51 protein-coding genes (1 of these 51 running past the window's edge) are annotated in these 57,203 nt (G+C 69.6%); 26 read left to right on the forward strand and 25 right to left on the reverse strand.

Annotated elements, in window-relative coordinates; all coding sequences use genetic code 11:
- Together ACYVF6_RS24395 and ACYVF6_RS24400 are read left to right on the forward strand one after the other, a co-directional pair.
- A partial coding sequence (locus ACYVF6_RS24395) for an Rv3235 family protein (RefSeq protein WP_460524828.1) occupies positions 1-252 on the forward strand: 252 nt, incomplete at its 5' end.
- A 240-nt stretch (positions 253-492) separates the two neighbouring features.
- Positions 493-1,050 carry a hypothetical protein gene (locus ACYVF6_RS24400; protein ID WP_460524829.1) on the forward strand — a complete coding sequence of 186 codons (558 nt, stop codon included), beginning with the start codon at positions 493-495 and terminating at the stop codon, positions 1,048-1,050.
- A gap of 408 nt (positions 1,051-1,458) precedes the next feature.
- Here the strand turns inward: ACYVF6_RS24400 and secA are convergent, their stop codons facing one another.
- Together secA and ACYVF6_RS24410 are read right to left on the reverse strand one after the other, a co-directional pair.
- On the reverse strand, positions 1,459-4,275 hold the full coding sequence (gene secA / locus ACYVF6_RS24405; RefSeq protein WP_460525542.1) for a preprotein translocase subunit SecA: 2,817 nt from the start codon (positions 4,273-4,275) through the stop codon (positions 1,459-1,461).
- Positions 4,276-4,535: 260 nt separating this feature from the next.
- The gene (locus tag ACYVF6_RS24410) at positions 4,536-5,366 is read right to left on the reverse strand and encodes a hypothetical protein (RefSeq protein WP_460524830.1); all 831 of its coding nucleotides are present in this window, start codon (positions 5,364-5,366) and stop codon (positions 4,536-4,538) included.
- Positions 5,367-5,491: 125 nt separating this feature from the next.
- On the opposite strand from ACYVF6_RS24410, the gene ACYVF6_RS24415 reads away from it, so the two are divergent.
- Positions 5,492-6,601, forward strand: coding sequence for a GNAT family N-acetyltransferase (locus ACYVF6_RS24415; protein ID WP_460524831.1), 1,110 nt, complete (start codon positions 5,492-5,494; stop codon positions 6,599-6,601).
- Positions 6,602-7,277: 676 nt separating this feature from the next.
- Here ACYVF6_RS24415 and ACYVF6_RS24420 read toward each other — a convergent pair.
- From ACYVF6_RS24420 to ACYVF6_RS24450, 7 genes are all read right to left on the reverse strand, one after another.
- On the reverse strand, positions 7,278-8,489 hold the full coding sequence (locus ACYVF6_RS24420) for a winged helix-turn-helix domain-containing protein (protein ID WP_460524832.1): 1,212 nt from the start codon (positions 8,487-8,489) through the stop codon (positions 7,278-7,280).
- A gap of 219 nt (positions 8,490-8,708) precedes the next feature.
- Positions 8,709-9,365, reverse strand: coding sequence for a ribosome hibernation promotion factor (gene hpf, locus ACYVF6_RS24425; RefSeq protein WP_460524833.1), 657 nt, complete (start codon positions 9,363-9,365; stop codon positions 8,709-8,711).
- Between the two features lie 484 nt (positions 9,366-9,849).
- Entirely contained in the window at positions 9,850-10,752 is a 903-nt protein-coding gene (locus ACYVF6_RS24430) for a ComF family protein (protein ID WP_460524834.1), read from the reverse strand.
- 12 nt (positions 10,753-10,764) lie between these two features.
- The gene (locus ACYVF6_RS24435) at positions 10,765-12,552 is read right to left on the reverse strand and encodes an LpqB family beta-propeller domain-containing protein (RefSeq protein WP_460524835.1); all 1,788 of its coding nucleotides are present in this window, start codon (positions 12,550-12,552) and stop codon (positions 10,765-10,767) included.
- Positions 12,549-14,237: an MtrAB system histidine kinase MtrB gene (gene mtrB / locus ACYVF6_RS24440; protein ID WP_460524836.1), complete on the reverse strand. Its 1,689-nt coding sequence runs from the start codon at positions 14,235-14,237 to the stop codon at positions 12,549-12,551. Before mtrB ends, ACYVF6_RS24435 begins: the two co-directional genes overlap by 4 nt.
- A 42-nt stretch (positions 14,238-14,279) precedes the next feature.
- Complete coding sequence (mtrA, locus tag ACYVF6_RS24445; RefSeq protein ID WP_460524837.1) at positions 14,280-14,957, reverse strand: MtrAB system response regulator MtrA; 678 nt, start codon at positions 14,955-14,957, stop codon at positions 14,280-14,282.
- A 421-nt stretch (positions 14,958-15,378) separates the two neighbouring features.
- Positions 15,379-15,567: an SAV_915 family protein gene (locus tag ACYVF6_RS24450; RefSeq protein WP_460525543.1), complete on the reverse strand. Its 189-nt coding sequence runs from the start codon at positions 15,565-15,567 to the stop codon at positions 15,379-15,381.
- Between the two features lie 254 nt (positions 15,568-15,821).
- Between ACYVF6_RS24450 and ACYVF6_RS24455 the strand changes: the two genes are divergently transcribed.
- Genes ACYVF6_RS24455 through ACYVF6_RS24475 form a run of 5 tightly spaced genes read left to right on the forward strand, consistent with a single transcriptional unit; the run spans position 15,822 to position 21,275 of the window.
- Entirely contained in the window at positions 15,822-17,099 is a 1,278-nt protein-coding gene (locus ACYVF6_RS24455; RefSeq protein WP_460524838.1) for a hypothetical protein, read from the forward strand.
- Complete coding sequence (locus ACYVF6_RS24460; RefSeq protein WP_460524839.1) at positions 17,096-17,731, forward strand: DUF4129 domain-containing protein; 636 nt, start codon at positions 17,096-17,098, stop codon at positions 17,729-17,731. The genes ACYVF6_RS24455 and ACYVF6_RS24460 overlap by 4 nt, the downstream gene beginning before the upstream one ends.
- Positions 17,728-18,987, forward strand: a complete 1,260-nt coding sequence (locus ACYVF6_RS24465; protein WP_460524840.1) for a DUF4350 domain-containing protein — start codon at positions 17,728-17,730, stop codon at positions 18,985-18,987. The genes ACYVF6_RS24460 and ACYVF6_RS24465 overlap by 4 nt, the downstream gene beginning before the upstream one ends.
- Positions 18,984-19,973, forward strand: a complete 990-nt coding sequence (locus ACYVF6_RS24470; protein WP_460524841.1) for an AAA family ATPase — start codon at positions 18,984-18,986, stop codon at positions 19,971-19,973. Before ACYVF6_RS24465 ends, ACYVF6_RS24470 begins: the two co-directional genes overlap by 4 nt.
- Before the next feature lie 6 nt (positions 19,974-19,979).
- On the forward strand, positions 19,980-21,275 hold the full coding sequence (locus ACYVF6_RS24475; RefSeq protein WP_460524842.1) for a DUF58 domain-containing protein: 1,296 nt from the start codon (positions 19,980-19,982) through the stop codon (positions 21,273-21,275).
- A 170-nt stretch (positions 21,276-21,445) separates the two neighbouring features.
- On the opposite strand, the gene ACYVF6_RS24480 is transcribed toward ACYVF6_RS24475, so the two are convergent.
- Complete coding sequence (locus ACYVF6_RS24480) at positions 21,446-22,024, reverse strand: class I SAM-dependent methyltransferase (RefSeq protein ID WP_460524843.1); 579 nt, start codon at positions 22,022-22,024, stop codon at positions 21,446-21,448.
- A 55-nt stretch (positions 22,025-22,079) separates the two neighbouring features.
- Here ACYVF6_RS24480 and ACYVF6_RS24485 point away from each other — a divergent pair, with 55 nt between their 5' ends.
- On the forward strand, positions 22,080-22,829 hold the full coding sequence (locus ACYVF6_RS24485; RefSeq protein ID WP_460524844.1) for an AraC family transcriptional regulator: 750 nt from the start codon (positions 22,080-22,082) through the stop codon (positions 22,827-22,829).
- On the opposite strand, the gene ACYVF6_RS24490 is transcribed toward ACYVF6_RS24485, so the two are convergent.
- The gene (locus tag ACYVF6_RS24490) at positions 22,813-23,967 is read right to left on the reverse strand and encodes a sensor histidine kinase (protein ID WP_460524845.1); all 1,155 of its coding nucleotides are present in this window, start codon (positions 23,965-23,967) and stop codon (positions 22,813-22,815) included. The genes ACYVF6_RS24485 and ACYVF6_RS24490 overlap by 17 nt on opposite strands.
- Entirely contained in the window at positions 23,964-24,620 is a 657-nt protein-coding gene (locus ACYVF6_RS24495) for a response regulator transcription factor (protein WP_460524846.1), read from the reverse strand. The genes ACYVF6_RS24490 and ACYVF6_RS24495 overlap by 4 nt, the downstream gene beginning before the upstream one ends.
- A gap of 109 nt (positions 24,621-24,729) precedes the next feature.
- Here ACYVF6_RS24495 and ACYVF6_RS24500 point away from each other — a divergent pair, with 109 nt between their 5' ends.
- The 9 genes from ACYVF6_RS24500 to ACYVF6_RS24540 all read left to right on the forward strand — a co-directional run bounded on the left by ACYVF6_RS24500 (position 24,730) and on the right by ACYVF6_RS24540 (position 36,101).
- Positions 24,730-25,221 carry a hypothetical protein gene (locus ACYVF6_RS24500; protein ID WP_460524847.1) on the forward strand — a complete coding sequence of 164 codons (492 nt, stop codon included), beginning with the start codon at positions 24,730-24,732 and terminating at the stop codon, positions 25,219-25,221.
- Positions 25,218-26,288 (forward strand): efflux RND transporter periplasmic adaptor subunit, encoded by a 1,071-nt coding sequence (locus ACYVF6_RS24505; RefSeq protein ID WP_460524848.1) that lies wholly within the window; start codon positions 25,218-25,220, stop codon positions 26,286-26,288. The genes ACYVF6_RS24500 and ACYVF6_RS24505 overlap by 4 nt, the downstream gene beginning before the upstream one ends.
- On the forward strand, positions 26,285-26,953 hold the full coding sequence (locus ACYVF6_RS24510) for an ABC transporter ATP-binding protein (protein ID WP_460524849.1): 669 nt from the start codon (positions 26,285-26,287) through the stop codon (positions 26,951-26,953). The genes ACYVF6_RS24505 and ACYVF6_RS24510 overlap by 4 nt, the downstream gene beginning before the upstream one ends.
- Positions 26,950-28,152 (forward strand): ABC transporter permease, encoded by a 1,203-nt coding sequence (locus tag ACYVF6_RS24515; protein ID WP_460524850.1) that lies wholly within the window; start codon positions 26,950-26,952, stop codon positions 28,150-28,152. The genes ACYVF6_RS24510 and ACYVF6_RS24515 overlap by 4 nt, the downstream gene beginning before the upstream one ends.
- A gap of 33 nt (positions 28,153-28,185) precedes the next feature.
- On the forward strand, positions 28,186-29,454 hold the full coding sequence (locus ACYVF6_RS24520) for an LLM class flavin-dependent oxidoreductase (RefSeq protein ID WP_460524851.1): 1,269 nt from the start codon (positions 28,186-28,188) through the stop codon (positions 29,452-29,454).
- A 66-nt stretch (positions 29,455-29,520) separates the two neighbouring features.
- Entirely contained in the window at positions 29,521-32,391 is a 2,871-nt protein-coding gene (locus ACYVF6_RS24525; protein WP_460524852.1) for a glycoside hydrolase family 172 protein, read from the forward strand.
- 11 nt (positions 32,392-32,402) lie between these two features.
- Positions 32,403-34,004 (forward strand): sugar ABC transporter ATP-binding protein, encoded by a 1,602-nt coding sequence (locus tag ACYVF6_RS24530; protein WP_460524853.1) that lies wholly within the window; start codon positions 32,403-32,405, stop codon positions 34,002-34,004.
- Positions 34,001-35,098: an ABC transporter permease gene (locus tag ACYVF6_RS24535; protein ID WP_460524854.1), complete on the forward strand. Its 1,098-nt coding sequence runs from the start codon at positions 34,001-34,003 to the stop codon at positions 35,096-35,098. Before ACYVF6_RS24530 ends, ACYVF6_RS24535 begins: the two co-directional genes overlap by 4 nt.
- The gene (locus ACYVF6_RS24540; RefSeq protein WP_460524855.1) at positions 35,082-36,101 is read left to right on the forward strand and encodes a substrate-binding domain-containing protein; all 1,020 of its coding nucleotides are present in this window, start codon (positions 35,082-35,084) and stop codon (positions 36,099-36,101) included. The genes ACYVF6_RS24535 and ACYVF6_RS24540 overlap by 17 nt, the downstream gene beginning before the upstream one ends.
- A gap of 65 nt (positions 36,102-36,166) precedes the next feature.
- Here the strand turns inward: ACYVF6_RS24540 and ACYVF6_RS24545 are convergent, their stop codons facing one another.
- A complete protein-coding gene (locus tag ACYVF6_RS24545) occupies positions 36,167-36,607 on the reverse strand; it encodes a winged helix-turn-helix transcriptional regulator (RefSeq protein ID WP_460524856.1) in 441 nt (146 codons plus the stop codon).
- Between the two features lie 121 nt (positions 36,608-36,728).
- On the opposite strand from ACYVF6_RS24545, the gene ACYVF6_RS24550 reads away from it, so the two are divergent.
- Complete coding sequence (locus tag ACYVF6_RS24550) at positions 36,729-37,646, forward strand: NADP-dependent oxidoreductase (protein ID WP_460524857.1); 918 nt, start codon at positions 36,729-36,731, stop codon at positions 37,644-37,646.
- Between the two features lie 173 nt (positions 37,647-37,819).
- On the opposite strand, the gene ACYVF6_RS24555 is transcribed toward ACYVF6_RS24550, so the two are convergent.
- The 3 genes from ACYVF6_RS24555 to ACYVF6_RS24565 all read right to left on the reverse strand — a co-directional run bounded on the left by ACYVF6_RS24555 (position 37,820) and on the right by ACYVF6_RS24565 (position 39,460).
- Entirely contained in the window at positions 37,820-38,050 is a 231-nt protein-coding gene (locus ACYVF6_RS24555) for a hypothetical protein (RefSeq protein ID WP_460524858.1), read from the reverse strand.
- Positions 38,051-38,379: 329 nt separating this feature from the next.
- A complete protein-coding gene (locus ACYVF6_RS24560; RefSeq protein ID WP_460524859.1) occupies positions 38,380-38,604 on the reverse strand; it encodes a hypothetical protein in 225 nt (74 codons plus the stop codon).
- A 79-nt stretch (positions 38,605-38,683) separates the two neighbouring features.
- The gene (locus ACYVF6_RS24565; protein ID WP_460524860.1) at positions 38,684-39,460 is read right to left on the reverse strand and encodes an LLM class flavin-dependent oxidoreductase; all 777 of its coding nucleotides are present in this window, start codon (positions 39,458-39,460) and stop codon (positions 38,684-38,686) included.
- A gap of 56 nt (positions 39,461-39,516) precedes the next feature.
- Here ACYVF6_RS24565 and ACYVF6_RS24570 point away from each other — a divergent pair, with 56 nt between their 5' ends.
- Complete coding sequence (locus ACYVF6_RS24570) at positions 39,517-40,518, forward strand: helix-turn-helix domain-containing protein (RefSeq protein WP_460524861.1); 1,002 nt, start codon at positions 39,517-39,519, stop codon at positions 40,516-40,518.
- Positions 40,519-40,591: 73 nt separating this feature from the next.
- Here the strand turns inward: ACYVF6_RS24570 and ACYVF6_RS24575 are convergent, their stop codons facing one another.
- Positions 40,592-44,365 (reverse strand): S8/S53 family peptidase, encoded by a 3,774-nt coding sequence (locus ACYVF6_RS24575; protein ID WP_460524862.1) that lies wholly within the window; start codon positions 44,363-44,365, stop codon positions 40,592-40,594.
- Positions 44,366-44,474: 109 nt separating this feature from the next.
- Positions 44,475-44,948: a Dps family protein gene (locus tag ACYVF6_RS24580; protein ID WP_460524863.1), complete on the reverse strand. Its 474-nt coding sequence runs from the start codon at positions 44,946-44,948 to the stop codon at positions 44,475-44,477.
- 102 nt (positions 44,949-45,050) lie between these two features.
- On the opposite strand from ACYVF6_RS24580, the gene ku reads away from it, so the two are divergent.
- Positions 45,051-46,001, forward strand: a complete 951-nt coding sequence (gene ku, locus ACYVF6_RS24585) for a non-homologous end joining protein Ku (protein ID WP_460524864.1) — start codon at positions 45,051-45,053, stop codon at positions 45,999-46,001.
- A 148-nt stretch (positions 46,002-46,149) separates the two neighbouring features.
- Here ku and ACYVF6_RS24590 read toward each other — a convergent pair whose 3' ends face one another.
- Positions 46,150-46,401: a hypothetical protein gene (locus tag ACYVF6_RS24590; protein WP_460524865.1), complete on the reverse strand. Its 252-nt coding sequence runs from the start codon at positions 46,399-46,401 to the stop codon at positions 46,150-46,152.
- Positions 46,402-46,444: 43 nt separating this feature from the next.
- Complete coding sequence (locus tag ACYVF6_RS24595) at positions 46,445-47,446, reverse strand: stage II sporulation protein M (RefSeq protein WP_460524866.1); 1,002 nt, start codon at positions 47,444-47,446, stop codon at positions 46,445-46,447.
- Between the two features lie 279 nt (positions 47,447-47,725).
- Between ACYVF6_RS24595 and ACYVF6_RS24600 the strand changes: the two genes are divergently transcribed.
- Entirely contained in the window at positions 47,726-48,748 is a 1,023-nt protein-coding gene (locus ACYVF6_RS24600) for an RDD family protein (RefSeq protein WP_460524867.1), read from the forward strand.
- Positions 48,749-48,916: 168 nt separating this feature from the next.
- On the opposite strand, the gene ACYVF6_RS24605 is transcribed toward ACYVF6_RS24600, so the two are convergent.
- Positions 48,917-49,624, reverse strand: coding sequence for a TetR/AcrR family transcriptional regulator (locus tag ACYVF6_RS24605; RefSeq protein WP_460524868.1), 708 nt, complete (start codon positions 49,622-49,624; stop codon positions 48,917-48,919).
- A 129-nt stretch (positions 49,625-49,753) separates the two neighbouring features.
- Here ACYVF6_RS24605 and ACYVF6_RS24610 point away from each other — a divergent pair, with 129 nt between their 5' ends.
- Positions 49,754-50,215: a PNPOx family protein gene (locus ACYVF6_RS24610; RefSeq protein ID WP_460524869.1), complete on the forward strand. Its 462-nt coding sequence runs from the start codon at positions 49,754-49,756 to the stop codon at positions 50,213-50,215.
- Positions 50,216-50,308: 93 nt separating this feature from the next.
- Here the strand turns inward: ACYVF6_RS24610 and ahcY are convergent, their stop codons facing one another.
- Entirely contained in the window at positions 50,309-51,745 is a 1,437-nt protein-coding gene (gene ahcY, locus ACYVF6_RS24615; RefSeq protein ID WP_460524870.1) for an adenosylhomocysteinase, read from the reverse strand.
- 163 nt (positions 51,746-51,908) lie between these two features.
- Here ahcY and ACYVF6_RS24620 point away from each other — a divergent pair, with 163 nt between their 5' ends.
- Positions 51,909-52,235 (forward strand): MerR family transcriptional regulator, encoded by a 327-nt coding sequence (locus ACYVF6_RS24620; RefSeq protein WP_460524871.1) that lies wholly within the window; start codon positions 51,909-51,911, stop codon positions 52,233-52,235.
- 383 nt (positions 52,236-52,618) lie between these two features.
- A complete protein-coding gene (locus ACYVF6_RS24625; protein WP_460524872.1) occupies positions 52,619-53,281 on the forward strand; it encodes an NUDIX hydrolase in 663 nt (220 codons plus the stop codon).
- On the opposite strand, the gene ACYVF6_RS24630 is transcribed toward ACYVF6_RS24625, so the two are convergent.
- Both ACYVF6_RS24630 and ACYVF6_RS24635 read right to left on the reverse strand, forming a co-directional pair.
- Positions 53,259-55,145: a CASTOR/POLLUX-related putative ion channel gene (locus ACYVF6_RS24630; RefSeq protein WP_460524873.1), complete on the reverse strand. Its 1,887-nt coding sequence runs from the start codon at positions 55,143-55,145 to the stop codon at positions 53,259-53,261. The two genes, ACYVF6_RS24625 and ACYVF6_RS24630, sit on opposite strands and share 23 nt — an antisense overlap.
- Before the next feature lie 149 nt (positions 55,146-55,294).
- Positions 55,295-56,251: a cation diffusion facilitator family transporter gene (locus ACYVF6_RS24635; RefSeq protein WP_460524874.1), complete on the reverse strand. Its 957-nt coding sequence runs from the start codon at positions 56,249-56,251 to the stop codon at positions 55,295-55,297.
- Positions 56,252-56,354: 103 nt separating this feature from the next.
- On the opposite strand from ACYVF6_RS24635, the gene ACYVF6_RS24640 reads away from it, so the two are divergent.
- A complete protein-coding gene (locus ACYVF6_RS24640) occupies positions 56,355-56,984 on the forward strand; it encodes a nucleotidyltransferase family protein (RefSeq protein WP_460524875.1) in 630 nt (209 codons plus the stop codon).
- On the opposite strand, the gene ACYVF6_RS24645 is transcribed toward ACYVF6_RS24640, so the two are convergent.
- A protein-coding gene (locus ACYVF6_RS24645; protein ID WP_460525544.1) for an N-acetylmannosamine-6-phosphate 2-epimerase crosses the window boundary here: on the reverse strand, positions 56,953-57,203 show its final stretch. Its footprint extends 427 nt past the window's final position; the window shows 251 of its 678 coding nt (coding positions 428-678); its start codon lies beyond the right edge, outside the window — the gene reads right to left on this strand; its stop codon occupies positions 56,953-56,955. The genes ACYVF6_RS24640 and ACYVF6_RS24645 overlap by 32 nt on opposite strands.

The raw sequence follows: 57,203 nt of genomic DNA on the forward strand, positions 1-57,203 counted from the left end.
CCGGTCCAGGCGATCGGCCACCCGCGGCAGCGGCAGCGCCGCGGCCCCGCCGGACGCGGTGGTCGCGCGCTGAGCCGCGCGGGCTCGGCCGCCGGCCGCCTGGCGGTCCGCTCGGTCCACGTGTCCGAACCCGCCGACGGCGTGGCCGAGGCCGCGGTCCACGTACAGCACGGCAGTCGTTCGCGCGCGATCGCGGTACGCATCGAGGGCCTCGACGGCCGTTGGCGCTGCACCGCACTGGAGCTCGGCTAGCTCGTTCGCTCGTTCTAGCCACTACGCACTTACGGGGGTGCCGAGATTACGGGGGTGCCCAGACGGGGGCCAGAGGGGTGTTGCCTGTCCGTCGCCCAAACCGGCGGCGGGCAGGCAGCCCACACTGCGGTCTCCGTCTTCCGCCGGTGCCGCAGACCTCGCGTGGGAGGGAGCGGGAGGTTGTGGCAGCGGGTGGTGCACACAACCTCCCGTTCCTTCTCATCGTTAACCTGAGCGTTCATGGCGCATTCCAACCCTGAGTTCCGCCGGCGCGCCCAAGCGCTGGCCGAGAGCGAGTGGGGCGAGCCGGTCACCGTGGTCCACCTGGGCGACGTCAAGCCGGTGTTCGACGTACCCGGCCGGCGCAGGGACGGCACGATCAAGGGCAAGCGGCTGATCCGGCGCTTCTTCTGGAACCTCCTCCGCGGAACCGTCGGCGGCATTGCCAGCGCTGCCCTCACGTTGATGAGCGGCCAGCCCGTCCACGTCTTCTTCCGCGAAGGCCGCGTCACCGGCCCAGCGGACGCTGCCGCCCTCGCCCTCGTCGACGCTGCGCGGCCGGCCAGGAGCCCCTGGCTCGCCTACTCCGAATCGCACGTGGGCGTGATCGAGACCGGCTTCAGCTTCTACGACCCGAAGGACAGCCCGCCGGCAGTGTTCCTGTGGCAGGCCGCCAAACCAACCGCGCCGACGCTCCGCCCCTCGAGCCGCACCCTCGCCTGGCCCGACGGCTCGACCTACCAGTACCACGTCGACGAGTCGGAGCTGAAGTTCCAGCGCGAGTCCCGCTCCACCTGACACACACCCGCGCGCCAAAGCCGAAGCCGCCGGCCCGGTCGCCCCGCCACCGCCACTGAGATCCGGGCCGCAGCGATGGCCGGCACAGCCACGCGGTCGACGGCTCAGCAAGCTACCTCGCTCCTTGTCAGTGACAGGTCGCCCGGCGGCGCCGATCGAGCTGGCTGCGCCATGCGGCCATGCCGCGCGGCCGGCTCAGTCGTGCTCCTGCGGCCTTCTCGGCCGCCGATGCCGGGTGCGCTCGGCCGCACACGCAGGCACCGGCTCCCCGGGCGCCTGCTCCTGTTCCACATCACGAACCCCTCGACGCCGGCTGGTATCGGCGGGGCTGGAAAGCAACCACCCGCCTACCTCGGAGCTGGTCGCTCGGTCGAGGTGGGCGGGTGGTGATGGTTCGCTTATCTGCGCTTACTGCATGCGGGCCCGGACCTTCGGGTCGCCGTGGCAGCGCTTGTACTTGCGGCCGGAGCCGCACGGGCAGGGAGCGTTGCGCGGCGTTCCCGAGAAGTCGATGTCGCCGTCCGCGCCATCTCCGGCGGCGCTGTTGCGTTCGGTTCGCCGGATGACGCCGCCTTCGCCGTCGATCGTGGGGGCGCTGTACGACAGCTGCGCCGGCGTCCGAGGTGCCGACAGGCCCTGTAGCACCGCGTGCGGGTGGTCGGCGGGCAGCTCGCCGTCGACAGGCTGGCCGTCCTCGGGGATGGTCGGCTCGGCGCGCTGCACCGGCGCGTTGAACAGCAGCCGGACCGACTCTTCCTTGATCGCGTCCATCATGACCTCGAACAGCTCGAAGCCCTCGCGCTGGTACTCCACCAGCGGGTCCCGCTGTGCGTACGCCCGAAGCCCGATGCCCTCGCGGAGGTAGTCCATCTCGTACAGGTGCTCACGCCACCTGTGGTCGAGTACGAACAGGATCACCTGCCGCTCGATGTCGCGCAGCAGGTCGGATCCGAACTCCGCCTCGCGGCGGCGGTAGGCCTCCTGCGCGTCCTGCTGCAGCTCCTCGGTCAGGAACTCGGCCGTCAGCCCACCGCGGCCACCGGCCCGCTCCTCCAGCTCGTCGAGGTCGAGGCTCAGGGGGTACAGACCCTTGAGGTCGTTCCAGAGCTGGTCGAGATCCCACTCCTCGACATAGCCCGTCTGCGTCGCACCGGTGACGAAATCGGCGACCGCGTCGTCGATGAACCCGACGACCTGGTCGTGGACGTCCTCGCCCTCCAGAACGGTGCGCCGCTCGCCGTAGATCACGTGCCGCTGGCGGTTGAGCACGTCGTCGTACTTCAGAACCTGCTTCCGGCTCTCGAAGTGCATCGACTCGACCTGCGCCTGGACGTTGGCGATCATCTTCGTGACGCGCTTGTCCTCGATCGGCTGGTCGTCCGGGATGTTCATGAACGTGAGTACGCGCTCGACCCAGTCGGCCCGGAACCGGCGCATCAGCTCGTCGCCGAGGGAGAGGTAGAAGCGGCTCTCGCCCGGGTCGCCCTGGCGACCGGAACGTCCACGCAGCTGGTTGTCGATCCGCCGCGAGTCGTGGCGCTCGGTGCCTACGACGTAGAGCCCGCCGAGCTGCACCACCTGGTCGTGCTCGGCCGCGACGGCCTTCTCGATCCGCTCCAACGTGGGCAGCCAGGCACGTTCGTACTCGTCGGGTGTGTCTACCGGGTCGAGCCCGTGCTGACGAAGCTCGGCGTCGGCCAGGAACTCGGAGTTGCCGCCGAGCATGATGTCGGTGCCTCGGCCGGCCATGTTGGTCGCGACCGTGACGGCGTTGAGCCGGCCCGCTTCGGCGACGATCGCCGCCTCCCGAGCGTGCTGCTTGGCGTTCAGCACCTCGTGCTTGACTCCGGTCCGCTTGAGCAGGTGCGCCAGCAGCTCGGACTGCTCGACGCTGGTCGTGCCGACCAGCACCGGCTGACCGGTCGCGTGCCGCTCCGCGATGTCCTTCACGACCGCCGCGAACTTCGCCTCAGGCGTACGGAAGATCTTGTCCGGCTGGTCCTTGCGGATCATCGGCCGGTTGGTCGGGATGACCATGACGCCGACGCCGTAGATCTTGTTGAACTCCGACTCCTCGGTCTTGGCCGTACCGGTCATGCCGGACAGCTTGGAGTAGAGCCGGAAGTAGTTCTGCAGCGTGATGGTCGCCAGCGTCTGGTTCTCGCCCTGGACCGCGACGCCTTCCTTGGCCTCGATCGCCTGGTGCAGGCCCTCGTTGTAGCGACGTCCGTGCAGCATGCGACCGGTGTGCTCGTCGACGATCAGCACTTCGTTGTCCATCACGACGTAGTCCTTGTCGCGAGTGAACAGCTCCTTGGCCCGGATCGCGTTGTTGAGGTACTGGACGAGCGTGGTGTTGGCGGCCTCGTAGAGGTTGTCGATGCCGTAGAAGTCCTCGACCTTGTCGATGGCCGGCTCGAGCACGCCGATCGTGCGCTGCTTCGGGTCGACCTCGTAGTCGTAGTCGGGGAGGATCTCCTCGTGGTCCTGCCGCGGCGGGTGCTTGCGCATCTTGGCCGCGAGGTTGGCGAAGTGGGCGTACTTCTCGACGTCCTGGTCGCTGGCCGGGCCGGAGATGATCAGCGGGGTCCGCGCCTCGTCGATCAGGATCGAGTCAACCTCGTCGACGACCGCGAAGTTGTGGCCGCGCTGCACGCATTCTTCGAGCGTGCCGGCCATGTTGTCGCGGAGGTAGTCGAAGCCGAACTCGTTGTTGGTGCCGTAGGTGATGTCGGCGGCGTACGCGACCCGCCGCTCGGCCGGCGTCATGTGCGCCAGGATCACATCGACGGTGAGGCCGAGGAAGTGGTGGACGCGGCCCATCAGCTCGCCTTGGTACTGCGCGAGGTAGTCGTTGACCGTGACGACGTGGACGCCCTTGCCCTCGAGTGCGTTGAGGTAGGCGGCCGGACCGGAGACGAACGTCTTGCCCTCACCGGTCTTCATCTCGGCGATGTAGCCCTTGTGCAGGGCCGCCGCACCGGTGAGCTGGACGTCGAAGTGCCGCTTCCCGATCGTCCGCTTGGAAGCTTCGCGGAACGCCGCGAACGCCTCGGGGAGGATGTCGTCCAGCGTCTCGCCGTCGGCCAGGCGTTGCTTGAACTCGTCGGTCATGCCGCGCAGTTCGGCGTCGGTCATGCGAGCGAAGTCTTCTTCGATCGCGTTGACCTGCTTGGCGATGTTTTGCATCCGCTTGAGGGTGCGTCCCTCGCCGGCGTGCAGCATCTTGTCGATCAAGACAGGCACGGACTCTCGGCTCCTCGGCTCGTTTGTCGGTTCTCAGGCGCCATGGTTCGCATCATGGTTTTCGGGCCATGGTCGGAGCCTCGGTCGAGGCTCTGCCGGCGCCGCTGGGGTCCGGCAGGCAACTCGGCTCCAACCGTCGCTCCAGCCATCGTAGGCGACGACGGTAGTAGAACGTGTTCGCGCAGCGTTAAGTGCCACGGCGAAGGCGCGATCTTGCCATCCGGGCGCGCCGGCGGTCGTCAGCGGCTGGCGAACGCCTTGATCGAGCCGATCAGCCCGAGCAGGCCGCAGGCGATGAAGCCGTAGAAGCCGATGCCGTAGAAATCGAACTCGAAGTTCGACTTGTACGCGATGTAGCCGGCGAACCCGAGCACGATCAGCGACAGCAGCAGGGCGGGGAGCGCGATCCCGATCCGGCTGCGCATCCGCGCGAAGCACCCGATCGACAGCAGGATCATCAACGCGCCGGCCCCCAGGCCGACGACCGGCGCCATGCCGAGGATCTGGGACTGGGCGAAGCCGAAGCCCATGATGTCGAAGATCCGCCAGCCGCTGCTGCCGGAAGCCCAGGTGAAGAGGAACGGCTGCAGGACGCCGGCCAGGCCGGCGAGCACCAGCAGGATGCCGCCGAAGATGTCGGAGGCGGCGTCGGTCTCGTCGGTGCCGTACTGCGCCTGATGGAACTGCTGTTGGTACTGGCCTGGGTACGCCTGGTAGCCCGGCTGGCCGCCCTGGGCCCAGACCGGCTGGCCCGGCTGCTGGTAGGGCTGCTGGCCTGGTTGGCCCGGCTGACCGGGTTGACCTGGCTGGGCGCCGGGACCGCCGTACTGCTGACCGCCGCCGGACGGCTGCTGTTGCGGTTGCCCGTACTGCTGGCCCGGCTGACCGGGCTGGCTCGGCTGGCCACCGTATGGCGGCTGTTGGCCAGGTGACTGGTAGGGCTGCTGCTGGTAAGGCTGCTGGGGCTGGGGCGGCTGCTGCCCACCGTACGGAGGCCAGGCGGCGTGCTGGCCGCCCGGCTGCTGATCCGGATCTTGCTCGGCGGAGTGTCCGCTCGGCGGCTGAGTCATGGGTAAGCGCTCCCCTCCCCGCTTGGCTGGGCCTGCTGCTCCCAGCCATCTTGGGGCATAACGGCGTCGCGGCACCAGCCCCGCCGACCCGCGTGTTCATCGGGCGGATGGAAAGATCGCCCGGTATGGAACCACGTACGCTGCCGGCGGGCGCGATCGTCCTGCGGCCACATCTGGACAAGGACATCGACGGCGTGCTGGACCAGTGCCAGGACCCCGCGACGCAGGCCTGGACGACGATCCCCGTTCCGTACACGCGCGAACACGCCGAGCAGTTCATCCGCCAGGTCGTGCCGGACGGCTGGCGAGACGGCACCTACCTCGCGTTCGCGATCGCCGACGCACGGTCGGACGAGTTCCTGGGGACGATCGACCTGCGGCCGAGCGACGGCGGGCGCGCCGAGGTGGGTTTCGGTCTGCGGTCGAAGGCGCGCGGGCGGGGCCTGATGGGCACGGCGGCGCGCACCCTGCTCGACTGGGCGTTCGCGTCGGACGGACTCGGCCTCGGCGTCGTGCACTGGCAGGCGGTCGTGGGCAACTGGGCGTCGCGGCGAGTGGCGTGGGCGACGGGGTTCCGGATGGAGGGAACGATCCGCGGTTTCGGCTCGTCCCGCGGCGAACGGCGCGACATGTGGGTCGGCTCGCTGCTCGCGAGCGACCGGCGGCTGGCGCGCAACCCGTGGTTCGACGTACCGACGTTGAACGGCTCGGTCTGCGTGCTGCGCCGGTTCCGCGACGCCGACGCGCGGGCGTGTGTCGAGGGGTGCTCCGACCCGCAGACGCGGCACTGGATCGGTGGGCTGCCGGACCCGTACACATATGAGGCGGCGCTGGGGTACATCCAGAGCCGCGAGGAGGAGCACGCTTCGGGCCTGGGGATCTATTGGGCGGCGGCTGACCCCGAGACTGATCGGATGATCGGAGCTTTCGCACTGATGGACGTCAACGCCTCGTTGCGTTCGGCGGAGGTGGGGTACTGGATGCACCCGGCGGCGCGCGGACGCGGAGTGGCGACCGATGCGGTGCGCGTGCTGGTGCGACACGCCTCGATCCCGGTCGACGAGGGCGGCTTGGGACTGCGCCGGCTCACCCTCCGCGCGGCCGCGGGGAACGTGGGGTCGCAACGGGTCGCGGCGAAGGCCGGCTTCACGGCGACGGGGACGTCGCGTTCGGCTGAGCTGCTCGGCGACCAGACCTTCGACGACCTGGTGAACTTCGACATCCTGCTGAAGTGACCGGCCGGCGGCGGTCCCGACACGGACGACGGTGACGGCAGCTTCGGCCCGCTGCTCAGGTCCCGGACCGGCAACCCGGCCGGCAGGACCGATGCCCACCCGCTCATCCGCGAGGCACTCGGTCCGTTCGCGAGACGGCTCACGCGTAGAGCGGCGGTCCGCGGGCACGCCGGCGTGCCGGTGAATTGCCACCCTGAGTGAGGTTTAGATTGGCGATCGGCCGATCCGTACGCGGAGAAATGGGTCAAAAGGGACGGGTGGTGTCACGCCCTGCTATAGGGGATGGCATGCTCGGACAGACCCGGCGGGACCACGAGGTCCAGCACCCGCGGTTTGACCCCTCTGCTCGGGGAGGACGGACCTGCGAAGGTCACCGGGACCGGGGCGGCTGCCAGGCGTGGGAGGCAGCCGCCCCTTTTACATCTCCACGCCCACCCACCCGCGCGTTGTGCCGACGTACCGCAGCCTCGTGTGTAGCCGTCGCCGCGCTCCCGTCGTTGTCAGCTCGTGGAGCCATCCCGATGTTGTCCCGGGCGGCGGGACAGCCCACCGGTCATCGGCCGCGTCGGCTGCACAGGCGCGGTCGTGCGCCGTCCGACTCACTGAGTGCGTCGGCTGGCCAGCGATCGCCCGGAGCGCGCCGGTTCGCAGGGCGCCTTTGCGCGCCGGGCTTGGGTCAGCCGGACATGCGCTTGATCGAGACGTTCAGAGGTTCGGCGAGGTCGCCGCGTGGGGCGACGGCGACGTCGGAGAGGCCGAGCCATTCGGCCATTGACAGCAGTTCGGTGGCGAGCTCCTCGGCGGTCTCCGGTGGGGCGTGGTCTTCGGCGAAGGCGCCCTGGACCCGGAGGACGCCCGCCGGCCGGTCGGCTTTGAGGTCGACGCGGGCGACGAAGCGATCGCCCAGGAGGAAGGGGAGGACGTAGTAGCCGTAGTTGCGCTTCGGCGCCGGGACGTAGATCTCGATGCGGTAGTCGAAGCCGAAGATTCGCTCCAGGCGGGTGCGCTCGAACATCACCGAGTCGAACGGGCCGACGAGCGCCCGCGTGTTGACCCTGCGTGGGATCCGCGCCTCGGAGTGGAGGTAGGCCTGGCGGTTCCAGCCTTCGATCTTCACCGGTTGCAGCTCGCCGTCCTCGACCAGGGAGGCGACGGCCGTGGCGGTCTCGGCCGGGGTGAGGCGGAAGTAGTCGCGGAGGCACTGCTGGGTGCTCACGCCGTAGGCCCGCGCCGCGATGCGCACCAGCTCACGGTGCGCCTCCTCGACAGTCGGCGTCGGGGTGGCGAGCACGGTGGCCGGGAACACCCGCGACGGCAGGTCGTAGACCCGCTCGAACTGGCCGTTGCGCCGCGCGCAGGTGACCTCGCCGCAGTAGAACAGCCACTCGAGCGCGATCTTGACCTCGGACCAGTTCCAGCCCCAGTGGTCCTTACGGCGCGGCACGTCGTGCTCGATCTCGCGCGCCGTCAACGGACCCTTGTCGCGGACTTCGCCGAGGACCCAGTCGACGAAGTCGGGGTTGTCCTGTGCGATCCGGCGCATGCTGCCCCACGCCTGCTGCGCGGCCCGCTCCATCCGGAACCGCAACGCCGGCTGTGTCTCGACCGGCACCAGCGACGCGACGTGCGCCCAGTATTCGAACAGCCGGCGTGGCGCGACGCCGGCCGCCTTGTCGAGCACCGATGTGGCGTACGGCCCGAGCCGGCTCCACAGCGGTAGGTACTGTGCTCGGCTGAGCACGTTGACCGAGTCGATCTGGATCAGCCCGATTCGCCCCAGCACCCGCGCGAGCGCACGGGCGTCGACCCGGCCGCGAGGGCGCGGGTCGGCGAATCCCTGGGCGGCCAGCGTGATTCGCCTGGCCTGCGCGGTTGTCAGTACGTCCACGTACGGAATCGTCGCACGGGGCACCGACATGGGTCGGTCGCTCTGCCCAGGTGGAAGCGAGGACGGTCCCGGCGCCGCGCTCGCAAGGCGGAGGAGGAGCCAGGAGGGGCCTCCGGCGATCGACGACAACGCAGCGAGCGTGGATGCCGGGGCCGCCGCAGCCCGCCTGGGCAGGGCGACCGACCCATAGGCCGGCCACCCAAGATCAACGCCAGTCGGTCAGAGGGTGGGGCCCTCCAGCCGGATCACGCCGTAGTCGTAACCGCGCCGGCGGTAGACGACGCTGGCCTGCTTGGAGTCGGCGTCGATGTAGAGGTAGAAGTCGTGTCCGACGAGCTCCATCTCGTACAACGCCTGGTCGAGCGTGATCGGCATCGCCTGGTGCGTCTTCTCGCGTACGACCAGCGGCCCGTCGCCCACGACGTCGATGCCGGCGACGGAGGTGTGGGTGGGCTCTTCACGAGCGGTGAGGTCGGACGGTCCGGCGTCGGTCACTGTGCCGTTGGACGAGCCGCGGCCGTTGGAGAGGCCGGCGGTCGCCTTGGCAACCGAGACCGGGGTGCGCGAGCCATGGTGGATGCGCTTGCGGTCGGCGGCCTTGCGTAGTCGGGAGAGAAGTTTGTCGAGAGCTAGATCGAGCGCGGCATAGCGATCATCGGCGGCCGCTTCCGCGCGTACGGCCGGCCCCTTGGACAACACGGTGAGTTCCACCCGTTCCGATCGATCGGCCAGCCGGGGGTTGCGTTCCTTGGAAACCTCCACTTCCACCCGAATGATCTTCGCGGCGAACCGCTCCAATCGAACGATCTTGTCCTCGACCTGCGTGCGAAAACGATCGGTCACCGAGCAGTGACGACCCTTGACCACTACGTCCACTCGAACCTCCCACTCGTCGAGCTGTGCGGATTTGGCTCATGGACTCGAATCCACTTCTTCCCTACCCCGTTTTCATCCCTACCCCGTTGGAGGAGAGCACCCACCCGGCCGACCTGGTCTTCGTCCCCACATCCGCCTGCCGAGGGTCTCGCGGCCGCATCAAGCGTTTGGTAGCCACTACTCCCCTTCTCCCTGCTCGGAGGGCATCGGACCCTCCGCAGAGGCAGGTCTTACGTCTAAGCCGCACCGTGATCGGACGACGAGAAGTCGCCTTACGTGGGCCGTTTAGCCTGCGGCTGGCATCGGCTTGCCGGGTGAAAACTCCCATAGGGAGGCGTCCCCCGACGCAACCACGGACCCGGGCGGGTGCCATAGGACGACCGTAGCTGCAACATCGCCAACACGGAACAGGCGGAGGCAACTCGATCTTGTCTAAACGTCCTTTTCTTTGCCGAAAACCGGTTTCAGAGGTGTTGCCGCCTTCTCACGTACCGGAATCTCGTGGGGTCGCGGCGACCACGGCCGCGGCTGTGACTCGCGCTCCGGCCGACCGCAGGGCGGCGGCGACGGCGTGGAGTGTCGCGCCGGTGGTCATCAGGTCGTCGACGAGTACGACCGTCCGGCCGGCGATGGTGCTGCGGTGCCGCTTGGGGACGGAGAACGCGCCGGCGAGGTTCGCCATCCGATCGGCGGCGCCGAGCTCGGTCTGGTCCGCGACCCGGCGGTTGAGCCTCACCGGACGAACGAGGCGCGCCCGGTGGCCGGAGCGGCGCAACTGCCGGACCGCCTGCCGGGCGATGGCGAGCATGGGGTCGTAGCCGCGCTCGCGGACTGCCCGGCCGGCGGATGGAACGGGAACGACCAGCAACTCCTCGTCGGTGCTGGCCCTGGTCACCGTCCGTGTCGCCCCCACCGCACCCGCGACGCCGGAGGGGTTCACGGAGCTGGCGGCATCGGCACCGGTCACGCCACGGCCGCCCGGCGCGGCGGTGGCATCGGTAGTGGTGAGCGCGGCGGCGATGCCCGGTGTCGCGGTGGCGCCATCGGGTGGTGCGGTGGCTGTGGCACCTGCCTCGATCGCCAGGGCGAGGGCGGCGCCGAGTGGGGCGGCCAGCGTCACCCGGCCGCGTTCTTTGTGGGCGATCAACGCGGCTCGGACGACTCCGCCGTACCCAGCTGTCGCCCAGACCGGAGGGAGCCCCGGTGGTGCGGGCGTCGGCGCGGTGGGGCGGGCCGGACCCGCCAGTCCCATGCCACAAACCGAGCACAAGGCGCGTCCCGGGCGGTCGCAGCCGACGCAGCGGCTGCCCAGCAGCAGGTCGGGCAGATCATCTGAGACCAGGAGGCGTACGACCCGCGCGGCGCCTGTCAGCCCGAAGCCGCGCATCGAAAACCCTCCTCAGCCCGCGTACGCCGGCCGGAGGGCCTGGCCGAGGTTGTTCCACGGCGGCCGGTCGTCCTGGACGAACAGCACCTTCGACTCGTCGACCACGATCAGCGGTCGTCCGGGTGCCGCCTCCAGCGTCATCGGTGCGGCCGGCGCGTCGTTGACCAGCGAGGTCTGCCATCCGTCGACCGAGACGCGGAGCACGTCGTTCACCTCGTCGGTGGTGTTCCGGACCAGCATCACCAGCTCGGAGGTGCCCGACCACGAGAGGTCGCTGAGCTGGGCGTACCCCGTCTCCACCTCGCGCAGCCCGCGAATCCGCAGCTGCTCCCCCCGCTCGATCAGCCCCACCAGCAGGCTCGAGCGTGTCTCCTTCCCCACCTTCTTCTCGACCAGCATCGCGACCCGGGTGCCGTCACGAGACACCTTGAGGTCGACGATGTTGCTCTCCTTCTGGTCCTGCACGGCGACGACCGACGGCCGCTGCTGCTCGTCGATCACAACGATCCGGGCCTTGCCGTGATCGTTGTCGACAACCCACAGCCGCGCGGTCCGGTCGTTGGACAGGGACAGGATGTTGTGGAAGGGGTACTTCGGCAACAGCCGATAGCTCGTACGCCGCCCGGTGTAGACGGTCAGCGAACGCTTGTCCTTGCCGACCAGCGTCAACGGGTCGAAGGTGTTCTCCGTCTTCTCCTGGCCCGGCTCGGCCGGCGAGTTGCTGCGCAGCGCGACGGCGAACGCCTGCGGCACGTAGTCGAGTACGTCGGCCGCGCGGAGCTGCAGCTGGGTGCTGCCGACCATCACGATGCTGCCGTCACTGATGGCGTACGCCGTCTGCTGTGCGCCCGCGACCGCCGGGTCGTAACGAGCGAACCGGTTGTGGTCGTCCTCGTCGGTGACCTGGTCCAGCGGCACCTTGTCGACCGACAGCCGGACCCGATCGACGCCGGCCTGCCGCAATGTCCACGCCAGCTGAGCCGCCAGCCGCTGGTGCTGGTCGGACGTCAGCCGCCGCGACGGCTCCGCGAGGTCGACCACCGCGACCTTGTCGTCGATCTGGACCGAGCGCACCCCGAGCCGTGACCCGGGCGGCACCGCCGAACGTACGACCGAGGCCAGCCAGTGCGTCGGCCCGCGAACGAGCGCGTTGGCAAGCGCCGTGCCCCGGTCGCTGCGCAGCGGAAGGAAGACCGGATCGGGTACGAGGATCTCGAACGACGGGTCGAAGAAGTAGAGGTTGAAGCTGTCGAACTCGTCCTCGAAGCTGCTCCTCGACATCATCACCAGGTTGGGCAGCTGGTCGATCCGCCACTCACCCTTGACCTTCTTCAACGTGAGCTTCTGGTCGAGCCGCTTTCCGGAAGGCGCCGCCCGCCAGGCGCCGTCGTCGCCGACCTCGCCGTTTTGGGTACCGGTCAGCGCGATGACGTTCGCTTGTTCGGACGGCTCCAGGGAGCCTTCGTAGACCAGGATCCGGCGGTCGGGCTTCCACCTGGCCGCCGCCTGCGGCGTGAGGAACTGCCGCGCCATCTTGTAGCCCGGCTGGTAGGACGCCATCGCCTCGATGAAGCCGCTCACCGTCTGCAGCGGCGTGTCGCCGGCCTTCGGTGCCACGTCGGTGATCGAGATGTCGGTACGGCCGTCGCGCTGCGCGGGCGCCAGCGTCTCCTGCACGATCGGGCCGCTGGTCGGGACCGCCGCGCAGCCGGCCGCCACCGAGACCGCCGCGACGAGTGCGAGCAGCAACAGCGGCAGCGGCGTCGACATCGGCCGCCTGCGGCGCAGCGGACGGCTCACCGTTTCGGCCCCGCTTCCACGTGAGACGACGACGTGATCGCCAGCGCGTGCCGGCGGGCGTCGTCGGGTACGAGCGGGATCGGCGAGTGGTCGAGCGTGTCGGTCGACCGCCGCGGCACGGTGAGCCGGAAGTGCGCTCCGCGCCCAGGCTCGCCCCAGGCCTGCAGCCAACCGCCGTGCAGGAGTACGTCTTCGAGCGCGATCGCCAGCCCGAGCCCGGTGCCGCCGGTGGTGCGTGCGCGGGCCGGGTCGGCCCGCCAGAACCGGTCGAACACCATCGCGGACTCGCCCGGCTTCAGCCCGATCCCGTGGTCGCGTACGGAGACCGCGGTGGCGTGGTCGTCGCCGGCCACCTGGACGTCGATGTCGCGGCCCTCGCCGTACTCGATCGCGTTGACCACGAGGTTGCGTACGACCCGCTCGATCCGCCGCGGGTCGACCTGGGCGACGCAGGGCTGCTCCGACAGCCGCAGCGACAGCCTGCTGCCCCTGCGTTCGGCCAGTCGCCGGGCGCCGTCGACCACGCGCTGGGTGAGCATGCGCAGGTCGATGTCTTCGAGGTCGAGTACGGCCGCGCCGGCATCGAACCGGCTGATCTCCAGTAGATCCGACAGCAGGGACTCGAACCGGTCCAGCTCGGTCTGCAGCAGCTCGGCCGAGCGGGCGGTGGCCGGGCCGAAGTCGGCGCGCGCTTCGTAGAGCAGGTCGGCTGCCATACGAACGGTGGTGAGCGGCGTGCGCAGCTCGTGCGACACGTCGGAGACGAACCGCCGCTGCACCCGCGACAGCTCTTCCAGCTGGCGGATCTGCCGCTGCAGGCTGGCCGCCATCTGGTTGAACGACGTGGCGAGCCGGGCCAGGTCGTCCTGGCCGCGTACCTGCATGCGCTCGTCGAGCACACCGGCCGCGAGACGCTCAGCGGTCTTGCGGGCGATGCGTACGGGCGTGACGACCTGCCGCGTGACGAACCACGCCACGAACCCAAGCAGCGCGACGATCAGCACGCCGACCGCCACCAGAGAGCGCTGCAGCAGGGTCAGGGTGTCCTGCTGCTGGGTGAGGTCGAAGAGGTAGAACACCGTGAGCTCGGCGCCCGACTGCGGCTCCTGCAGGCGGGAGGCCACCACCAGACCGGGCGAGCGGGTGCCGTCCGTACGCACGATCTCGGTGTAGGTGATCGCGAGCTGACCGATCTCGATGCGCTCCCGCAGACGGTCGGGAACGCTGCTCTCCTCCACCCGGTCACTGACCAGGTTGGCGGGGATCACCGTGCTGGGCTCGGCTTGATTGTCGTCAGCCCGGTCGACGCGCAGGATGAGGTCGTAGAGGCCGGTCTGGGTGCCACGCCTGGCGAGGTCGGTGGTGAGGTCCTTGCGTACCTGACTGCTGTCGTCGGTGGGCTCGGTGAGGTCGATGGTCTCCTGCGCCTCGCGGATGCCCGTGGACGCCTCGGCGACGGCGCTGGCCTGCTTGGCCTCCAGGATCCCGGACGTGACCTGCTGCAGGAGCACCCATCCGGTGACCACGATGACGGCCGTCGAGAGCAGCAACGTGCCGGCGACGACTCGCAGCTGCAGCGAGCGGCGCCAGTAACCGGCACCGGAGCGTACGGCCCTGGCGGCTGGTCGAAGTGCCCTTGGCACCAACCTCCGCAGGTTCGTACGCAACCGCGAATCAGCCCACATGGTGAGCACTCACACCTTGTTCTCTGGGGCGTTCTCTGGGGCCTACGTCGTCCCGGCCTTGTAGCCGACGCCGCGCACCGTAACGACGATCTCCGGGTGCTCGGGGTCGATCTCGATCTTGCTGCGCAACCGCTGCACGTGAACGTTGACCAGCCGCGTGTCGGCGGCGTGGCGGTAACCCCACACCTGCTCGAGCAGCTCCTCGCGGGTGAACACCTGCCAGGGCTTGCGAGCCAGGCACACCAGCAGATCGAACTCCAGCGGAGTGAGCGCCAGCGGCTTGCCCTCGCGGGTGACGGCATGGCCGGGAACGTCGATGGTGAGGTCGCCGATCCGAAGCGTCTCCGGCACGGCGGCGTCCATCCGCCGCAGTCTTGCCCGGACCCTGGCGACGAGCTCCTTGGGCTTGAACGGCTTGACGACATAGTCGTCGGCTCCGGACTCCAGACCGAGGACGACATCTACCGTGTCGGTCTTCGCCGTGAGCATCACGATCGGAACGTCGGACTCGGCGCGGATCTCGCGGCACACTTCGATGCCGTCCTTGCCGGGCAGCATGAGATCGAGCAGAACGACGTCGGGCTTGGTCTCGCGGACCTTGGCCAGCGCCATGTCACCCGTGCCGCAGAACATGGCCTCCAGGCCTTCGTTACGCAGCACGATGCCCAGCATTTCCGCGAGCGCGAGGTCGTCGTCGACCACCAGGATGCGACCCTTCATGCGCCTATGTTCCCACCTTCTTGCAATTGTTCGCGGCAGACGTGCGGCGATCCGCGTACGGGGTTTCAGCTACGTACTGTAGCCGTCAGTCGTCGACCAGACCTGGGAAGTCGGCCCGGCGGATCCGCCTGAGGCCGGCGTCGGTGCCGAGCTCCGGGCGCAGGTCGGGGTTCTCGTGGTAGAACCGCACCGCGTAGTACGCCGCGGCCGGAACCAGGAAGCCATCGCTTCGAAGCGCTCGTATCGCCAGCCGATGGCGTCCGCGGGTATGAGGCTCACGAAGACCGGCGCCGACGCGAAGGAGAAGGTTGCGGCCAGCGCGAGAAACGTCCAGGCATATGTGGCCAGCCGAGAGTACGGAACGAACGTCACCGCGACGCTGCCTGCCTTCAGCGCATGCGCGTCGCCGCGATGGAAGAGTTCAGATCGCTGATGACCGAAGCAACCGCCACGCCTGGCGGTCGATGTCGGCGAGTGCGGTGGCCGGAAGCACAACCCAGGGTTGATGCTCGCCGCAGTTGGTGACCAGCCGATCCAGTGCGGAGTAGACCAACAAGGCGGTCCGGCCATCGGGCCAGGGTTCGGAAGTCGACAGAGATCGCGGCTGAATCCGGCGAGGGCTTGGCGCAGGGCACGTACAGCATCGGCGGCAGCGCCGCGGAGCTGGATGGTTCCGGCATCCCCGTGCCCTCCCCGTGTTGCGGGTTGTCGACCCTCGAACACCCTGAGCGAGATCACTAAGGTGTCACAAGGCGTCGCGAGGGGTCGTGGGTTCCGCATACGGTGGGCAGGTCTCTACGTGGGACGATGATCCCCAACACGATTGCGCAGGCATGGCCAGTCCAGGGGATCGGGGATGAGCAGATGACCGAACAACCGGGTACGGGACAGACGCCAGGCTGGGCCGCACCGGGCGGGACCGGGGCCGAGCCGAACCCACCTCAGGCGGGCGGCGGTTGGGGTATGCCGACACCTCCGCCGGGAGTCCCAGGAGGCCCGGGAAGCCCGGGAGGCCCCGGCGCTCCAGGCCAGCCACCACCCGGCTGGGGCACTCCACCTCCCCCGCCGCCTGGTGCTGGATGGGGGCAGCCGGCCTGGGGTGCGGGCCCGCCGCCGGCGCCGAAGCCGGGCATCGTTCCCCTGCGTCCGCTCGGGTTCGGGGAGGTTCTGGACGGCGCGTTCACCGCGGTCCAGCGCTACCCCAAGATCCTGCTGGGCCTCGCAGCGCTCATCGTCACCGGGCTGATGCTGGTGACGTTCCTCGTGATGTTCCTCGGTTTCGCCGACTTCTTCACCAGTGACGACATCGAGCAGTTCGGTGGCGCGCGGATCGTCTCGTTCGCGCTGTCGATGCTCGTGATCCTGGTGCTGTTCTGGATCGCCCAGCTCACGCTCACCGGCATGATCACGGTGACGGTCAGCCAGGGTGTGCTCGGCCGCCCGGTCACCGTCCGCCAGGTGTGGGACACCGCCAAGGGCCGCATCCTCAGCCTCTGCGGCTACTCCCTCCTCCTCGGCGTCGCCGTCCTCGTCGCGTTCGCTGTGGTGTTCGCGGTCTGCGCCGGGCTGATCTACCTCACCCAGCAGGCCGGCGTCATCGCGATCGGCATCATCGTCACCGTTCTGCTCGCGATCGGCATGGCCGTCGGATCGTTCTACGTGTCGATCCGGCTCGCGCTCGCCCCCGCCGCGCTCGTGCTCGAGACGCGCCCGGTCGACCCCGGGTTCGCCGGCGGGCAGCAGCGCAGGCTCGGCATCATCGAGTCGATGCGCAGGTCCTGGTCGCTCGTGCAGGGCCGGTTCTGGCGTACGTTCGGCCTGCTCTTCGTCTCGTCGCTGATCGCCGGCGTGATCGCGTCGATCATCCAGTACGGCTTCCTCTTCCTCGGCGTGGGCATCGCCGCCGGAGTCAGCGCGGCCACCTCGTCGGAGGTTCTCGGCGGTGCGATCAGCGTGCTGCTGTACGGCATCGGCTCGGTCGGCTCGACCGTGCTCCAGATGTCGTTCATCTCCGCCGTCAACGCACTCATCTACGTCGACTCGCGGATGCGCGGCGAGGGCCTCGACCTCGAGCTCGCCAGCATCACCGGCGGCGACCGGGCCGCCGACCCGGCTGCCGCTCACCCATGGGCGGCCCGGTGATTCCTGCCGAGCCGCCGATCGACATCGGGCGGGCGGAGGCCGCCGATGCCGCCGGCCGGGAGCTCTCCAAGGGCATCTATCACCAGGACGACCCGAGCATTCCGCAGCGCGTCATCGACTGGCTCAGCGACTGGATCGAGCGCCTGCTCAGCGAAGTCGACAACGCCTCGCCCGGCGGCCTCACCGGCCTGCTGATCATCGTCGGGCTGATCGTCGTCGCGGCGATCATCGTCCGCTGGCGGGTCGGCCCGCTGGCCCGGGCGCGCAAGCGAGCCAGCGCGATGGTGTTCACCGACGGCCAGCGCAGCGCGGCCGAGCACCGTACGGCCGCCAATGCAGCGGCCGCCGACGGCGACTTCGCCGTCGCGATCCGGGAGCGGTTCCGTGCTCTCGTACGCGAGCTCGAGGAGCGCACGCTGCTCGATCAGCGCCCAGGACGTACGGCCGACGAGGCCGCCGCCGAGATCGCACGGCTGGCGCCGCAGGCCGGCGACACCGTACGCGCCGCGGCCGGGATCTTCGACGAGGTCTGGTACGGCGGCAGGCAGGCCGACAGCGCACGTTACGAGCAGGTCGCCCGGGCCGACGAGCAGGTGTCGGCCATCCGGCGGGTGGCGGTGACCGCTTCGTGAGCGCGCCGACCCCACCCGCCTCCCCGACCACAAGCGGGGCCGAACCGGCCTCCATCTCACCTACTTCCAGCAGTGCGACCGCCCGGCAGGCCTGGCAGCGGTTCCGCGGTCCGCTGCTGATCATCGGCATCATCGTCGTCGCCGGCCTGGTCTACGGCATCCTGACCAGCCGGTCCACCGGCGGGCCGATGGACCCGCAGTCCGCGCAGCGCCCCGGCGCCCGCGCCCTGTCCGTACTCCTCGAACAGCGCGGCGTCGACGTCCAGCGAGTCGACCGGATCGACGCCGCACTCGACAACGCGGGTTCGGACGCCACGCTGCTCGTCACCGTCCCCGATCGGCTGACCGGCCCGCAGCTGAAGCGCCTCGGCGACGCCGGCTACGCGCGGATCGTGCTGTTCGAGCCCAGCGAGGGCACCCTGGGCGCGATCACCACCAAGAAGGTCTTCGCGGCCGGGGACGCCCTGGCCAAGGTCCGCGACCCGGGCTGCGAACTGCCCGCCGCGAAACGGGCCGGCCCGGTCGACGTCCGCGGCCCGATGTACCGCGCGCCCGTCTCGGTCGGCACCGGCCCTGGTAACGGCACCGGAAGCGGTGTCGAGGTCTGCTACGGCGACGGCACCCGCGGCGCGGTCGTCGAGGTCGCCGGCGAGCCCACGCTCGACCTCGTCGGCTCTCCGCGGTCGTTCTCCAACGCCGAGCTCGCCAACGAGGGCAACGCCGCGCTCGCGCTCAACCTCCTCGGCCACGACTCGCGGCTGGTCTGGTACCTCCCCTCGCTGCAGGACGTACCCCGGCAAGGCGACCCCGACAGTCCCGAGGGCCGGCAGGTGAGCATGTGGTCGCTGCTCCCCGCGAACGTACGGTTCGCCGCCGGAGCCGTCGCGGTCGGCGGGATCTTCCTGATGATCGCCGCAGCACGCCGGCTCGGACCGGTCGTACCCGAGCCGCTGCCGGTCGTGGTCCGCGCGTCGGAGGCCGCGGAGGGCCGGGCCAGGCTCTACCGGCGGTTCCGGGCGCGCGACCGGGCCGCCGCCGCGCTACGCCAGTCCACGCGAACCCGGCTGCAGTCGGTGCTCGGCCTGCCCTTCAACGCGGGAGACCCCGCGCTGTTCTCCGCCGTGTCCGCCCGGACCGGCCGCACCGCGGAAGAGGTGGCAGGCTTGCTCGGCGAGCATCCGCCTGAGGATGACGGCGGGCTGGTACGCCTCGCAGCTGACCTTGACACGCTCGAGCAGGAGGTACGTAGATCGTGAGTCAGCCGACCTTTACTCCGGTTGGAACCGGGTCGCCGGAGACCGCTCGGCAGGCCCTGATCAGCCTGCGCGAAGAGATCGGCAAGGCGGTCGTCGGACAGGACGCCGCCGTCACCGGGTTGATCATCGCGCTGCTGTGCCGGGGCCATGTCCTGCTCGAAGGCGTACCCGGTGTCGCGAAGACGTTGATGGTCCGCGCGCTCGCGGCCGGTCTGCAGCTCGGCACCAAGCGGGTGCAGTTCACGCCCGACCTGATGCCGGGCGACGTGATCGGCTCGCTGGTCTACGACTCGCGTACGGCGGAGTTCGAGTTCCGCGAGGGCCCGGTCTTCACCAACCTCCTGCTGGCCGACGAGATCAACCGGACACCTCCGAAGACCCAGGCCGCGCTGCTGGAGGCGATGGAGGAGCGCCAGGTCACGATCGAGGGCACGGCGCGTGCGCTGCCGGATCCGTTCGTGGTGGCAGCGACGCAGAACCCGATCGAGTACGAAGGCACCTATCCCCTGCCGGAGGCGCAGCTCGACCGCTTCCTGCTCAAGCTGCATCTCACGCTGCCGTCCCGCAACGAGGAGATCGCCGTGCTGTCGCGGCATGCGGGCGGCTTCGACCCGCGCGACCTCGAGGCGGCAGGCCTGCGAGCGGTGGCCGGCGCCGCCGACCTGGAGGTCGCCCGGCAGGCGGTCGCGGTCGTCCAGCTGCGGCCTGAGGTGATCGGGTACGTCGTCGACCTCGCCCGCGCGACCAGGGAGTCGCCGTCGCTGCGGCTCGGGATCTCGCCGCGTGGCGCGACCGCGCTGATGCGGGCGGCCCGGGCGTGGGCCTGGCTGTCCGGCCGCGACTACGTGACGCCCGACGACGTGAAGGCGCTGGCGCTTCCGGCGTTGCGGCACCGGGTCGAGCTGCGTCCGGAGGCCGAGCTCGAGGGCGTCACGGCCGACGCGGTGCTGAGCGGCATCCTCGCGACCGTGCCCGTGCCGCGGTAGGCACTCATGGCGATCACCTTCCGGGCCGCACTGTTCATGCTGGCGAGCGCGCTGGTCGTGGGCTTCTTCCTGCCGCACCTGTGGGCGGTGTGGGCCGCCACCGGGTTGGTGCTCCTGCTGATCGCCTTCGACGTGGTGGCAGCGGCGTCCGTACGACAGCTGCGGTTCGCACGGGAAGGCACGAACGCCGTCCGGCTCGGCGAGCCGGCCGAGGTGTCGTTGCTGGTGACGAACCCGTCCTCGCGAACCCTGCGCGGAGTCCTCCGTGACGCCTGGCCGCCGTCGGCCGGTGCGGAGTCGCAGCGGCACCGGTTGGCTGTCCCTTCCGGCGAACGGCGGCGGGTGACCACACAGCTGCGGCCGACCCGGCGAGGTGACCGGCAGGCCTACCGCGTGACCGTGCGGGCACTTGGTCCGCTGGGGTTCGCCGGGCGGCAGAGCTCGCACACGGTTCCGTGGACCGTCCGCGCGCTGCCGCCGTTCGAGAGCCGCAAGCACCTGCCGTCGCGGCTGGCCCGGCTGCGCGAACTGGACGGGCGGGCCTCGGTGCTGGTGCGCGGGCAGGGCACGGAGTTCGACTCGCTGCGCGACTACGTACACGGCGACGACGTTCGCTCCATCGACTGGCGGGCGACCGCCCGGCGGCAGGCGGTAGTCGTGCGCACCTGGCGGCCGGAACGCGACCGGCACGTGCTGATCGTGCTCGACACCGGGCGCACCTCGGCCGGCCGGGTCGGCGACGGCACGCGGCTCGACCATGCGCTGGATGCCGCTCTGCTGTTGTCGGCACTGGCCACCCGGGCAGGAGACCGGGTCGACCTGCTGGCGTACGACCGTTCCGTGCAGGCCGACGTCGAACGGGCGGGGCCGCAGGACGTGCTGCCGCGGTTCACGTCCGCGATGGCGGTGCTCGAGTCCAGGCTGGTCGAGACCGACCACCGCGGCCTGGTGACGGCGGTGAGCTTGCGCGCGAGCCAGCGGTCGCTGGTGGTGCTGCTCACCGGCCTCGACGCCGCGGTGATCGACGAAGGCCTGTCGCCGGTGCTCGGTCCGTTGCTGAAGCGGCACGAGCTCGTGATCGCGTCGGTGGCCGACCCACGGATCCAGGAGCTGGCTGCCGGACGCGGCTCGGCGGAGGCCGTCTACGGTGCGGCGGCGGCCGAGCAGGCCCGGTCGGAGCGGCGGCGTACGACGGAGTTGCTGGAGCGGCGTGGTGTCACGGTCGTCGACTCGCCACCGGACCGGATCGCGCCGGACCTGGCCGACACGTACCTCGCGTTGAAGAAGGCCGGGCGGCTCTAGGCGGTGTCCTGTAAGTGTCGGCGGATACCGAGGACGGTCATGGCGCCGTTCGTGGGGGTGAGCACAGGCGGACGGAGTCGATCGCACAAGGCCATACGGGCGATCTTCGTCCAACGCAGCCAGCGTGGGGCCAGGGCCGCCGCAGCCGGGCGACAGTTACAGGACACCCCCTAGGCTCTGCCCTGCTTGAAGCCGGCGAACTCCACCTTCTGCTTGGGTGTGTGGCTGACGTCGACCTTGCCGAAGCCGGCGGTTGCCAGGCGGTCGGGCAGGGTCGCGGGGTCGACCGTGGTCATGGTGTCGCCGATGTGGATGAAGCGGAATCCCAAGCTGGGCAGGCTGTCCGCCCCCCTGAGTACGCCGCCCGGCTTGAGCACACGGTACGCCTCGGCGAAAAGCCTGTCCTGCAAGGCAGATGACGGCACGTGGTGCAGCATCGTGAAGCAGACGACGGAGTCGAACGTGTTGTCCTCGAACGGCATGTCGGCACCGTCGCCGTGGACGATCTCGACGTTGCCGCCGTCGAACTCCTTGCGCAGCAAGGTGGCTGACGCTTCGTCGACCTCGAGTGCGGTGACCTGGCCGGTGAGGCCGGCGAGCACCCGCGTGGTCGCGCCGTAGCCGGGGCCGACCTCGAGCATGTGGTCACCGAGCTCGAAGCCGGCCAGCCGCTTCGGCAGGTTCTGGGCGACGCCCTCGGCCCACTTCGCGGAGCTGCAGATTCTGCGGTGGAAGTAGTTCATCGGCATGCTCTCGACCGTAGAGCCCTGCGCGCATGTCCGGTAGGCGATAGATTGCCAAGTGATGTCGCTGTACAGACACGAGCACGGCGCCATGCTGCTGCGCGACCTCCCACTCCCGTCCGGCAGCTGGTTCCCGTGGCACGTCCACGGCCAGCATCAGCTGGTGTGGGCCTCCCAGGGCGTGGCCGCGGTGAACGCCGGTTCCGCCCACTGGGTGCTGCCGCCGACGCGGGCGCTGTGGCTGCCGGCCGGGGTGACGCACCGCACCGGTACGCACGGACGGGCCCAGCTGCACGGCATCTACGCCGATCCGGCGCGCTGCCCGATCTCGTGGACCGAGCCGCGGATGGTGGCCGTCCGGCCGTTGCTGCGTGCGCTGCTGGAGCACCTCGCGGGAGACGACCTGTCAGCCGGCGAACGACAGCGGGCCGAGGCGGTCGTGTTCGACCTGCTCGAGCCGGTCCCGGTCGTACCCATCACGCTGCCTTGGCCGTCCGACCCGCGAGCCGTGGCGGTCGCCGAAGCTCTGCTCGCCGACCCGTCCGACGCGCGCGACCTGGAGGCGTACGGCCGCTCGGTCGGCGCGAGCGAACGCACTCTCGCGCGGCTGTTCCTCGCCGAGTGCGACATGACGTTCGGCCGCTGGCGCACCCAGGCCCGGCTGCGGGCGGCACTCACGCTGCTCGCCGACGGGATGCCGCTGACCGGGGTTGCGCCCAGGGTGGGCTACTCCTCGCCGAGCGCGTTCGTCGCCGCCTTCCGCCGCGCGGTCGGCGTCACGCCCGCGGAGTACTTCAGGGCTTCCCACTGACCAACGGCAAGCCGACCGTCACGACCAGCCCACCGCCCTCGCGTGGCTCCGCACGGACGGATCCCCCATGTGCGTTGGCGATGGCCCTAACGATCGACAGGCCCAGTCCGAACCCCCGGTCCGCGCCAGTACGCCGGTCGCCGCCACGCCGGAACGGTTCGAACCACGACTCGATCTCGTACGCCGGCACGCTTTCGCCGGCGTTCGTCACCGTCAGTTCGGCGAGCTCGCCGGACACCGACGTCCGCACCGACAACCAGCCATCCGCGATGTTGTGGCGGATCGCGTTCTCGACGAGGTTGTGGGCCAGCCTCTCCAGCAACACCGGGTCGCCAAGCGCTGGAGCCGACGTCAGCTCCAGGGAACGGCACTTCGCCCCCAGGACGTCGACGACATGTCCGGCGATCTCGGCCAAGTCGACCGGACGTCGCTCGGACAGGGGGTTTTCGGAGTCGGCCAGCGTCAGCAGGCCGTCGATGAGCCGTGCGTGCCGGTCGTTGACGTCGAGCAGCGTCGCGCCGAGCCGGCGGACCTCGGCACCGGCATCGGGATCAGTCGTCACCAGCTCGACGAGCGCGCGGTTCAACGTCAACGGCGTGCGCAACTCGTGCGACGCGTTCGCCACGAACCGGCGTTGCCCGTCGAACGACCGGTCGAGCTGTTCCAGCATGGCGTCGAAGCTGTCGGCGAGCTGCTTCACCTCGTCGCGCGGACCGGCGAGCGCGATCCGTTCGTGCAGGCCCCGCCCGCTGGCGCCGGCGATCCGCTGCGTGGTCTCGGTGATCCGCTGCAACGGCCGCAACGCCCGCCCGGCCACCAGCCAGCCGAACCCGCACGCCAGTACGCCGACGCCGCCGAGCGCCAGCCCACCCTGCGTGAGCAACGAGCCCAGGGCGGCGTCGCGGACGCGTTCCTGGGCTTCGCGGATCGCCTGGACGTCGGCCTGGTCCACCGCCCCGCCGGACTTCGCGGCTTCCTCACGCATCGCCGTGACCCTCGCGTCAGCCTGGGAACGCAGCTGGGCCTGAACGCTGTTCTGCACCAGGAGGTACGTCACGCCGAGCAGCACTGCACCCGCGACGAAGAACAGTCCGCCGTACAGCGCGGTGAGCCGCGCACGCAACGTCCAGCGTTTCATGGCAGGCGATACCCCGCTCCCGCGACGGTTTCGACGACCGGCGGGTCGCCGAGCTTCTTGCGCAACTTCATCACCGTCACCCGTACGACGTTGGTGAACGGGTCGATGTTCTCGTCCCAGGCCTTCTCCAGCAGGTGTTCGGCGGACACCACTGCTCCGTCGGCGCGCAGCAACTCGACCAGGACGGCGAACTCCCGGTTGGCCAGCACGATGGGCCGGCCGTCGCGGAACACCTCGCGGCGCGCGGGATCGAGGCGGATGCCCGCACGTTCGAGCACGGGTGGCCGCGCGGGCTGGTTGCGGCGGGCCAGTGCGTGCACGCGCGCCGACAGCTCGGCGAACGCGAACGGCTTGGGCAGGTAGTCGTCGGCGCCGATCCCCAGCCCCGCGACCCGATCGCGTACGCCGGCCGCGGCCGTCAGCATCAGTACGCGCGCGGGCGAGCCGTTGTCGACGATCGCGCGGCAGACATCGTCGCCGTGGACGACGGGCAGGTCGCGATCGAGCAGCACGACGTCGTAGTCGTTGACCGCCAGCCGCTCCAGCGCGGCCCCACCGTCCAGCACGACGTCGACGGCGAACGACTCGCGGCGCAGCCAGGTGGCGATCGCGTCCGCCAGGATCGGCTCGTCCTCGACGACCAGGACCCGCATGCTCTCTCCCTTCGGCAAGACCATCCTGCCCTGGCCCGCATAACCACGGCATAACCAGCCGGTGCGCGGGTTACGTCTTGGTTATCGCCGGTTCGCTGTGCTCGTACCCATGAAACGAATCGCACTGATCATCGCAGCGCTCGGCGCGCTGACCATCGCCGTCGCGTGCTCGCCGGCCGAGACTGGAACCGGAACCGCACCGGAAACCGGTCAGCCCAGCCCGACCCCGAGTGCCACACCCGATCCGCTCGCGTTCACGCAGTGCATGCGGGACAAGGGCATCGACATGGACGATCCGGACCCGGACAGCGGCCGGCCCAAGCCCGGTAAGGATGTCGACCCGAAGGGCGAGGCGTACCAGGCCGCGATGAAGGACTGCCAGCACCTCCTGCCCGGCAGTGTCTCGAACGAGTCCAGCGACCCGGAGAACCTGAAGGAGTACCAGGCGTTCGCCACGTGCATGCGCGAGAACGGGATGCCGGACTTCCCCGACCCGCAGCCCGGTGGCCAGGGCATGTTCGGCAACGTCGATCGTACGAACCCGAACTTCGAGAAGGCTTCGAAGGCATGTCAGGACATCCTCAGCGGAGTGGACCAGTGAAGCGCATCCGGATCCTCGGCGGCGCCGTGGCCCTGCTGGCCGTCGCGACGACCGTCGTCGCGGCGACCGGTGCCGGCGGGGCGCTGTTCGGAGGTGGCGGGCCGGATGCCGTACCGAGCGCGTCCGGCCTGCCGCCGGCGACCGCGAAGGTGGCCAGGACCACGCTGGTGCAGACCGAGCAGGTCAGCGGGACGTTGTCGCACGGCACGCCGGTCGCCCTGCCGGCGCGGTCGAACGGAACGTTGACCTGGATGCCGCCGGACGGCTCGGTGGTGAAGCTCGGCAAGCCCGCCTACAAGGTGAACAACGAGCCGGTCATCCTGCTGAAGGGAACCCTGCCGGCGTACCGCACGCTGAAGGTGGGCGTCGAGGGTGCCGACGTCAAGCAGTTCGAGCAGAACCTCAAGAGCCTTGGATACAAGGGATTCGACGTCGACGACTCGTACACTTACTACACCGCGCAGGCCGTGGAGGACTGGCAGGACGACCTCGGCAAGGAGGAGACGGGGAAGGTCGGGGTCGGCGACATCCTCTACGCGACGGGCGACATCCGCGTCGCCGTGCCGCAGGCCAGTGTGGGCGCACCGATCGGCAACGGAACGACCGTCTACACCTACAGCGGAACCAAGCCGCTGGTCACGGTCGCGCTCGACGCCGCGAAGCAGAACCTCGTGAGCAAAGGGATCTCGGCGACCATCACCCTGCCCGGTGGAAAGACGGCGCAGGGCAAGGTGGTCGAGATCGGCACGGCCGCGACCAAGCAGGACGGCGAGGGGAAGACGACCACGACGATCGCGGTCGTACTCGAGCTGGCCGATCCCGCCGCCGCGGGCACGCTGGACGCCGCTCCCGTCGATGTCGATCTGGTGTCCGAGACCCGCGAGAACGTACTCGCCGTGCCGGTTGCCGCACTGGTCGCGCTCACGCAGGGCGGCTTCGGAGTCCAGGCGGTCGAGGGTACGGCGGTCTCGTACATCCCTGTGAAAACAGGCATGTTCGCCGGCGGCAAGGTCGAGATCTCCGGCTCCGGCATCACCGAGGGCGTCGTCGTGGGGATGCCGAAATGAGCGCGATCGTCGAGCTGCGCCAGGTGTCCAAGACGTACGCGGGTGGCGTCACGGCACTCAAAGGGGTCTCGCTGAGGATCGAACGTGGAGAGCTGCTCGGCATCGTGGGCCCGTCCGGCTCAGGCAAGTCGACGATGCTGCACGTGATCGGCACGCTGGACCGCGTGTCGTCCGGTGTCGTGCGGATCGACGGGCACGACGTCTCCACGCTGCGCGACCGCCAGCTGTCGGCGCTGCGGGCCCGCACGATCGGCTTCGTGTTCCAGCAGTTCCACCTGTCGCCCGGCGTGTCCGTACGCGACAACGTGGCTGACGGCCTGCTCTACAACGGGGTCCGGCGTCGCCGGCGGCGGGCCCTCGCCGAGGCCGCCTTGGGGCGGGTCGGCCTGGGGCACCGGATGCATCACCGTCCCCACGAGCTCTCCGGCGGCGAGCGGCAACGGGTCGCGATCGCCCGAGCCGTCGTCGGCGAGCCGCCCGTACTGCTGGCCGACGAGCCGACCGGCAACCTCGACTCGGTCGCCGGGACGGGCGTCATGACGTTGCTGCGCGAGCTCCATGCCGCCGGTACGACCGTCGTCATCATCACGCACGACCGGCGGATCGCCGCGACCCTGCCCCGGCGCGTCGAGATGCTCGACGGCCAGTTGGGAGGCGACCGATGAGCGACCGGCTCGTACCTGCCCGGCTCGGATTCGCCGACGTCGTACGCGTCGGTGGCGCCGGGTTGCACTCGCGTCCGATGCGGGTGTTCCTGTCCGCCCTGGGGATCGCGATCGGCATCGCCGCGATGATCTCCGTCGTGGGGATCTCGACGTCCAGCCGGGAGGACTTCAACCAGCAGATGGAGTCGATCGGCACGAACCTGCTGACCGTAGGGCCGGGACAGACGTTGTTCGGAGAGCAGTCGCACCTTCCCGGCGAGTGCATCGCGATGATCGGCGCCATCCCGCCGGTGACGTCGGTGAGCGCGACCGGAAAGCTCAGCGCGGCGAGCGTTTACCGCAACGACAAGATCCCGGTGGGCCAGACCGGCAGCATCGCCGTCCTGGCCGCGAAGACCGACCTGCCCGACACGGTGGGTGCGATGCCGGCCAGTGGGGTGTTCCTCAACGCCGCGACGACGGAGTACCCCGCTGTCGTGCTCGGCGCGACCGCCGCCTCGCGGCTCGGGGTGGGCGCGGCCGGGCCGAAGCAGCAGGTCTACCTCGGTGGGCACTGGTTCACGGTGGTGGGCGTGCTGGCCCCTGTCGTTCTCGCGCCGGAGCTCGACTCGGCCGCGCTGGTCGGGTGGCCGGTCGCTCAGTCCCTGTTGGGATTCGACGGCTTCCCGACCACCGTCTACACGCGCAGCGAGGAGAGCGCGGTGAGGGACGTCCAGCAGATCCTGGCGGCGACGGCGAACCCCGAAGCACCGAACGAGGTCGAGGTCTCGAGGCCGTCGGACGCGCTCGAGGCCAAGCAGGCGGCCGATGCCGCGTTGAGCGGGCTCCTGCTGGGGCTGGGCGCGGTCGCGTTGCTCGTGGGTGGGGTCGGCGTGGCCAACACGATGGTGATCTCGGTGCTGGAACGCCGTGCCGAGATCGGACTGCGCCGCTCACTCGGTGCGACGCAGGGGCAGATTCGGCTGCAGTTCCTGGCGGAGTCGCTCCTCCTGTCCGGCCTTGGCGGCGCGGGAGGGGTGTTGCTCGGGAGCGCGGTGACGGTGGCGTACGCCTCCTGGCAAGGCTGGCCGTCGGTCGTACCGGCCTGGGCGATGCTCGGCGCCCTGACGGCGACGCTGGTGATCGGCGGCCTGGCCGGCCTGTACCCAGCGATCCGGGCAGCCCGCCTCGCCCCGACCGAGGCACTCGCGGCTTCCTGATCTGTCGGTGCGCGCTGCTTAGATCTGGTGCCTGTGAAGTACGGATTCATCTTGCCGGGTGGCACCGCGGTGCAGCAGCTCGAGCAGGCCGTCCTGGCCGAGGAGTCCGGCTGGGACGGCGTGTTCGTATGGGAAGCGCCTTACGGTGTCGACGCCTGGGCGTTGCTGGCCGCGATCGCGGCGCGGACGTCGCGAGTGCGACTGGGGACGATGCTGACGCCGTTGCCCTGGCGGCGGCCCTGGAAGGTCGCGAGTCAGGTGGCGACGCTCGACCAGCTGTCCGGCGGGCGGGCGGTGCTGGCGGTCGGGCTCGGGGCGGTCTGGTCCGGCGCCGCCGTCGATCCGACCGAACGGCGGGTCAAGGCCTCGCTGCTCGACGAAGGGCTCGACATCGTGCAGGGCCTGTGGGCCGGGCGCCAGGCCTACGCCGGGAAGCACTACCAACTGGCGCTGGACGAACGAGAAGACCTCGCGGCGGTTGCCCGTCCAGTACAGCAACGCATCCCGGTCTGGGTGGTCGGCGCCTGGCCACACCCGAGGTCGATGCGTCGCGCCCTCCGCTGCGACGGCCTGCTGCCCGCGGGAGCCGCGGACAGCCCGGACGACATCCGCGCGATCAGGGCGTGGCTGGCTGACAACGGCGCCGGAGAGCTTCGACGTTCTCGCAGAAGGCGAAACGCCGGCCGCCGACCCTGCCCAGGCACGCGCCCTCGTACGGCCGTGGGTCGAGGCCGGGTGCACGTGGTGGATGGAGACGCGCTGGGAGATGCCGCACCACTCCGACGAACGGATGCGGCAGTCGAGGGAGCGGCTGGCCGCCGGCCCGCCCAGCTGACCCTCGCCTGCCCTACGCCCCATCGTGTGCGCCCACCGCCCGCGCTCACCACCGCGGCCATCCCCACCGCCCAGCGCGTGTCGACATTCCTGTCGGCAATCCCGTCGACATTCCTGTCGGCAATCCCGTCGACATTCCTGGCGCCGATCCTGTCGGCAATCCTGGCGCCGATCCTGTCGGCAATCCTGGCGCCGATCCTGTCGGCAATCCTGGCCGCAATCCCGTCGCCAATCCCGTCGCCAATCCTGTCGCCAATCCTGTCGCCAATCCTGTCGCCAATCCCGTCGCCAATCCTGTCGCCAATCCCGTCGCCAATCCTGGCGCCAATCCCGTCGCCAATCCTGGCCGCAATCCCGTCGCCAATCCCGGCGGCAATCCCGTCGCCCGGCGCCGCTGCGCAGCTCCGATGTCACAGGACGAGGACGGGCGTCATCTTCCTGCCATTCGCAGCCCTTGACACACCGTGACCCGGCTCCTACTCTCGATGCGTTTTCCAAGCTCGGAAATCGATTACTTGGCCGGGAGGGCGTTCAATGCCGAGATTGACCAGCAAGCTGTGCCACCTCGCTTCCGCAACCGCCGCACTCCTCGTCATCTCGCTGGCAGCCCCGGCCGCTGCCGCCCCGTCCATGTCCGCGTCCGCGTCCGCTCCCCAAGCGAAGACAACCACCCCGGCCGCTCTCAGCGCGTCCGCCACCCAGCACGGACCCGTCGGCTGGGAGACGTATCGACAGCTCGACCGCCTGACCGAAATCGGAAGCGACTCCCGTACCCGCCAGTTCTCCAGCTTCGACCGCGGCGACGGCAACGACGACGGCTTCGGCGGTACGTACTCCTGCCTCCGCCAAACCGACGCCGGCTGTGTCATCGCCGAGCACGAAGGCGCCGGCGAGGTCGACTCGATCTGGTTCACCCGCGACGGCGGCACCGTCACCAACACCGGCACGATCACCGTCGAGCTCGACGGCACGCCAGTCGTCAGCGCTCCGCTCCAGGACCTCGTCGACGGCAAGCAGGGCGCGCCGTTCGTCCATCCTCTCGTCGCGAACGCGGACCAGAGCTCCGGTGGCGTCTACATCAAGGTGCCGATGCCCTACCGCACCCAGATGCGCATCACCACCCAGCACAACCCGCTCTTCTACCACGTCACCTACCGCCAGTTCGGCGACCCGCAGGGCATCGTGACGTTCGATCCAGGCGACCAGGCGCTCGACGTCATCGCCAAGCTGCGCGCCTCCGGCACCGCCGACCCGAAGCCCACCCAGCTCAACGTCCGGACGATCGACCGCACCACCGACATCGCGGCAGGCACCTCGGCAACGGTCGCGAGCAGCAGCCGGCCGGGAGCCCTTACCCAGCTACGGATCCGCATCCCACAGCTCGCCGAGTCCACGCCGGACCACACACGTTCCGCTCCGCCGAAGCCGTCCCCCTCGGCGCTCGACCCGCGTAAGGCCCGCTGGATCCGCCCCGATCCGCGCACCGCCAAGCACACCGCGCGCACCGAGGCCTCCGACGACATCCTCGCCAACACACGAATCCGTCTCACGTTCGACGGCGACCGGACGGTCGACGCACCGCTAGGCGAGTTCTTCGGCAGCGGCCTCGGCCTCTACACCGTTCAATCGTTGATGTTCGGCATCGATCCGGCCTCCAGGACGTTGACCGCCTGGTGGTTGATGCCGTACGCCGGATCCGCCAAAGTCCAGCTCTACAACGGATCCGGCACAGCGATCAGCGGCCTCGAGTCGTCCGTCACCGTCTCCGACAACCCGGTCTGGAAGCAGCGCCTCGACTCCGGGCGAACCGGCCGCTTCCGTACGACCACCAACCGCGAGCAGACCGAGCTCGGTCGCGACCACGTGTTCCTCGAGACCGCGGGAACGGGTCGCATCGTCGGCGTCACGCACACGGTCGAGGGCCGGATCCCGGCCGGCAACCTGCGCAACTACCTCGAGGGCGACGAGCGCCTCTTCGTCGACGGCTCCCTGAGCCCGGACCTCCACGGCACGGGCACGGAGGACTTCTACGAAGGCGGTTGGTACTTCAACCGCGGTCCGTTCAGCGCGCCCATGACCGGGAACCCTGCGCACGAGGAAGCCGGCGGCGGCTGCCAGTACGACTGCACCGGCCTCTACCGCCTTACGCTCGCCGAGGGAATCGACTTCGCCAGCAAGGTCCGCTTCGGCATCGAGCACGGGCCGGGCAACGACGCCGACGCGATCGAGGGCTCGACGGCCTACTGGTACGGCCGGACGCGCGGCACGCTGCAGTGGACCGACAGCCTCGACGTCGGTGGCACCACGACGACCAGCCGCTTCGAGGCGGTCGACGGGCCGGTCGAGCCGGTCGCACTGGACGGGACGGCGACGTCCGCACCGGTCAGCCTCAGCCTGCGCGTCGCGCGCGACAACCGCGGGGTCACCCTGCGCCGGATCTCCAACCAGACAAGCGCCTACCAGTCGGCTCGCGTCACCGTCGACGGCACCGACGCCGGCCTCTGGACGCAACCGCTGGCCAACCGGCAACGCCAGTGGCTGGACGACTTCTACCAGTTGCCGGCCGCCCTGACCGCCGGCAAGACGCGGATCACCGTCACGCTGACACCGGCCGACGGCAGTCCGCCGTGGAGCGCCGCCTACTACGCGGCCCTGTCCACCCGGCCGTCCGCGCCCGACACGACCGCTCCCAGCCAGGTCACCGGGCTCACCGCGACGTCCGGCGAAGGCACCGCGATCACGCTCAGCTGGAAGCCGGCGCGCGACGACATCTACGCGCCGCGGTACGTGGTGTACGCGTCGACGCGGCCCGACTTCAGGCCTGCTCCCGCCAACCGGATCGGCACGTCGCGCGCGTCCGGCTTCCTGCACAGCGGACTGGACATCCGGCAGACGTTGTACTACCGCGTCCGCGCGGTCGATCTGGCCGGCCACGCCGGGGCGCTCTCGGCACAGGCCAGTGCGCGTACCGGCGACACGCTAAGAATAGAAGGCGAGTCGCTGGTCGCCGGAGCGACCGCGACCGGGCCGATCCAGGTGCAGGGCAACTGCTGCGGCATCGAGTGGTCCGGCGGAGCCCAACTCTGGTTCACGCCGGCAGCGCCGGGCACCGTCACGGCCCACTTCGAGCTCGGCACCGCCGGAACGTACAGCCTGGCAGGCGTTCAGACGCTCGCCCGCGACTACGGCATCAACGTGCTCCGGCTCGACGGCGAGCAGCTCGGCGAACCGTTCGACGCCTACCACTCCCCCGAGGTCGCGGTCAGTGGGCCGATCGACTACGGCAGCAGGCAGCTCGCCGCCGGCTCGCACACGCTCGTCATCGACGTGACGGGCAAGAACGCCGAATCCGTCAGCTACATGGCGGGTCTCGACTATCTGCAGCTCCAGCTGGAGGACGGGTGACGTTCGCCCAGATGTCGGCTCAGACAGTCCTGGCCATGCGCGGCATCGGCAAGAGCTTCCCCGGTGTCCGCGCACTGGACGGCATCTCGCTGGAGGTGCGGTCCGGCGAAGTGCACGCCCTGCTTGGGGAAAACGGCGCCGGCAAGTCGACGTTGTGCAACATCCTGTCGGGCGCGTTCCCCCACTACGACGGCGAGATCGAGGTACGCGGCGAGCCCGCGAACATCCACTCGCCGCGCGACGCGCAGGCGCTCGGCATCGCGATGATCCACCAGGAGCTCGAGCTCGTACCTGACATGTCGATCGCCGACAACATCTTCCTGGGAAGGGAACCACGCACCAAACGCGGCACCATAGACCGCCGTTCGATGCGCACGCGGTCCAGCGAACTGCTGGCCGGGCTCGGGTTGCGGCTGGATCCACGCCGCCTGATCCGGCACTGCCGGATCGCCGAACAGCAGCTGATCGAGGTCGCGAAGGCGCTGTCGCTCTCCGTCTCGATCCTCATCATGGACGAGCCGACGTCCGCCCTCGCCGATGCCGAGGTGCGCCGGCTGTTCGACGTGATCCGTACGCTGACCGCGCGCGGCGTCGCGGTCGTCTACATCTCGCACCGGCTGGAGGAGCTCGACGAGATCGCCGATCGCGTCACCGTGCTGCGCGACGGCACGTACGTCGGTACGGTTCTGCGCGAGCACGCCGAACGTGCCGAGCTGATCCGGATGATGGTGGGCCGGCCACTCGGCGAGCTGTTTCCCCGGCTACCCGCGACCGAGGGCGACGCGCCGGAACGGCTACGGGCCGAGAACCTCTGCCTGGAAGGCGATTCGCGGGCCGGGCGGGCCGCCCTGCACAACGTCGACCTGTCCGTACGGGCCGGTGAGATCGTCGGCCTGGCCGGGCTGATGGGCGCCGGCCGGACCGAGGTGCTGTCGGCCATCTACGGCGCGTACGCGGATCACCTGGTGCGTGGGCGCCTCACGGTCGACGGCGCCCGCTACCGGCCACGTTCGCCGGCGTACGCGATCCGGCGCGGCTTGGCGTTGGTCGCCGAGGACCGCAAGACCGAGAGCCTCGTCCCCGGGAACACCGTGCGGTTCAACGCGAGTCTCGCTGCCCTGAAGGCGTTCCGGCGCTGGTTCGGCGTCGACGCGCGGCAGGAACGGGCGGCGGTCGCCGCGCAGGTCGAGGCGCTGCGGATTCGTACGCCCGGGCTGACCACGACGGTCGCGAACCTTTCCGGCGGGAACCAGCAGAAGGTCGTACTCGCCAAGTGCCTGCTCACCAAGCCGTCCGTCCTGCTGATGGACGAGCCGACGCGCGGCATCGACGTCGGCGCGAAGGCCGAGATCTACGCGCTGATGAGCGAACTGGCCGGGCAGGGCGCCGCGATCGTGATGGCGTCGTCTGAGCTGCCGGAGCTGCTGTCGATGTGCGACCGGATCCTTGTGCTGTGCGAGGGCCGGGTGACCGCTGAGTTCGCACGCGAAGAGGCAACCCAGGAACGCGTTCTCGAGGCCGCGACCGCCCGCCAGGTGGTCGTGAGCAACGCCACGCCTTCTCCGGAGGCGATCCCGGACCCCGACCCGCCCGCGAGTGATGGAGTTTCATGACCGCACCAACACAAGCGCCGGAGGAGTCGAGCAACCTGAAGCGCGTGCTTTCGATGCTCGGCTCGTTGCAGGGCTACATCGGACTCGTACTGGTGCTGGCGTTCGGCATCATCAGCAAGGGCGAGATGTTTCTCAACCAGTCCAACCTCACCAACGCCGTTGGTGCGTTCGCGTCTCGCGGCATCCTGGCCGTCGGCGTCACGCTGGTGATCCTGACCGCCGGCATCGACCTGTCGGTCGGCTCGATGCTCGGGCTCGGGTCGATGGTCTCGGCGATCCTGCTGGTCGAGGCAGACCTCAACCCGCTGGTGATTCTCCCGTTGTGCATCCTCGCCGGCGCGGCGATGGGGTTCTGCAACGGCGTCGGCACCACGCTGCTGCGAATCCAGCCGTTCGTGATGACGCTGGCAACCTTGTCGGTGTTTCGCGGGCTCGACCGGCAGATCAGCGACAACGTCAGCATAGGAACGCAGATCGTCCAGGACGATGGAAAGCTGACGCCCCACTCGGAGCAGTTCCAGCTGTTCGGCACGCCGGGTTCGAACCTGTTCGAAGGCGTGCTCGGTGCCGGTGTCTATTACCCCGTGATCGCGTTCGTGGCCGTCTGCATCGTCTTCCAGCTGATCCTGTCGAAGACGACGTTCGGGCGGCACATCTACGCCGTCGGCGGCAACGAGACCGCCGCTCGACTGTCCGGTGTCAACGTGACGCGGGTGAAGATCGCCGTGTTCACGTTGTCCGGTGTGCTCGCGGGCTTCGCCGGGCCGATCGACGCGGCTTACCGGGCGTCGGCGGATCCTCAAGCGGGCTTGACGTACGAGCTCGACGCCATCGCGGCCGCCGTTATCGGCGGCGCCAGCCTGGCCGGCGGGCGAGGCTCGATCGTCGGGACGTTCGTCGGTGCGCTGATCCTCACGTTGCTCGACAACGTGCTGGGGCTGAACGCCGTGAGTGACAACCTGCAGCTCATCATCAAGGGACTCATCGTCGTGCTCGCCGTGACGTTGCAGCGTCCCGACCTGCTTTCCAGCCTCGCCGCGGCGGTCCGTCGCGCCTTTCGACGCAAGGAGATGACACATGATTCCCCTCCCTAGGCACAGTAAGCGGATCGTCTCGGCGGTGCTCGCCGGCGTAGGCGCGCTGGCGCTCGCGGCGGCCTGCGCGTCGACGCCGACCGCCGGGCCGACGTCGTCATCGGACTCGAAGGCGGACGGCGGCAAGAAGCAGTTCGTCGTCGGATACTCGCAGTCGAACAACGCCGAGCCGTACCGCGCGCAGCTCAACAAGCAGCTGGAGTACTTCGTCGCGCAGTACCCCGACCTGAAGCTGCTGGACATCGCCGACGCGCAGCAGGACTCCGGCAAGCAGGTCTCGCACGTACAGCAGTTCGTGCAGCAGAAGGTCGACGTGCTGATCGTGTCGCCCAACGAGGCGGCGCCGTTGACCGCGGCCGTGCAGCAGGCGTGTGACGCCGGGATCCCGGTCATCATCCTCGACCGTACGGTCAACACCGACTGCTACTCCGCGTTCATCGGCGGCGACAACTATGTCGCGGGCAAGAAGGCCGGCGAGCTCGCGGTGCAGCTGCTGCCGTCTGGCGGGAACGTCGTCGAGCTGCAGGGCATCCTGTCCAACCAGCCGCAGATCGACCGCGACAAAGGCTTCCGGGACGCGATCAAGGCCAACCCGAAGATCAAGATCATCGATCATCGTGAGGCGAAGTGGCTGAAGGAGGAGGCCACGAAGGTGATGGACCAGTGGCTGGCGCGGGGCCTTTCGATCGACCTGGTGTACGCGGAGAACGACCCGATGGCGTTGGGCGCTTACCTTTCGGCGACGGCGAAGCGCAAGCAGAACTCCATCAAGTTCATCGGCACGGACGGGCTGGCGATCGCCGAAGGCGGGATCCGGGCGGTGCAGCAGGGGAAGCTGGCGGGCTCGTTCATCTACCCGACCGGCGCTGAGGAGGCCGCGAAGGCTGCCGAGGCACTGGCGAACGGGAAGACCGTGCAGAAGAAGCAGGTGCTCGACATCCAGGCGGTGACGCCGGAGAACGCGGCGAAGCTGTACGAGCAGTACGACTTCAGCGACAAGTAGCTGTCCGGCCGGCCGCGGGTGCCGGCCGCGGGTGCCGGCCGCGGGTGCCGGCCGCCGGAGGTCGGTCAGTTGACGCGGGCGTCGTACTCGTCGCGGTTGGCGAGTACGACGTCCATGTGTGCCTCGGCCCACTGCTTGATGCCGCGCATGACCTCGTGGAGCGAGAGGCCGAGCTCGGTGAGCTCGTAGGTGACGGTGACCGGCACGGTCGGCGTCACCGTGCGGGTGAGCAGGCCGTCGCGCTCGAGGGAGCGCAGTGTCTGGGTGAGCATCTTCTGGCTGACGCCGGCGAGCCGGCGGGACAGCTCGGAGTAGCGCATCGGGCGCGGGTCGCCCGCGCAGTCGCTCGTGGGGTACGGGCCGCCGCTGCCGAGGGCGGCCAGGATCAGCGCGACCCACTTGTCGGAGATCCGGTCGAGCAGCTGACGGCTGGGGCAGCCGGCGAAGAACGCGTTGTACTCCACCTTGGCCTCTGCCCGCTCCTGGGCTTTGGTCTGGGTCGGCATGGTTCTACGCTCCTCCCTCTCCTCGGCGTTCGCTACGCACTTCGAAGTGCCTACTTTCCGAAAGAGAGTAACCGATCCAGAGTGGTGTTGTCGATGAACGAACCTATTCGAGGAGCGAATCGTGAACACCACTACTTTTCGTACCGCTGTCGTCCGTACACCGGCCGGACCTGACTCGATCGAGCTGATCGACGTTCCGGTCGTGGAGCCGGGGGCTGGTGAGGTCCGGGTCCAGGTCGCCGCGGCGGCCGTGAACCCTGTCGACCTCGCGGTGGCGGACGGCTTCTTTCACTCGTTGGGGCTGATCAACCAGCCTTCGTACACCGGATTGGGCATCGATTTCGCGGGCACCGTGTCCGCGGTTGGGCCCGGGGTTTCACTGGCGGTGGGCACGCGGGTGGCGGGCTTGGTGATCGGCTTCGACCGGTCGTTCAGCACATACGCGGAGCAACTGGTCGTGCCGGTGAGTTCGCTCGCCGTCGTACCGTCCGGGCTGGACCTGACGCTGGCGTCGACGGTGCCGGTCAACGGCCTGGCGGCGGCGCAACTGCTCGACCTCCTGGGCGATGCGCCCGCGGGCGGCGGCCGGCTCCTGGTGACGGGAGCGGCCGGCGCTGTTGGGGCTTACGTGGTCGCGCTCGCGCCGGACCGCGGCTGGCAGGTGACGGGGCTGGCGCGTACGGAGGACGAGGAGTTCGTCCGCGGGCTGGGCGCCGACTTCGCGGCGGAGCCGTCCGGAGGGTGGGACGCGGTGGCCGACACGGCATCCCTGCAGGCCGAGAGCCTCGCCTGGGTCCGCGACGGCGGCAAGTGGGCCGGCGTCCGCCCCGGCGCCGACCCGACGCCGGAACGCGACATCACCGTGGCGACCGTCTTCACCGAGCCGGACAGCGCCCGCCTGGCCGACCTGCTGGCCCGCGCCGCCTCCGGCCGCCTGCCGGCCCGCGTCCACACGGTCCTGCCGCTTACCCGCGCCGCCGACGCGCACCGCGCGGTGGCCAAGGGCGGCATCCGCGGCCGCTACGTACTCCAACCCTGATCAACGCCGCCGGCGAGGAACGCGGAGGATCGCCCGGGCCGGTGGGTCCGGGCGATTCCTCTGTTGTCACCTGGACGGCTCGCTCGCCAGTCACGTGCGGTCTGGCCGAACGGGACCCGCCCGCCGCGTCGAAGCCAGCTGGCTGGTCGAGCTCCGCCGCCAACGTCGCCACCTCATCCAGCCACAACAGGTGATCGACGGTGCAGCGGGAAGATGCCATCCCACCACCTGATCGGCCAGCTGACCCGGCGGTCGGTCAGGATCGCCGCCGCGATCTCGGCGGCGGCCCTGGCGCCAGGCCTCAGCGCCACCATCACGTCGAGGCTGGCTGGCCGGTCGAGGTCAGCCGCCAACTCCGCCGCCTCATCCGGCCGCGACAGGCAGCCGGCGTGCAGCGGGAACATGCCATCCCACCGCCTGGCACCCGCCCGCCGCAGCGATGCCGCCGAGGACTCGGCACCCGTTGGCGTCCGGCCCGAGCGCCACCACCACATCGAAGCCCTCCGACCAGTCGAGCTCGACCACCAGCTCCGCGACCTCGCTCGGGCAGCCGCCGCCATGCCCGCGTCGGTCGTCGGGTCGGGATCATGGCTGCCAGGCCGCACGTCAGCGGGGCGGGCGGGCCTCCAGCCGTTTCCGCGTCTGGCTGACGGAACCTCCAGACTATCGATCGCCCAGGTGTCCACAGCTGCCGCAAACTCGGCACCCGTGGCACCCGGCCCGAGTGCCACCGCTACGTCGAAGCCGGCTGACTGGTCGAGCTCAGCCACCAGCTCCACCACCTCATCCCGGCTACAACAGATGGTCGACGAGCGGCGGGAAGATGCCATCCCACACCACCCGGCCCGCCGCACCCCAGGCGGTAGGGCAGCGTCGTCGCCGCGAACTCGGCGCCGGTGACGCCCGGGCCCAGCGCCACCATCACGTCGAGGCCCTCCGGCCGGTCGAGCTCGGCCACCAGCTCCGCGACCTCGCTCGGGCAGCCGCCATGCCCGCGTCGGTCGTCGGGTCGGGATCATGGCTGCCCGGGCCGCAGGTCACCTGGGCGGGCCGGCCTCCAGCCGCTTCCGGGTCTGGCTGAACGAGACCTCCGGACCCTCCGGGCCATCGATCGCCCAGGTCGCCCCGGCCGCTGCGAACTCGGCACCCGTGACGCCGGGCCCCAGCGCCACCACCACGTCGTAGCCCTCCGGCTGGTCGAGCTCGGCCACCAACTCGGCCACCTCATCCGGTCGCAGCAGATGGTCCATGTGCAGCGGGAAGATCCCATCCCACCGCTTCGCCCGCCGCACGCCGCGGCGGTAGGGCAGCATCGCCGCCACCCAGATCGGTGGGCGCGGTTGTTGGAGGGATGCCGGCTGCAGCTGCGCGTTGACTTGGTAGTGGTCGCCCTGGAAGTCGACCGGTGCGCCGCGCAGGAAGCCGTCGAGCAGGACGAGGCCTTCGTCGAGCTTGGCGCCGTGGACGCGCGGGTCGGCCGACTCGCCGAATGCGGCGTACTCCGCCTCCACCGGTACGCCGAGCCCCACGCCCACGATCAGCCGGCCGCCGCTGAGGTGGTCGAGCGTCGTGATCTCCTTGGCGAGCTTCCACGGCCGCCGCCGCGGCACCGGCGTGACGAGCGCGCCGAGCTTGATCGTCGACGTGCGCGCGGCGATCGCGCCCATCAGCACCCAGGGGTCGAGCGTGGCCGGACGGTCGTTCGGGTCGAGGACGAGGTGGTCCCAGAGGAAGAAGCCGTCCCATCCGGCCGCCTCGCAGGCCACCGCGAAGTCGATCAGCTGAGTAGGGTCGCCAACATTCGGAATGCTCACTCCGTAGCGCATGTGATGAGGTCTACCACTGAGCACCGACAGCGTGAGGAGGCTGCATGCTCGAGGCGACTGGCGTCGGCGACGAGGAGGAACGGATCTACCGGCTGCTCGTCGCCGGACTCGAGACCGACCCTGCCAAGCTCGGCAGGCAGGCCGGGCTCGACGCCGGGCAGACCATTGCCGTACTCGAGTCGCTGCACGCGAAGGGCCTGGTCAGCCGCGTCTCGGGCACCGAGCAGCGGTACACCCCGACGCCACCGGACGTCGGTTTCGGGCCGTTGCTCCTCCGGACCCAGGAGCAGCTGGAGTGGGCGCGCAGCGCGATCGCGCAGCTGACCGAGGAATACCGCAGCAGCGTCCGCCGCCGCGACGCGACCCAGCTCGTCGAAGTGCTCGTCGGGCAGGCCGCGATCCGGCAGCAGCTGCGCAGCCTGCAACTGTCGGCGCGTAGTGAGATCGTGTGGTTCTGCAAGGCCGGTCACGTCGCGATGCCGTCATCCGACAACACCGAGGAGTTCGAGGCGCTGGCCAAGGGCGTTCGCTACCGCGTGATCTACGAGCGCGCCCTCCTCGAGGAACTCGGCATGCTCGACAGCGTCGCCGAGGGCGTGGCCCGCGGCGAGGAGGCCCGGGCCACCTCCGCGCTCCCCGTCCGCCTGGCCATCGCCGACCGGGCGATCGCGTTGTGCCCGCTCGTCCCGGTGGCCGACGGCCTCGGCGAGCCGACCGCCGCCCTCGTCCGCGACAGCAACCTCCTGACCGCGCTCGTGGCGCTGTTCGAACGCTACTGGGAACGGTCGTCGCCGCTGTTCGCCGAGGACACGCCGGTCAGCGGACTGTTGACCGCCGACGAGGAACAGTTGCTGTCGCTCCTCGTGGCCGGCGTGACCGACAAGGCGATCGCGAGTCGCCTGTCGGTCAGCCAGCGAACCGTCCAGCGCCGCATCGCCGACCTCCTGATCCGGGCGAACGCCCACACCCGCGCCCAGCTGGCCTGGCAGGCCGCCCGGCTCGGCTGGCTCGACAAGAGCACGATCGACGCCACCGGCAGCAGCTGAGAGCGCATCCACCCGTACCGGCAGCCGGCCGCCCCCGCAGTTTGCGGCTACCGCAAACTGCGGGGGCCGGTTCCTACCGCAGCCCGTAGGCGCGGCCCACGGTCTGGTCGATCGCGTTGCCGGCCTTGTCCTCGGCCCGCACGCGCAGGGTCACGAAGCCGTTCGTCCGATCCAGCCGCGGGTGCCACACCAGCGCCCGATACCGGCCGCCGCTGACCGGGAACACGCTCGCCCGGGTCCACGTCGCGCCGTCGTCGTAGGAGGTCCACAGCGCCATCGACTTCACGGCACCAACGCCGGCAGCCCTCGACACCCCGTCCTGCTGCCGCGCCGTCAGATCGATCACGAACGGCAACCCCGCCACCGTCCGGTTCCGCAGGTCGGTCGTCACGTCGTAGTCGACCTGCAGCAACGGCAGCGCCACCGCGTCGTCGTCCGCCGAGGCCCGTTCCGAGCGGAACGTCCACGCCGTGTCGGTCCGCGGCGCGAACTCCCACTCCGCGCTCTCGCGCCGCACGTTCATCTCCAGCCGATACTCCGCAGAGCCCGCGACCGTCTCGAAGTCGCCCCACGCCCAGTCGCCCTCGTAGACCAGCGCGCCGTCGCGATAGAGCTTCGCGTGCCCCTGGTCCGGCTCGGCGCCCCAGTCGCCTTCCGCCAGCCCGTAGTGCGCGCTCCCCGAGTCGACCCACTCCGGAATCCGCAGCCGCAGGACGTCACCCACCCGAGTGGCGCCCGCGCCCGGTACCCCACGCGGGATCGACGGCCGCACGACCGGGCTGAACCACGAGTCGCTGACCCGCTCGCCCGCCCGATACGTACGCGGCGCCTGCGTCATCCCACCCGACAGCTTCTGCATCTCGTCCCACGTCAGGAAGTGCTTGACGTTCTGCTGCCAAACCGTGTCGCCGGCCGTGATCAGCTCCTGCCGGGTCTGCGGTGTGCGCACCAGCCGCTGGTACTGGTTGATCGCGGAGTCCTGCCACGGCCGCCACCCGAACCGCTGCTCCTTCGCCCAGTCGCCGCCGCCGGCATCGTGATACGCGGCGGAGACGGTCGCGGAGTTGGACGTGCTCACGCGGTACACAACCTGCTCCGGCACGCGCTGCCGCGACACCTGCATGACGTCGTAGAGGTACGGACTGGCCAGCTGGCCGTTCAGGTCGACGTCGACCCGCCCCGCCGACAGCGCCGCGATCAGCTGCGCGCCCTGCGCGTTGGACACCAGCACGCTCATGGTCGGCAGCCGGTCGCCCTTCGGCGTCCACTTCGTCCACGGAGATCCCGTCGGCTTCACCACGATGAGCGCCATCGCGGCACCGGCCGCCGCAGCGTTCGAGGTCAGCTCCTCCCAGTTCTCCTTGGTCGCCGACACCACCACGAGCTTGCCCCGCACGTTCTTGCCCTCGTAGTCCGGCAAGGCGCCGGCGCCGACGTAGACCGCCCGCAGGCGCTTCCGCCCTTCCAGCACAGGCGACTGGTGTACGTAGAACGGCTCGAGCGACTGCCCGTTCGCCGAGACGGTCAGCATCGGCGCGATCTTCTGCCAGCGCGTGCCGAACTCGAACGACCCGCTGGTCACCGTCGAGGTCGGTGTCACGTAGATGTTGCGTACGGTGTCGAACTCCATGTGGAAGTGGCTGACGCTACGCGAGCCGAAATCACGGTGGGAGTAGAAGCTCAATGCCCCACTCTGCCTGGAAGGCTTCGGCGTCTGGATGACCACCTGGTTGGCCTTCCGCGCGTCCAGCACGATGTTCAGGTCGCCGCTGACCGAGACCGCGGGATCGACGATGACGTAGTCCTCCTCGTCCGGCGCCCTCCCGCCGGAGATCACGCCGTGCAGGAAGTATGTGCCCTCGGCGACCTCCACTGTCTTCGTGGCGCCGGCCGGCAGGTAGCCCAGCGAGTCGTAGCGCGAGTCCTCGCCGTAGAACGTGAACGGGATCACCGTTGCGGGCTTGCCGTCCCGCCCGACCGCGGTGAACGAGACCTTGTGCTTCGGCGCGTCCCTCATCAGTCCCAGCGACGTGTGCACGGCAACGGCACCGTCATCCGTACGCGCCTCCAGGTAGCCGCCGTAACGACCGCGAGCCAGCAGGTCCGGCCGCACCGAGACCGGCACGCTGAGCGTCGAACCGGGCGCCACCTCGACGCTCGACGCCTCGGTCGTGATCGACCCCGGCGCCGGCGGATTGCCGCCAGGACCCTTCACCACAAGGGAAAGCGCCAGCCTGACCGCGGAGTCCGTCGTGTTGGTGTACGTCACGGTCCTACGAACCTCGCCCGCGTCGGCGTTGGCGGGCAGGTGCCCGAGGTCGAGCGTCGCGGTGCCGTAGACGCCTTGCGACACGGCCCGCTCGACGTCGACCCGGCCGCCGCCCTGCTCGTAGACCGTCAACGAGTCGTTGCGCAGCGACGTGCTGGCCAGCCCGTCCTTGAGCTGCGCACCCGTCCAGTCCGGATGCCGCTGCGCGAGGATCGCCGCCGCACCGGCCACGTGTGGCGCCGCCATCGACGTACCGGAAGCCGCGGTGTAGTACGTATCCACCGGCGTCCCCATCGCCGTTCCACCGGCTCGGGCGGCCACGATCCCCACGCCGGGAGCGGTGATGTCCGGTTTGACCGCGAAGTCGCCCTCGCGCGGCCCGCGGCTGGAGAACGGCGCCAGTGCTTCGTCGCGATCGACGGCGCCGACGGTCAGCGCCGCGTCGGCGGCACCAGGCGTGCCGATCGTGAACTCGCCTTGCTCACCGTCGTTTCCGGCCGAGCACACGAACAACGCACCGGTCGTCGCGCTGAGCGTGTTCACGCCGGCGCTCAACGGATCGGTGCCATCGGTCGGTCCGCCGCCAAGGCTCATGTTGACGACCGAAGCGCCGGCGTCGATCGCCCACTCCATGCCGTCGAGGATCCACGACTCGTAGCCGTAGCCGTCGTCGTCCAGCACCTTGCCCACAACGAGTTTCGCGCCCGGCGCCACGCCTTTCCGGCGTCCGGCCGATGCGGATCCGGTGCCCGCGATCGTCGCCGACACGTGTGTTCCGTGGCCGAACCTGTCTTGCGTGGTAGGGCTGTCGGTGAAGTTCTTCGTCGCCGCGACGACGCCCTCGAGGTCGGGATGTGCCGTGTCGACGCCGGTGTCCAGGACTCCGACGGTGACCCCGGTCCCGTCGTAGCCGGCTTCCCACGCCTCCGGCGCGCCGATCTGCGGCACGCTGTGCTCGAGGTCTGCCTTCAGCTTGCGGTCCAGCCAGATCCGGTCGATCCCGCCGTCCAGCGAACGCGCGGACGGCGAGGTGATCGAGGCCCAGAAGGCCTCCGCGTCACCCTTGTCCGCGGCGACCGCACGGCCGTTGATCGACTCCAGTGCCGCACCGACGTCGGCCGCCCGCAGCGCCTGCGTTGTCACCGTACGTTCGGCGTCGATTCCCTTGCGGTACGACAGGATCAGCGGGATCGCGGACTGGTGCCGGTCGTCGTACCCCTGCGAAACCAGCTCGGTGACGTTGAACAACGCCGGGTCGAGCCGCCTGGAGTCGAGCAGCGGCAGGACGTCCTCGGGATAGATGTAGAGATCGCCGTCGATCTCGGACTGCTGGAACGCGATCGCGTCCCTGCCCTCACCGGGCACGAACTCGCCGGCCTGCCGACCGTTCGCCTGCTTCCGCAGCCACACGGTGTCGCCTGTGACGAGGGTCACCGACTGAGCGGCCGCGGTGGCAGCCGATCCGGCGGCTGCCGCCCGCACGGGCGCCGCCGGTGCCGCACTCGACGGTGCGGCATGCGCGCCAAGGCATGCCGCTACAGCCACGGCCGTGACCGCGGCGGCGATTCTCCTGTACATGGACCCCTCCCGGATGTACCCCTCCGTCGAGGATCCAGCACGTTTCGCCGCCCGTCACGACTCCGTGGCTGCCGGGCTTACGACATGTCGCAGTTGCGCCAAGTGGTGGTTACGAAGCGGTCTGAGCCGCGAACATCCAGCGATGCTTCTCGAGCGCTCGCAGCAGCTCGATCACGATGTCCTGGCTCACCGGGTCGGCCTTGTCGAGCGGCTCGAGCGTAGCCCGCGCGGTCTCGATCGCCGAGTCCAGCTGCTCGAGCACGGCGGCGACGATCTTGTCGTCGGTCAGAAAGCCCTCCGCGAGGTGCGGCAAGGTGGTCTTGTCAGCAACCGTTTCCGGCCGGCCGTCCACGGCGACTCCCAGCGCCACAACGCGTTCGGCCACATCGTCGGAATAGGTCCGTGCGTCGTCGACCACCGCGTCGATGAGCTCGTGAACGGGCGTGAAGTGCCGTCCGCGTACGTGCCAGTGGGCCTGCTTGAGGTTGAGCGTCAACGCCAGCAGGTCGGTGAGTACGGGCTGCAGGTTCGAAGCGACTTCGGACGCCTGCGCGTGTGTCGTAAGTTTCTGGGTGGCCACCACCAACGACCTCCTTCGCGGTATGTGGTGTCTCCTGGACAGCTACCCGGCACCTGGCGCTTCACACCCGGGCATGAGGGTGGCGGGCGGGGGTAACACGAGGTGATGGCACGGTCAATCTGGCGAGGCAGCGTGAGCTTCGGGCTGGTCAACGTACCGGTGGAGCTGTTCACCGCCACACAGCAGCAGGACGTCGCGTTCCACCAGTTCGAACGCGAGACGAACGAACGTGTGCGCTACAAGCGGGTCGCGGAGGGCACCGATCGCGAAGTCGACTATTCCGATGTGGTCAAGGGATACGAGACGGCCAAGGGGCAGTACGTCATGCTCGACCAGGAGGAGCTGGAGGCGGCCGACCCCGGGAAGTCACGGTCGATCGACATCGGCGACTTCGTTGAGCTGAGCCAGATCGACCCGATCTACTACGAGAAGACGTACTACCTGGCACCTTCCCAGCGTAAGGGCGACGAGGGCGGCGCCAAGGCTTACGCACTGTTGCGAGACGCGATGTCGAAGGCGGGACTGGCCGGCATCGGGTCGTTCGTGATGCGGGGGAAGGAGTACCTCGCGCTGATCCGGCCGTGGAAGCGGGTGCTGACGCTGGAGACGCTGTATTTCGCGGACGAGGTGCGCGATCCGGAGGACCTGCTCGACTCCCTGCCGCGCGAGACGCGGTCCGACAGCCGGGAGCTGAAGACGGCGGTCGACCTGGTGCGGCAGCTGCGTACGGACTGGGAGCCGGAGAAGTACGAGGACAGCTACCGCGTCCGGCTGCTCGAGATCATCGAGGAGAAGGCCAAGGGCAACGAGATCCACATCGAGCCGGAGGCCGACGAGAGCGGCCAGGTCATCGACCTGATGGAGGCGCTGCAGCGCAGCATCGACCAGGCCAAGAGCGGCGGCGGCTCGAAGAAGAAGCAGAAGCAGCAGGGTGACGGCGAGCTGGGCTCGTTGAGCAAGGACGAGTTGTACGAGAAGGCCTCGGACCTGGGCGTACGCGGGCGTTCGAAGATGAGCCGGAAGCAGCTGGAAGCCGCCGTAAGCAAGGCGTCCTGATGCCCAGCTCGCCGAGCCCGACGGCTGGGCCCGTGATGGGTCTTGTCCGTTCGTCTGGTCCCTGTCTTCGCCGACGCGCTCGCCGCCGGGGAAGGCGCCCAGCCGGGCGTCGAAGCTGCCGCCGGCGTAATTCTGCTGACGCCGGAGATCAGCAGCTGCCGCCGCCGTCTCCGCCGCCCCCACCGCTACCGCAGTCGCCGAACGAACCCGAGCCGGCATCCGCGACACCACCGTGCCAGCTGCCGTGGCCGTAGACCGATCCGCTGTCGTAACCAAGCTGATCCGCGTCCGCCGGCGATCCCGCCCGGATGCCGTAGATGGCACGCTTCCTGCGCGACTCCCAGAACGAGCCGGCGGCGAGAATCGCGAAGATCGCGAAGAAGATCACGGCTATCCACATGTGTGTCCTCCCGTTCCCGCAGCAGGATTTACAGTATGGCACCTCAGCCGGCGACGGGAAGGATGTCGCCGCGGTCGGACTCCTCGACGTCGCCGGACTCGCCCGCGCGTACGGCACGCCGGCCGACCACGAACACGTAGGTGAAGAACGCGACCTCGGCAGCCACACCGATGCCGACCCGAGCCCAGGTGGGCAGGGGCGAAGGCGTGACGAACGCCTCGATCACGCCGGAGATAAGGAGTACGACCGCGAGTCCGAGCGCCATGGCCACGGTCGAACGTCCGACCTCCGCAAGTGCTTGGCCGCGGGTTCGTCCCCCTGGAAAGACGACGGTCCAGCCGAGCCGCATGCCGGCGCCGGCGGCCACGAAGACGGCCGTGATCTCGAGCAGCCCGTGGGGCGTCAGCAGGCCGAAGAACACGTCGAGCCGATCGTAGGCCGCCATGAAGCCGCCCGTGACGGCGATGTTCACAGCGTTCTGCCACAGGATGAAGATGACCGGGATCCCGAGCGCCACGCCGAGCACCAGGCAGGTCGCGGCGACCCAGGCGTTGTTGGTCCAGATGCCGAACGCGAACTGCTCGGCCGGCTGGTTGGAGTAGTAGTCGGCGAACTCGTGCTCGACGAGCTGCTGCACGTACTCCGGCGGCGCGATCTGGTTCTGCACGCGCGGGTGGGTCGCGATCCACCAGCCCATCAGCCAGGACGTGACCACGAACACGACGCCGATCGAGGCCCACCAGGGAGCGGTGCGGTAGAGCGCGGCCGGGAACCCGGCGGTGAAGAACCTCGACAGGTCGCGCCAGGCCGGCGCGTGCGCGCCGGTCACCGCACTCCTCCCCTGCGCGACGAGCGTCGACAACCGGCCGACGAGTACGGGATCGGGCGCACTGGATCGGATGACGGACAGATGCGTGGCGACGCGCTGGTACAGAGCGACGAGCTCGTCGGCCTCCGCCCCCGTCAACCGGCGACGATGGGAGACCAGCGTGCGGAGCCGGTCCCACTCCGGCTGGTGCCGTTGCACGTACGCCTCGAGATCCACGCCTGGCAGCGTACTGGCTGGAGGTGACTGTGCGCGGCGCCGGTGACGTGCCGCCCCAGCCCACGGCCACCCGCCCGTCCGGGCTCGAGCGACGAGCGGGCCGAGGACCGGTGGCAAGAGGAGACCGGCAAACAAGACGACGGCCGGCAGCGAGGCGAGGGCGGTGGCAGGGTGGCGGTGGCTGGTTCGCCGGCGTCGCGTCCGGGCGCTGTCGAGCGGGCGGTTGGGGGTGCGTGCTGGATAGGCTGCATTTCTCAGGCGGCCGCAAGGGGAGACAACGTGAGCGAACTGGTGACGGGCGAGGCCGTCGTCCTCGACATCCGGCTGGCGAGGCCTGCGACCCGTGCGATCGCGATCGCCATCGACTTCGCGATCGAGTTCACCGCGCTCTACCTCCTCACGATTCCGCTCGGCTACGTCGCGGCCGACGCGGGGGCCAGCGATTCGCTCATCGCGGGGCTGTCGCTGCTGACCACCGTGGCGATCTTCGTCGGCTACACCACCGCGATCGAGACGTTGACGCGGGGGAAGAGCATCGGGAAGTACGCCCTCGGGCTCCGGGTGGTCCGTACCGATGGCGGCCCGATCCGCTTCCGCCACGCGTTCGTGCGAGCGCTTGCCGGCATCTTCGCCGACTTCTTCACCACGGTCGGCTGCGGTGCGCTGTTCACCTCGCTGCTCAACTCCAAGGGCAAGCGGATCGGCGACATCCTCGCGGGCACCGTCGTCATCCGCGAACGGGCGCCGCGCACCACCGACCGGCTGCCCGAAGTGCCGCCCGTACTCGCGACCTGGGCCGCGAGCGCCGACCTGTCGCGCGTACCCGACCAGCTGGCGATGTCTGCACGCTCGTTCCTCGGCCGGTTCCACGAACTCGCCCCGGCGGCTCGAGAGGCACTGGGCACCCGCCTGGCCGGCGCGATGGCGGGGTACGTCTCACCGCCACCTCCACCCGGCGTCCCCGACTGGGCCTACCTCACCGCAATCCTCGCCGAACGCCGACGCCGCGCGCTCCAGGAGCAGCCGCCGGCGGGCCAGCAGCCGGGGCAGCACCCCACGCAGCCGTACGCTTCCGGCCCGGGGCAGGCCGGCCCACCACCCGCCGCGCAGCCGACGGCGCCGTGGAGCGGCCAGCCCGGTGGCCAGCCGTTCGGGCCGCCGGCCGGTCAGCGGCCGGCTCCGGCCGAGGACCTGCGGCAGTGGGCGCCACCGGCCGGCAGCCCGGCATCCGCACCCCCGCCCCAACAGCAACCGAACACCCAACCCACCAAGCCCGACAACGGCTTCGCGCCCCCAGGCTGAGCCGCCCTCTTGAGCTGCCCCAGGCCACACGGACCTTCTTGCTCGCAGGCCACTAGCGGCTGCGACCCGCACCGCCCGGCAAGCCCGGCCGCCGCGCTGTCGCTCGGCTCCCATGCAGCAAGCGCGAGCGACACGGAGCAGCATCCGCCACGGGGTGGAGCTGCAGGCTCACGTCGCGCGTAGGCCGATGAGGTGAGCCAGTTGGTTGATCGAGTGCTCGAACACCGCCGCCTTGTCGTCGAAGACGCCTTCGAGGTGGCCGAAGAGCTCGAAGCTCACCATCCCGAACAGCTGGGTCCACGCGATCACCACCGCTGCCAGCGTCGGGCGCGGGAGTTCGTGCAGGTCGGTGACCTCGGCCAGACCTTCGACCTGTCGCGTCATCGCCCGTGACATCGCGACCTCCGCGGCCGCGGGATCGAGGCGGGCGGACTCCCAGGCGGCGCGGACGATGCCGAGCAGCGCGTTCGGTATGCGTGCGGCCGGCACGACCGTGTCTCGCGGTGCGCTGTAGCCCGGAATCGGCGAGCCGTAGATCAGCGCGTACTCGTGCGGATGCTCCAGCGCCCACTCGCGTACGGCCCGGCAGGCCGCCCGCCACCGTCCGAGGTGGTCACCGCCGCGGCGGGCGGCGACCGCCTGCTCGACCGTGCCGCCGAGCGCGTCGTAGGAGTCGATGATGAGCGCGGTCAGCAGGTCGTCGCGGCTGGGGAAGTAGCGGTAGATCGCGGACGACGCCATGTCCAGTTCGCGGGCGACCGCGCGCAGTGACAGCGCGTCGGCCCCGCCGGCGGCCAGCTGCCGGCGGCACTCGTCCTTGATCTCGGCCGTCAGCTCGGCGCGGGCCCGGTCACGGGCGGTCGGTGTCTTCGGCACGTCCACCAGTGTGCCACAGATCGAGATCGCCGCTCAAAAACGAGAGCAGTGCTCTTGACAAGGCGCTCACATTCGCGGACACTGATCTCAGACGAGAGCACTGATCACACTTTGAGGAGACCGAACCACATGAGCGCGAACCAGCCCGCCGACCGCTACCTCGCCCCCGGCCCGAAGGCCAACCCGATGCACAGTTTCGCGAAGTGGCTCACCGGGCGCGGCATCAGCGTGATGGGCACCAGGATGCTGCACGTGAAGGGCCGCAAGTCCGGCCACGTTCGTACGACGCTGGTCAACCTGCTCGTCGTCGACGGCGTGGAATACCTCGTCGCGCCGCGCGGGCACACCCAGTGGGTACGCAACCTGCGCGCGAACGGCAACGCCGAACTGACGCTGGGAAGCCGCCGCAAGTGGGCGATCGTCGCCGAGGAGCTGCCGGACAGCGAGAAGCTGCCGATCCTGCGCGCATACCTCAAGCGGTTCGGCTGGGAGGTCGGCATGTTCTTCGAGAACCTCGACAAGAACTCCCCCGACGACGACCTCCGCGCGGCGGCGCCCGGCTTTCCCGCGTTCCGCCTTCGTCGCGTCTGACGCGCGACCCCGCGTACGACAGAAATGGCCGAGGCCCCCACCGCGCACCAGCGCGGCGAGGGCCTCGAACGTTCTACAGAGCTTGGCGGGAACTCAGTAGCGGTAGTGGTCCGGCTTGTACGGCCCGGCCACGTCGACGCCGATGTAGGCCGCCTGCTCCTTGGTGAGCTCGGTCAGCTTCACGCCCAGCGCGTCGAGGTGCAGCCGCGCGACCTTCTCGTCCAGGTGCTTCGGCAGCACGTAAACGCCGATGGGGTACTCGTCGGGCTTCGTGAACAGCTCGATCTGCGCGATCACCTGGTTGGTGAAGGAGTTCGACATCACGAAGCTCGGGTGACCCGTCGCGTTGCCGAGGTTCAGCAACCGGCCCTCGGACAGGACGATGATCGAGTGGCCGTCGGAGAACTTCCACTCGTCGACCTGCGGCTTGATGTTGATCCGCTCGATGCCCGGCGTCTTCATCAGACCGGCCATGTCGATCTCGTTGTCGAAGTGGCCGATGTTGCCGACGATCGCCTGGTGCTTCATCCGCGCCATGTGGTCGGCGGTGATGATGTTGAAGTTGCCGGTCGTCGTGACGAAGATGTCGGCGGTCTCGACGACGTCTTCCAGCGTGGTGACCTGGAAACCGTCCATCGCCGCCTGCAGCGCGCAGATCGGGTCGATCTCGGTGACGATGACGCGCGCGCCCTGTCCACGCAGGGATTCGGCGCAGCCCTTGCCGACGTCGCCGTAGCCGCAGATGACCGCGACCTTGCCGCCGATGAGTACGTCGGTCGCGCGGTTGATGCCGTCGACCAGCGAGTGCCGGCAGCCGTACTTGTTGTCGAACTTCGACTTCGTCACCGAGTCGTTGACGTTGATCGCCGGGAACTTCAGCGTGCCGGCCTTGGCCATTTCGTACAGGCGGTGGACGCCGGTCGTGGTCTCCTCGGTGACGCCCTTGATCCGGTCGGCGATCACCGTCCACTTGTGCGGGTCGGCGGCGAGCGTACGGCTCAGCAGCTGCAGGACGACCTGCCACTCCTCCGGGTCGTCCTCGGTGGGCGAGGGGACCGCGCCGTTCTTTTCGTACTCAGCGCCCTTGTGCACAAGGAGAGTCGCGTCGCCACCGTCGTCGAGGATCATGTTCGGGCCCTCGCCGTCGGGCCAGGTGAGCGCCTGCTCGGTGCACCACCAGTACTCCTCCAGTGTCTCGCCCTTCCAGGCGAACACCGGGATGCCCTGGGGGTTCTCGACGGTGCCGTCCTTGCCGACGACGACAGCGGCCGCGGCATGGTCCTGCGTGGAGAAGATGTTGCAGCTGACCCAGCGAACGTCCGCGCCCAGCTCGACCAGCGTCTCGATGAGAACCGCGGTCTGGATCGTCATGTGCAACGAGCCCATGATCTTGGCGCCGCTCAGTGGCTTGCTCTGGCCGTACTCCTCGCGGGTGGCCATCAAGCCTGGCATTTCATGCTCGGCGAGCCGAATCTCCTTCCGGCCGAACTCGGCCAGTCCCAGGTCCTTCACCTTGAAGTCGAACGTCATGGACTCCCGCTCTCGTCTTACGGATGGTTTGCGTGCTCGTTCGGCGAGCCTAGGGGGCGTCGGCGGCGAGCGATACCGTTGGGGTGGTTTTCTGACGAAAACTTGTCAGAATGGACGTGTGCGTATCACAGCGGCTGCGGAACGACTGGGAACTTCACCTCGAATGCTCCGATATCGGGAGGCGCTCGGGCTGCTTCCGGAGCTACCGGGGCGAGGCTCGGCCCATCGGCAGTTCTCCGAGGATGATCTGACGTCGCTCCAGCTCGGCCTCGAACTGGAGCGACGGTACGACGTCACGCCGGCCGAGCTCGCCTTCGGCCTCCGCGTCCTGGCCGACCCGGCGGCCGCGGCGGCGGTCCGCGAGTTCGGCGAGCGCATCGGCCGGCTCGCCCCCGTCCCGACGGTCGCCGAACTGGAGCGGGAACGCGCGCTGCGCTGGCTCGGCCGCAGCGGCGTGCTCTCCTCGTCGGACCCGCGCCACGTGCGCTGACCAGCCCGCTGCTGCGGCGGCCACCACCGCCCAGCCGGCTGCTGCTGCGAGAACGGGAGCTCGACCAGCAGCGCCTGCGGTCGTGGCGAGCGTGGCGGCACGTCCGGCGACCAAGCCGCAGCGCAGCTGCGCAACCCGCGCACGACCACGGCCGCCGACCGCCAGCCAGACCACGCCGGCCGCCCAGGGCACACGGCAGGTCCAGCATCGGCACGCGACCACAACCGCAGCCGCCGACCGCGCCGCGCACAGCCGCCCAGGTCCGCTGCGGCGGACGGCCGACTCCAGCACCGTTGTGCGACCACAGCGGCGGCCGTGCGGGCTGCGGCGGCCGCCAACGCCGCTGTCCAAATCCGCTTGCGGGGCCTTCTAGGCTCGCCAGCGTGGAGACCGGAGTCGTTCAGGTGCAGCGCAAGGTGACCTCGTTCGTGACTCGTGGAGCGGAGCTCTGCGTGTTCTGGCACACCGGCTCGGGCATCCAGGTGCCGGCGGGCACGGTCGAGGAGGGCGAGGACTTCGAGACCGCCGCTCGCCGGGAGGCCACCGAGGAGACCGGCCTCCCAGGCCTGGAGCTCGTCGGCCGGCTCGGAGCCCGCACCTACGACGCGCCACCGGACCGCGCGTGGATGCTGCGCGTCGTCAAGCTACGTACGACCCCCGGCCCGGACGCACCCGTCACCGCGTGGTCTATCCCGCGCGCGTCCGTACGCCTGGTCGACATCCGGGACGGCAGCGCCCGCGTGGTCTACGAGGAGTCCGACATCGACGCCGACCCGCAGGACCGCCTCACCTACGCCCGCTTCGAGGGCTGGGTCCCGCAGTCGGCGCTGGCGACCCGGCAGCGACGCGAGTTCTACCACTTCCGTACGACCGGGCAAGCTCCCGACGAGTGGCGGCAGCAGGCCGAGCCGGAGCACGAGTTCCACCTGCGCTGGCTCCCGCTGGCGCCGAAGCCGACCACGCTCGTCCCGCCGCAGCAGCTGTGGCTGGACGAGTTCCACCAACTCCTGCTCGACAGCGCGACTAGTCCTCCGCCAACACGATGACCCGATCCCCCGGCGCCATCGCGAACACCTCGCTCTTCACCGGGTTGAGGCGCACGCCGAACGACGGGCCCTCCTGCGCCTCCTCGAAGACGCGGTAGCCGATCGCCGTCTCGCCACGCAGCCGCGCCGCCTCGATCAACGTCGCGAAGTCGATCCAGTGCCCCAGGACGACGTACTCCTCCGCCGGCCGCAGGTAGATCTCCGATCCCTCCGCGTCGAACAGCTGCGCGAACACCGCCGACAGGTGCCGGTTCTCCGACAGCTGCGTCAACAGCAGGCTGATCAGCTTGCTGCCCACCACGAAGTCGTCCGCCTTCGTCACCTGCGCCAACCGCTGGTTGCGCTCGTCGTTCATCTCGCTGACGATCGAATACCGCTCTCCCCGGCGATGCTCCATGTCCCGCAGGTGCAGCAACGTCACCAACGTCTGCGAGTCGGCCTGCTCCGGCTCGACCGAGTCGTCGGCCAGCACGATCACGTGGTCGAACTCCCCGATCCCCAGGGTCTCCAGCGATGCGCGGTTCGTCGGCTCGCAGATCTGGTACGCCGTGTGCAGGTTGCGCAGCTCCGAGGCAAGCGCCTTCACACGCGACTCGCCGTCCGGCTGGATGGCGGCGACCTGCAGCCGCGACCCTGGCGCGACGTAGTTGTCCAGCTCCCGCACGATCTTCACGCCACGCGCGTTCCAGCCGATCACCAGTACGAGCTCCGGCCACACCTGACGGCGGACGGGCCGGGCCAGCGCCTCCGGTGCGACCGCACGGATCGGCTCAGGTGCCAGCCGGATCGTCGAGTCGTCCTCGGCGACCAGGATCAGCTCGTCGCCGGCCTCGATCCGGACGTCGGGATGTGGGTTGAGCTTGACGCGCCCCCGCCGGCGCAGCCCGATCAACGTGGCCGTCTCGTACGCGAACAGCGCCATGCCGTACGTCACGCCGGCCAGGGTCGGCTCCTCGCGCATGTAGATCTCGTCGCCGCCGAAGTCGAGCAGGTCGGTCACCACGACCGACAGGCCCGACTGCCTTGACGACTGGACGACCAGCCGCGCTCCGAGGTCGTCGACGTCGACGACGCTCGCCTGCTTCCCGCCGGCCAGTTGCGCGGGCGGCAGGTTCTGCGCCTGCCGGATCGCCGCGACGACGTGCGGCGGCTCGCCGTCCCACTGCAGGCTGCTCACGGCGAGCAGCGTCTTGATGACGTTGGAGTCCGGATCGTCGACCTCGGGCGTGAGCACCAGGATGGACGCCGCCGACTGCGGGTTCACCAGATCCAGGTCGGCGGGCTCGGTGGGGCTGCCCGTACGGCACACCACCCGCAGCTTGCCAAGCGCGCCGAGCCGGCTGCGGATCTCGTCCTCCATCTCGACCTTGTCGCGGTCGGCGAGGATCGCGACGCACGCGTGGCGTTCGCTCTCCTTGGCCTCGGTGAGCTCGGAGATGATCGTGAACAGCTGCTCCGACCAGCCGAGCAGGACGGTGTGCCCTTCCTCGATCACGCGTGAGCGGCCCTTACGCAGGTCCTCCAGCTTGGCGTCGAGACCGGTGGTGATCACACCGACCAGCGCCGCGACGATGAAGATGCCACCGATCGTGACCCCGAACATCGGGATGATCCAGAACGTGGTCTCGTCGTCGCCGGTGACCGTTCCGGGATCCATGGCCCGCATGAGGGCCATCCATACGGTGTGGGCGACGTTCCAGTCCTTGCCCTCCGGCATCGGACGGGTCACCCAGCCAATGACACCGAACACGACGACGAGCACGATGGTGGCGCATCCGAGCAGCGCGATGAGCGCCGGCGCGCCCTTGGACATCGTGTTGTCGAACTTGTAACTCAGCCGCTCCCTGAACCCCGGCCGCGACACAGCTATCCCTCCCCTCCCACAGCGATGGGAGGGATACTGTGCCACAACGCGGCGGGGTTCGCTCTTTATCCGAACCCAGCCACCACTTCAAGGCCTCGGATGCGGCTTTCTGGTCGCGTCCTTCGCCGGAACGCCGGACCGCCCCAGGCTCAGGCCTGGTCGCTCGTCGCCGGCTCGCGATTGGCCGTCTCGCGATCCCGGTCCAGGTCGGGCTCGATGTAGATCATCCGCGCGATCGGCACCGCGTCCCGGATCCGCTGCTCGGCCGCGTCGATCGCCGCGGCGACCTGGGCGGCCGAGTCGTTCGCCGTGACGGCGACCTTGACGGCGACCAGCAGCTCGTCCGGGCCGACGTGCAGCGTCTTCATGTGGATGATCCGGTCGACGAGCGGCTCGGCGTCGATCGCCTGCTCGATCTTCTCCACGTGTTCCCTGGTCGCCGACTCACCGATCAGCAGGCTCTTCATCTCCATCGCCAGCACGATCGCGATGACGACGAGCAGCAGGCCGATCGCCATCGAACCGAGGCCGTCGAAGATGCCGTTGTGCGTGATCAGCGTCAGTACGACACCGATCAGAGCGAGCACCAGGCCGATCAGCGCGCCGAGGTCCTCCAGCAGGATCACCGGCAGCTCGGGGCTGCGCGACCGGCGGATGAAGTCCTTCCAGCTCGTCTTGCCGCGGACGTGGTTCGACTCGATGATCGCCGTCCGGAACGACATGCTCTCCAGCACGATCGCGACCGACAACACGACGACCGGAACCCATTGCCAGCTCTCGATCGGGTGCGGCTCGCTGACCTTGTGCCAGCCTTCGTACAACGCGAACAGTCCACCGACGCTGAACAGCACGATCGAGACGATGAACGCGTAGATGTAGCGCTCCCGGCCGTAGCCGAATGGGTGCAACGGCGAGGCCGCCCGCTCCGACCGCTTCTTGCCGACGAGCAGCAACACCTGATTGCCGGAGTCGGCGAGCGAGTGGATCGACTCAGCCAGCATCGATGCCGAACGGGTCAGCAGGAACGCGATGAACTTCGTGATCGCGATCCCCAGGTTGGCGAACAGCGCCGCCATAACCGCCTTCGTGCCACCCTCTGCACTCATCCGAAACCTTCCTGTAACCCCTCAAAGAATCGGTAAAGTTCGGGGCTCATCTTGCCTTGCGTATCGGCGAGGACTGTCGGTGGGCTGTGGCAATCTGCCGCACATGCCACCCTTTGACACCCACCCGGCCTCGCTCCCGCTCGAGGCGCAACTCACCGCGCTGCGTTCCGTACTCTCCGCCAACCGCACCCTGCTCGCCGTGCTCGACGGCGCGGAGGCACTCGCGGCGCCCGGGTGGTACCTCGCGGCCGGCTGCGTCGTGCAGACGATCTGGAACGTCATGACCGGACGGCCGCCGGAGCAGGGCATCAAGGACTACGACCTGATCTACCACGACGCCTCCGACCTGTCGTGGGAGGCCGAGGACGCGGTGATCCGTAAGGGCGCCTCGCTCTTCGCCGACATCCCGGGCGCTCCGGAGGTCGAGATCCGCAACCAGGCGAGAGTCCCGTTGTGGTACGAAGCGAAGTTCGGCGTCCCGGCGCTCGACTACCACAGCACCGAAGACGGCATCGACTCCTTCGGCGCGACGACCTGCTGCATCGGCATCCACCAAGCAGCCGGCGGCTGGCAGGTCTACGCACCCCACGGCCTGTCCGACGCGTTCAACCTCGTCGTGCGGCCCAACCCCAACCCCAAGCAGTGGATCCCGCACGTCTACCACGCCAAGGCCGAACGCTGGAAGCAACTCTGGCCCGAGCTCACGGTTCTGCCGTGGCCAGCCGCTTCGTGATCTCCATGGGGTTGGTGACGGCGGTGCCGACGACCACCGCGTAGGCGCCGAGGTCGAACGCGGCGCGCACGTCGGCCGGCGTCCAGTAGCGGCCTTCGGCCACGATCGGGCAGTCGAGGGCGTCGGCGAGGGCGGCGATCAGCGGTAGGTCGGGCGCGGTGGGGACGTCGCCGGTGGTGTAGCCGGACAGGGTTGAGGCCACGATGTCGGCGCCTGCCT

The organism is Flindersiella endophytica, assembly GCF_054779015.1.

Coding starts and splice junctions, on each gene's coding strand:
- ACYVF6_RS24635 (WP_460524874.1), bottom strand. CDS start 56,251: ATGAGTGCAGAGGGTGGCACGAAGGCGGTTATGGCGGCGCTGTTCGCC.
- ACYVF6_RS24535 (WP_460524854.1), top strand. CDS start 34,001: ATGACCGCACCAACACAAGCGCCGGAGGAGTCGAGCAACCTGAAGCGC.
- ACYVF6_RS24640 (WP_460524875.1), top strand. CDS start 56,355: ATGCCACCCTTTGACACCCACCCGGCCTCGCTCCCGCTCGAGGCGCAA.
- ACYVF6_RS24455 (WP_460524838.1), top strand. CDS start 15,822: ATGACCGAACAACCGGGTACGGGACAGACGCCAGGCTGGGCCGCACCG.
- ACYVF6_RS24530 (WP_460524853.1), top strand. CDS start 32,403: ATGTCGGCTCAGACAGTCCTGGCCATGCGCGGCATCGGCAAGAGCTTC.
- ACYVF6_RS24515 (WP_460524850.1), top strand. CDS start 26,950: ATGAGCGACCGGCTCGTACCTGCCCGGCTCGGATTCGCCGACGTCGTA.
- ACYVF6_RS24400 (WP_460524829.1), top strand. CDS start 493: ATGGCGCATTCCAACCCTGAGTTCCGCCGGCGCGCCCAAGCGCTGGCC.
- ku (WP_460524864.1), top strand. CDS start 45,051: ATGGCACGGTCAATCTGGCGAGGCAGCGTGAGCTTCGGGCTGGTCAAC.
- ACYVF6_RS24590 (WP_460524865.1), bottom strand. CDS start 46,401: ATGTGGATAGCCGTGATCTTCTTCGCGATCTTCGCGATTCTCGCCGCC.
- ACYVF6_RS24555 (WP_460524858.1), bottom strand. CDS start 38,050: ATGTTCCCGCTGCACGCCGGCTGCCTGTCGCGGCCGGATGAGGCGGCG.
- ACYVF6_RS24545 (WP_460524856.1), bottom strand. CDS start 36,607: ATGCCGACCCAGACCAAAGCCCAGGAGCGGGCAGAGGCCAAGGTGGAG.
- ACYVF6_RS24540 (WP_460524855.1), top strand. CDS start 35,082: ATGATTCCCCTCCCTAGGCACAGTAAGCGGATCGTCTCGGCGGTGCTC.
- ACYVF6_RS24475 (WP_460524842.1), top strand. CDS start 19,980: ATGGCGATCACCTTCCGGGCCGCACTGTTCATGCTGGCGAGCGCGCTG.
- ACYVF6_RS24490 (WP_460524845.1), bottom strand. CDS start 23,967: ATGAAACGCTGGACGTTGCGTGCGCGGCTCACCGCGCTGTACGGCGGA.
- ACYVF6_RS24620 (WP_460524871.1), top strand. CDS start 51,909: ATGCTCCGATATCGGGAGGCGCTCGGGCTGCTTCCGGAGCTACCGGGG.
- ACYVF6_RS24610 (WP_460524869.1), top strand. CDS start 49,754: ATGAGCGCGAACCAGCCCGCCGACCGCTACCTCGCCCCCGGCCCGAAG.
- ahcY (WP_460524870.1), bottom strand. CDS start 51,745: ATGACGTTCGACTTCAAGGTGAAGGACCTGGGACTGGCCGAGTTCGGC.
- ACYVF6_RS24485 (WP_460524844.1), top strand. CDS start 22,080: ATGTCGCTGTACAGACACGAGCACGGCGCCATGCTGCTGCGCGACCTC.
- ACYVF6_RS24510 (WP_460524849.1), top strand. CDS start 26,285: ATGAGCGCGATCGTCGAGCTGCGCCAGGTGTCCAAGACGTACGCGGGT.
- ACYVF6_RS24575 (WP_460524862.1), bottom strand. CDS start 44,365: ATGTACAGGAGAATCGCCGCCGCGGTCACGGCCGTGGCTGTAGCGGCA.
- ACYVF6_RS24500 (WP_460524847.1), top strand. CDS start 24,730: ATGAAACGAATCGCACTGATCATCGCAGCGCTCGGCGCGCTGACCATC.
- ACYVF6_RS24480 (WP_460524843.1), bottom strand. CDS start 22,024: ATGCCGATGAACTACTTCCACCGCAGAATCTGCAGCTCCGCGAAGTGG.
- ACYVF6_RS24415 (WP_460524831.1), top strand. CDS start 5,492: ATGGAACCACGTACGCTGCCGGCGGGCGCGATCGTCCTGCGGCCACAT.
- mtrB (WP_460524836.1), bottom strand. CDS start 14,237: ATGTGGGCTGATTCGCGGTTGCGTACGAACCTGCGGAGGTTGGTGCCA.
- ACYVF6_RS24525 (WP_460524852.1), top strand. CDS start 29,521: ATGCCGAGATTGACCAGCAAGCTGTGCCACCTCGCTTCCGCAACCGCC.
- secA (WP_460525542.1), bottom strand. CDS start 4,275: ATGCTGCACGCCGGCGAGGGACGCACCCTCAAGCGGATGCAAAACATC.
- mtrA (WP_460524837.1), bottom strand. CDS start 14,957: ATGAAGGGTCGCATCCTGGTGGTCGACGACGACCTCGCGCTCGCGGAA.
- ACYVF6_RS24410 (WP_460524830.1), bottom strand. CDS start 5,366: ATGACTCAGCCGCCGAGCGGACACTCCGCCGAGCAAGATCCGGATCAG.
- ACYVF6_RS24495 (WP_460524846.1), bottom strand. CDS start 24,620: ATGCGGGTCCTGGTCGTCGAGGACGAGCCGATCCTGGCGGACGCGATC.
- ACYVF6_RS24570 (WP_460524861.1), top strand. CDS start 39,517: ATGCTCGAGGCGACTGGCGTCGGCGACGAGGAGGAACGGATCTACCGG.
- ACYVF6_RS24430 (WP_460524834.1), bottom strand. CDS start 10,752: ATGCGCGGCTTCGGGCTGACAGGCGCCGCGCGGGTCGTACGCCTCCTG.